The organism is Mucilaginibacter sp. SMC90 (genome assembly GCF_022811725.1).
Taxonomy (GTDB): domain Bacteria; phylum Bacteroidota; class Bacteroidia; order Sphingobacteriales; family Sphingobacteriaceae; genus Mucilaginibacter.
Genome location: NZ_CP094527.1, coordinates 5,186,458 through 5,244,128 on the forward strand (window position 1 = coordinate 5,186,458; position 57,671 = coordinate 5,244,128).

The 57,671-nt window shown below is 43.6% G+C and carries 35 protein-coding genes (1 of these 35 running past the window's edge); 16 read left to right on the top strand and 19 right to left on the bottom strand.

Annotated features, from left to right (window positions below; all coding sequences use genetic code 11):
* Positions 1 to 94 precede the first annotated feature (94 nt).
* Positions 95 to 691, top strand: a complete 597-nt coding sequence (locus MTO98_RS21755) for an FMN-dependent NADH-azoreductase (protein ID WP_243481083.1) — start codon at positions 95 to 97, stop codon at positions 689 to 691.
* A gap of 46 nt (positions 692 to 737) precedes the next feature.
* Here the strand turns inward: MTO98_RS21755 and MTO98_RS21760 are convergent, their stop codons facing one another.
* Positions 738 to 1,844: a metallophosphoesterase gene (locus MTO98_RS21760; RefSeq protein WP_243481084.1), complete on the bottom strand. Its 1,107-nt coding sequence runs from the start codon at positions 1,842 to 1,844 to the stop codon at positions 738 to 740.
* 162 nt (positions 1,845 to 2,006) lie between these two features.
* Between MTO98_RS21760 and MTO98_RS21765 the strand changes: the two genes are divergently transcribed.
* On the top strand, positions 2,007 to 2,528 hold the full coding sequence (locus MTO98_RS21765; RefSeq protein WP_243481085.1) for a protease: 522 nt from the start codon (positions 2,007 to 2,009) through the stop codon (positions 2,526 to 2,528).
* A gap of 657 nt (positions 2,529 to 3,185) precedes the next feature.
* Here MTO98_RS21765 and MTO98_RS21770 read toward each other — a convergent pair.
* The 7 genes from MTO98_RS21770 to MTO98_RS21800 form a co-directional block, all read right to left on the bottom strand.
* Complete coding sequence (locus MTO98_RS21770) at positions 3,186 to 4,121, bottom strand: sugar phosphate isomerase/epimerase (RefSeq protein WP_243481086.1); 936 nt, start codon at positions 4,119 to 4,121, stop codon at positions 3,186 to 3,188.
* A 3-nt stretch (positions 4,122 to 4,124) separates the two neighbouring features.
* Positions 4,125 to 4,982 (bottom strand): sugar phosphate isomerase/epimerase, encoded by an 858-nt coding sequence (locus MTO98_RS21775; protein WP_243481087.1) that lies wholly within the window; start codon positions 4,980 to 4,982, stop codon positions 4,125 to 4,127.
* Between the two features lie 87 nt (positions 4,983 to 5,069).
* On the bottom strand, positions 5,070 to 8,510 hold the full coding sequence (locus MTO98_RS21780) for a ThuA domain-containing protein (protein WP_243481088.1): 3,441 nt from the start codon (positions 8,508 to 8,510) through the stop codon (positions 5,070 to 5,072).
* A gap of 421 nt (positions 8,511 to 8,931) precedes the next feature.
* A complete protein-coding gene (locus MTO98_RS21785) occupies positions 8,932 to 9,276 on the bottom strand; it encodes a hypothetical protein (RefSeq protein ID WP_243481089.1) in 345 nt (114 codons plus the stop codon).
* A 31-nt stretch (positions 9,277 to 9,307) separates the two neighbouring features.
* Positions 9,308 to 11,269 carry an OmpA family protein gene (locus tag MTO98_RS21790; protein ID WP_243481090.1) on the bottom strand — a complete coding sequence of 654 codons (1,962 nt, stop codon included), beginning with the start codon at positions 11,267 to 11,269 and terminating at the stop codon, positions 9,308 to 9,310.
* Between the two features lie 10 nt (positions 11,270 to 11,279).
* The gene (locus MTO98_RS21795; protein WP_243481091.1) at positions 11,280 to 12,275 is read right to left on the bottom strand and encodes a PorP/SprF family type IX secretion system membrane protein; all 996 of its coding nucleotides are present in this window, start codon (positions 12,273 to 12,275) and stop codon (positions 11,280 to 11,282) included.
* On the bottom strand, positions 12,272 to 25,198 hold the full coding sequence (locus MTO98_RS21800) for a gliding motility-associated C-terminal domain-containing protein (protein ID WP_243481092.1): 12,927 nt from the start codon (positions 25,196 to 25,198) through the stop codon (positions 12,272 to 12,274). The genes MTO98_RS21795 and MTO98_RS21800 overlap by 4 nt, the downstream gene beginning before the upstream one ends.
* Positions 25,199 to 25,621: 423 nt before the next feature.
* On the opposite strand from MTO98_RS21800, the gene MTO98_RS21805 reads away from it, so the two are divergent.
* On the top strand, positions 25,622 to 28,213 hold the full coding sequence (locus MTO98_RS21805; RefSeq protein ID WP_243481093.1) for an NACHT domain-containing protein: 2,592 nt from the start codon (positions 25,622 to 25,624) through the stop codon (positions 28,211 to 28,213).
* On the opposite strand, the gene MTO98_RS21810 is transcribed toward MTO98_RS21805, so the two are convergent.
* Entirely contained in the window at positions 28,210 to 29,085 is an 876-nt protein-coding gene (locus tag MTO98_RS21810) for an AraC family transcriptional regulator (protein WP_243481094.1), read from the bottom strand. The two genes, MTO98_RS21805 and MTO98_RS21810, sit on opposite strands and share 4 nt — an antisense overlap.
* Before the next feature lie 218 nt (positions 29,086 to 29,303).
* Here MTO98_RS21810 and MTO98_RS21815 point away from each other — a divergent pair, with 218 nt between their 5' ends.
* The 6 genes from MTO98_RS21815 to MTO98_RS21840 all read left to right on the top strand — a co-directional run bounded on the left by MTO98_RS21815 (position 29,304) and on the right by MTO98_RS21840 (position 39,551).
* On the top strand, positions 29,304 to 30,533 hold the full coding sequence (locus MTO98_RS21815) for an enolase C-terminal domain-like protein (protein ID WP_243481095.1): 1,230 nt from the start codon (positions 29,304 to 29,306) through the stop codon (positions 30,531 to 30,533).
* Between the two features lie 9 nt (positions 30,534 to 30,542).
* Positions 30,543 to 31,307 (top strand): SDR family NAD(P)-dependent oxidoreductase, encoded by a 765-nt coding sequence (locus MTO98_RS21820; RefSeq protein ID WP_243481096.1) that lies wholly within the window; start codon positions 30,543 to 30,545, stop codon positions 31,305 to 31,307.
* Between the two features lie 11 nt (positions 31,308 to 31,318).
* Positions 31,319 to 32,617 (top strand): L-fucose:H+ symporter permease, encoded by a 1,299-nt coding sequence (gene fucP / locus MTO98_RS21825; protein ID WP_243481097.1) that lies wholly within the window; start codon positions 31,319 to 31,321, stop codon positions 32,615 to 32,617.
* A gap of 290 nt (positions 32,618 to 32,907) precedes the next feature.
* A complete protein-coding gene (locus MTO98_RS21830) occupies positions 32,908 to 34,896 on the top strand; it encodes an SGNH/GDSL hydrolase family protein (RefSeq protein ID WP_243481098.1) in 1,989 nt (662 codons plus the stop codon).
* Between the two features lie 88 nt (positions 34,897 to 34,984).
* Positions 34,985 to 37,324, top strand: a complete 2,340-nt coding sequence (locus MTO98_RS21835) for a glycoside hydrolase N-terminal domain-containing protein (RefSeq protein WP_243481099.1) — start codon at positions 34,985 to 34,987, stop codon at positions 37,322 to 37,324.
* Between the two features lie 151 nt (positions 37,325 to 37,475).
* Positions 37,476 to 39,551: an alpha-galactosidase gene (locus tag MTO98_RS21840; protein ID WP_243481100.1), complete on the top strand. Its 2,076-nt coding sequence runs from the start codon at positions 37,476 to 37,478 to the stop codon at positions 39,549 to 39,551.
* 76 nt (positions 39,552 to 39,627) lie between these two features.
* Here the strand turns inward: MTO98_RS21840 and MTO98_RS21845 are convergent, their stop codons facing one another.
* The 6 genes from MTO98_RS21845 to MTO98_RS21870 all read right to left on the bottom strand — a co-directional run bounded on the left by MTO98_RS21845 (position 39,628) and on the right by MTO98_RS21870 (position 45,929).
* Complete coding sequence (locus MTO98_RS21845; RefSeq protein WP_243481101.1) at positions 39,628 to 39,804, bottom strand: hypothetical protein; 177 nt, start codon at positions 39,802 to 39,804, stop codon at positions 39,628 to 39,630.
* 314 nt (positions 39,805 to 40,118) lie between these two features.
* On the bottom strand, positions 40,119 to 40,985 hold the full coding sequence (locus MTO98_RS21850; RefSeq protein WP_243481102.1) for a helix-turn-helix transcriptional regulator: 867 nt from the start codon (positions 40,983 to 40,985) through the stop codon (positions 40,119 to 40,121).
* A 12-nt stretch (positions 40,986 to 40,997) separates the two neighbouring features.
* Complete coding sequence (locus tag MTO98_RS21855) at positions 40,998 to 41,363, bottom strand: VOC family protein (protein ID WP_243481103.1); 366 nt, start codon at positions 41,361 to 41,363, stop codon at positions 40,998 to 41,000.
* Positions 41,364 to 41,747: 384 nt separating this feature from the next.
* On the bottom strand, positions 41,748 to 42,374 hold the full coding sequence (locus tag MTO98_RS21860; RefSeq protein ID WP_243481104.1) for a response regulator: 627 nt from the start codon (positions 42,372 to 42,374) through the stop codon (positions 41,748 to 41,750).
* Positions 42,375 to 42,376: 2 nt separating this feature from the next.
* The gene (locus MTO98_RS21865) at positions 42,377 to 45,286 is read right to left on the bottom strand and encodes a two-component regulator propeller domain-containing protein (protein ID WP_243481105.1); all 2,910 of its coding nucleotides are present in this window, start codon (positions 45,284 to 45,286) and stop codon (positions 42,377 to 42,379) included.
* Between the two features lie 175 nt (positions 45,287 to 45,461).
* Entirely contained in the window at positions 45,462 to 45,929 is a 468-nt protein-coding gene (locus MTO98_RS21870) for a hypothetical protein (protein ID WP_243481106.1), read from the bottom strand.
* A gap of 287 nt (positions 45,930 to 46,216) precedes the next feature.
* Here MTO98_RS21870 and MTO98_RS21875 point away from each other — a divergent pair, with 287 nt between their 5' ends.
* The 3 genes from MTO98_RS21875 to MTO98_RS21885 all read left to right on the top strand — a co-directional run bounded on the left by MTO98_RS21875 (position 46,217) and on the right by MTO98_RS21885 (position 50,192).
* Entirely contained in the window at positions 46,217 to 48,034 is a 1,818-nt protein-coding gene (locus tag MTO98_RS21875) for an ATP-binding protein (RefSeq protein ID WP_243481107.1), read from the top strand.
* A 297-nt stretch (positions 48,035 to 48,331) separates the two neighbouring features.
* On the top strand, positions 48,332 to 48,874 hold the full coding sequence (locus tag MTO98_RS21880; protein ID WP_243481108.1) for a hypothetical protein: 543 nt from the start codon (positions 48,332 to 48,334) through the stop codon (positions 48,872 to 48,874).
* A gap of 133 nt (positions 48,875 to 49,007) precedes the next feature.
* Positions 49,008 to 50,192, top strand: coding sequence for a GAF domain-containing sensor histidine kinase (locus MTO98_RS21885; protein WP_243481109.1), 1,185 nt, complete (start codon positions 49,008 to 49,010; stop codon positions 50,190 to 50,192).
* Here the strand turns inward: MTO98_RS21885 and MTO98_RS21890 are convergent.
* Positions 50,177 to 50,569: a VOC family protein gene (locus MTO98_RS21890; protein WP_243481110.1), complete on the bottom strand. Its 393-nt coding sequence runs from the start codon at positions 50,567 to 50,569 to the stop codon at positions 50,177 to 50,179. The genes MTO98_RS21885 and MTO98_RS21890 overlap by 16 nt on opposite strands.
* Positions 50,570 to 50,696: 127 nt before the next feature.
* On the opposite strand from MTO98_RS21890, the gene MTO98_RS21895 reads away from it, so the two are divergent.
* Together MTO98_RS21895 and MTO98_RS21900 are read left to right on the top strand one after the other, a co-directional pair.
* Positions 50,697 to 50,870 carry a hypothetical protein gene (locus MTO98_RS21895; RefSeq protein WP_243481111.1) on the top strand — a complete coding sequence of 58 codons (174 nt, stop codon included), beginning with the start codon at positions 50,697 to 50,699 and terminating at the stop codon, positions 50,868 to 50,870.
* Positions 50,871 to 50,963: 93 nt separating this feature from the next.
* The gene (locus MTO98_RS21900) at positions 50,964 to 52,637 is read left to right on the top strand and encodes a patatin-like phospholipase family protein (protein WP_243481112.1); all 1,674 of its coding nucleotides are present in this window, start codon (positions 50,964 to 50,966) and stop codon (positions 52,635 to 52,637) included.
* A 57-nt stretch (positions 52,638 to 52,694) separates the two neighbouring features.
* Here the strand turns inward: MTO98_RS21900 and fabF are convergent, their stop codons facing one another.
* Both fabF and MTO98_RS21910 read right to left on the bottom strand, forming a co-directional pair.
* The gene (gene fabF, locus MTO98_RS21905) at positions 52,695 to 53,939 is read right to left on the bottom strand and encodes a beta-ketoacyl-ACP synthase II (protein ID WP_243481113.1); all 1,245 of its coding nucleotides are present in this window, start codon (positions 53,937 to 53,939) and stop codon (positions 52,695 to 52,697) included.
* 165 nt (positions 53,940 to 54,104) lie between these two features.
* Complete coding sequence (locus tag MTO98_RS21910) at positions 54,105 to 54,947, bottom strand: oxaloacetate decarboxylase (RefSeq protein ID WP_243481114.1); 843 nt, start codon at positions 54,945 to 54,947, stop codon at positions 54,105 to 54,107.
* A 143-nt stretch (positions 54,948 to 55,090) separates the two neighbouring features.
* On the opposite strand from MTO98_RS21910, the gene MTO98_RS21915 reads away from it, so the two are divergent.
* Positions 55,091 to 55,717, top strand: a complete 627-nt coding sequence (locus MTO98_RS21915) for a CatA-like O-acetyltransferase (RefSeq protein WP_243481115.1) — start codon at positions 55,091 to 55,093, stop codon at positions 55,715 to 55,717.
* On the opposite strand, the gene MTO98_RS21920 is transcribed toward MTO98_RS21915, so the two are convergent.
* Positions 55,714 to 57,009 carry a DUF885 domain-containing protein gene (locus tag MTO98_RS21920; protein WP_243481116.1) on the bottom strand — a complete coding sequence of 432 codons (1,296 nt, stop codon included), beginning with the start codon at positions 57,007 to 57,009 and terminating at the stop codon, positions 55,714 to 55,716. The genes MTO98_RS21915 and MTO98_RS21920 overlap by 4 nt on opposite strands.
* Before the next feature lie 151 nt (positions 57,010 to 57,160).
* Here MTO98_RS21920 and MTO98_RS21925 point away from each other — a divergent pair, with 151 nt between their 5' ends.
* Positions 57,161 to 57,671, top strand: partial view of a hypothetical protein gene (locus tag MTO98_RS21925; protein ID WP_243481117.1) — the 5' portion only. It continues 419 nt past the right edge of the window; the window shows 511 of its 930 coding nt (coding positions 1–511); the start codon lies at positions 57,161 to 57,163; the stop codon falls past the right edge of the window.

Sequence of the window (57,671 nt, forward strand, 5' to 3'; positions counted from 1 at the left end):
ATACTACTATCCTAAAGGATACCGGTATCCTTTAGGATAGTAGTATCTTTTTGATAGTTAGGTGCGATAGCTTTGCATTACAAAATATAGAGCAATGAAAATATTACATCTAATCAGCAGCCCGCAGGGCGAAGCATCATTCAGCGTAAAATTAGGCAATGCCATTGTTAATGAATTACAATCGGCACACCCGGATAATACTTTAACCACCCACGATCTAACAGCTACTCCGTTCCCGCATTTGGAAGAAGCGCATCTTACCTCTTTTTACACTCCCGAAGAAAAGAGGACACCGGAGCTTGTTGAAGCTGTTAAACACTCGGACCAGGCTATTGCCGAATTGATGGGCGCTGATGCCATAGTTATAGATACGCCAATGTATAACTTTAGCATCCCATCAACTTTAAAAACATGGATAGATCATATTGCCCGTGCAGGCAAAACTTTCAGCTACGGCGAAAAAGGCCCGGAAGGCTTGGTAAAAAACAAAAAAGTATATCTGGCCATTTCTTCGGGAGGCGTTTACTCTGAAGGTTTTATGAAAGCCTATGACTTTACTGAGCCTTATTTAAGGACAGTTTTAGGTTTCATGGGTATGACAGATATCAAAACCTTCAGGGTTGAAGGTGTTAAAATGCCCGGATTACAGGAAACAGCTTTAGATAAAGCGATACAGGCTATCGAACTTTAACAAAACAAGCAAGGGAGGTTTAACCTCCCTTTCTTGTTTTTTTAACTTAAATCTTTACAGTAAAGGTATCTGTTAATACCGATACATCTTTATCTGCTGTGGTATAATACTCACCGGTAAGGATAAGCCCTTTGTTATTTCGCTCAATAGCGATCTTCAAGAAGCCATGTTTGGTATCGCAGCTATTTTCAAGGCTCACACCGTCAAACCGCGGCTCTTCCGCCGTAAAGCCTTCATTATCCATTAAAGCAACAGGATGCAATTCATCAAAGCCTCCTGTGCCTGCAACTATATAAGGCATTACAGTTAAATCATCATATTGCTTACTGAAACGCTGATAATTATGTACGTGACCGCTAAAAACAATATCGGGCCTGATACCGATTTCATCAAAAACCCCTTCCAGGAAATCGATCATCGGCAAACTGGCCCCATGATTAATATCTGCCGAATATGGCGCGTGATGCATGCAAAGAATAATAGCTTTATCAGGACGTTGCACATCTGCAGATCTTAGTTCTTCCATAAACCAATCGCGCTGCTCCCGGGTGACAACACCATATTTGGGAACGTTGGTGTGCAAGCCAATAATTGTAGCAAGTGGCGTATCCATTGTCCAGTAAATATTGGGCTGCGGCATGCTTTTGCGGTCTATTTTACGGCTCAGCATTACAGGGCGCGAAACGGTATCACAAAATACGGTTGTAAACGCATCAAGGCTTTGATATGGCATCGCAGCTGCAGGGTTTACATCACTATCATGGTTTCCTGCTATTGCGAAGATTGGTCCGGGGTACAGACTGTAGGGTTCAAAAAACTGATCATAATAGTTTTGGGCCTCACCATAGCTGTAAACAACATCACCTAAGTGGTACAAAAACTTAGGCTTATCGGCACCCGAAAAAGTTTTGTATTGTGCGGCCATCAAACCTGCTATTCGCTTTTGCGACCCGGGGTTACGGATACTGCCGGTATCCCCCACCATATGGAAAACCATTTTATCATCGGTAATATCCGGCACCACATCATGTACCGATAAATGATAGGGATATGTACCTGATGGTTCGGGCAGCGGCTGAAATTTATAGCTATCATCCGGCTGATGTTTCTTGATAACCGGCGTGGTGTGTTTTAATGAAGAAATTAAAGCCATCTGCTCCATATACCGGCAAAATTACGCAAACTAATATTAAGACAGGGTTAAATTGGCACATGACTACCGTAAAACGGCTTTAAATCAGGTCATTAACTTTAAAAACAAAGTTTAATAACCTGATGACAAGTTGATAGCAAATGAAGTGCTTAAATTTGCCGCATGAAAAACTACAAAATAATCTTATCTGCAACTTTGCTAACCTTATCGGCCTGCAGCGTTAACAAAGTAAAAAACAACACTACCGCTTCTGATTCTGCTAAAAATCAAACCTCTGCCCCTGCCACAAGTGAAAGCCTGTTTGCTAAAATGCAAATCAAGCCCGCCATTACGGTCGGAGATTCAGTTATACTGAAATTTACAGTTTATAACGACGCCGACACTGCCCGTCAGTTTTGCAAATGGCATACCCCGTTTGAGCCCCTTATGAGCAAATACCTTGACGTTAAAGATGCAAGCGGCCAGGAAATGCAATACAAAGGCGCTATGGCCAAAAGAATTATGCCGCCACCTGCCAGCAGCTATATCAAGGTTAACCCTAAAGATAGCTTATCGACTACTGTTGACTTGTTGAAGGCTTACGATATTACCAAGCCATCAAAATATACGATCATTTACGTGGGCCAAAATATGAGTGGCCTAACTGTGAAGGATAGTGTTGAGTTTGTTTACGGGGGAAAGTAAAAGAGGTACCCATTTTGGGTACTCGTTGGCTCAAACCTATTATAGATAACTCACCCTCTTTAATTTGAAAAAAGAATAAAGACGATTTTTAAATTCCCCTCTTGAGAGTTATCGCCCATAAAAAGACAATAGAGGAGTTTAAGGCGTGGGGGCTGAGCGATTCCCTCCCTTGGGAGCAGGGCTGTTGCATTCTAATATATAGTCGCAAGTTCAAGCGTCTTTCGCTTGAATTATTGCTCAGGTAAGCGTCCACGCTTACCTTTTTGATGTTGTTACGCGAGCGTGGACGCTCAAAAAAAGCCAACACTCGAGCGTGGACGCTCGACCGTGCGATTTTTAAAGCACATTGAATTAGAATGCAACAGCCCTGCCCTTGGGAGGGTGTAGGGAGAGGTTTCAGCGAGATGCCTTGTCGTCACAAAGGCGTATAAACCCCTCCCTGCCAGCGCGCAATCCTAACGCACCCCTCCCAAGGGAGGGAATTGTCAATTCATGGGCTTTTACTCTCTTGAGAGTGGGCGCGGCGGAAAAGAGGGATAGCAAGGGGTGTGTTTCTGCATCTGCAGTAGGCTATTAAAGCAGCCCCCCCTCCGCCCCTCTTGAGAGTGGCGGAGGGGAATCGCACAATCCTGCATTTTTTTTATCCTGCTTTACTATTTAAGCGGTCACCGCCTTCATTTTTGCCAATGCAGTTTTGGCTACCGTCAAAGCATCCTGCGCATAATAACTTTTATTAAAAACCTCGAACGAGATCACCAACGGACGTTCGGGGTTTTTAACTATTTGCAGGATCTGCTTTAGTGGTGCAATACCGTCGCCACAGTATATCCTGTCGGGTTCTGAAATTTGCTCCGGACTGATACCCGCCGGATAATCATTCACATGAAAAATATCCAGCGTATGATGGCCGACGCAGTTTAAACTTTCTACACTCGACTGGCCTTTAAAAACATGAAATACATCCAACAAAATACGGGCATTAGCGTTACCGCATTGTGTAGCCACGTAAAGCACCTGGCTTATATGCTTTAAGTTTTGTGAGCCTCCCCACATTTCCAATTGAGGCATAACACCCGTTTGTTCGCCCATTTTCAGGATAGAGAGGTAGCGTTCGGTGATAACATCCAGATCAAGCACCGGCCCCTTGGTCATACCTGCCGGAGGGGCGGCAATACGATGACAGCCTATCTTAGCCAGCATTTCCATTTCCTGCTGCAATTGTTCCAAACCCTTTTTACGGGCTGTTTCATCATCAACCAGCCAGGGGGCAAAACCAATAGCATCTTCAATTTTAAGCCCTAGCCCGTCAATGATCTTTTTAGCTTCCATCAATGAGCCGCCGCCTTGCAGATAAGTTTGCAGCGTATCTATCCATATTTCAACAGAAGTAAAACCAGCTTTGGCGGCTACTTCAAGTTCCTTAACAAAACCAAGGTTGTGCCCGCGGATGGTACTCATATTTAATGAGTAAACAAAGCCATTGTTTATTTTGGGTGCTATAGTAACTGCAGCTGAGCCTGTTTCACTCAACACAGCTGCACCTGCCGTTAAACCTATTGCTTTTAACACTTGTCTGCGGTTTAAATTGCTCATATATTATTCTTTTAAACCTTTCAGATAAGCAATGGTAACCGGCAATTGTTCGATGTATGACGAGCTTTCATCTTCAATAAAATAATGTTTGATCCCGGCTTTTTTTGCAGCTTTCAAAACTTCAGGGATATTGATTTGGCCGGTTCCCAAAGCAACGTCATTTTTGGTATCGGTACCACCTGTCAGATCATTAGCTACCCCTTTGCGTATATCTTTCAGGTGCATCAGCTTCATACGCGTTGGATATTTATTAATAAGGGCTGCTGGGTCCTGCCCGCCGTGGAACGACCATAGGATATCTATCTCAAACGAAACATATTTCGGGTTGGTGTTTTGAGCGATATAATCAAACAGGGTACCGTCATTATAAGGGCCAAATTCATAACCGTGATTGTGGTAGCAAAAAGTTAAACCGGCTTCGCTCAAAATTTTGCCCACACGGTTAAAATCGGTAACAGCTTTTTTAGCGTCATCCAAAGTAAACTCTTTACCATGAGGGATCCAGGCAACCATCACATATTTAGCGCCCAATATTTTTGCCTGCTTGATCACACTGCCGGGATCATTCACAATGGCATCATAACCTGCCCCGGTTGATGGGATAGAGACACCACGGTCGTCACACATTTTCCTGAACTCTTCGGGCGGCATTCCTTTGGGGCCCTCGCCTTCTATTTCGGTAATGCCTAATGATTTTATGGTATCCAATACCGATGCTGTGGCTTTAGGCATACTACTGCGAAACGTATAAGCCTGTACACCAATAGGGCCGGCAAAAAGCGGCTTGTCTTGTGCTGATACTTTGTTTTGTCCCAAAGCCATAGCGGCTAACAGGGTTATAAGAGTGATTGATTTTTTCATGGTTAAAATTAAATGGCTTATTCTTATAAAATGTTTATAAAAAGCCGTCACTGCAAGGTGCGAAGCAATGACGCTACATAAATAAAGCTACTCAACAAATTGAATATCCTTCAGGTTTAAAATACCATCACTCGGTTTAGAATGTTTTATGGCGAAGAAATATACATCATGCTTTCCGCTTATGGGCTTATTTAATTGCCCGGTAACTTCACCTGTTTTATCCCATGAGCCTGTTGTTTGATACCCTACTGAGCTGATCACCGGCCCGGCCTGCGAATCGATCCTTACCTCAATCTCGCCATCATAATCTTTCGAAGCATATTTATAAGCAAACTTGCTGATATTGGTAAGGTCTATATTCCTGAACAGTACAAATGATTTATGATTACCTGCCGAAAGATCGTTTTTAAAACGGTTAAAACCTTTCAACTCATCGGCATATACAGCCTTAACAGCAGCATTCCGCAAAACCACCATATCTGTAGCCTTCAGCGGGCCAACAACTTTACCACCCTTATCAGTATAAGATGCCAGCAATGTATATTCGCCCCGCGGTTCGGCATCATTAAATTTCAAGTTGAGTGTACCGGTTAAAGGCAGCGGCAATACAGGGCTCTTTTTATCGGTAAGCGAAAAAATGTATTTCACAATTTCCCTGGTATCAGCACTTGAGAGTTGCGGGTGTGCGCTCATTACATGCTCTGTACCCCAGCTACCTGCGCCTCCTGCAATTATTTTTTTAGACAACTGATCGATAGCGCCTTTTTGTGTTTTATATCGCCTGGCAATAGCCATAAAGCTTGGCCCTACCGCGGTTTTATTAATAGTATGGCACGATTTACAGTCACTACCAGCTATCAAACCTTTACCCGGATAACTTACTTCTGTAGTAGATAAAGCAGTCAGGTTTTGCGTTGTGCTATTGGCCGACGGTTGTGGATTATATAAGTAAAATAGCTTCACCTTTTTAGGGTCGATCTTACCATCTTCCTTATCGCTAACTACCACATGATAACGGAATGGTTTACCTTTCCAGATGAATGATTTATTATCGGCGCTGGCTATAGTAACTTCCGGTTTGGTATTCCCAACTCTTACAATTACCGTATCACGACCGGATAAGCCGCCTTTATCAGTAACTTTTAAAATGGTTTTATAAACACCGGGCTTAGTAAACGTATAATTTGCCGTAGGTGTGGCGGCACCAACGGTTTTGCCATCAAACAACCATTGGTAGGTGATCTTATCATCGTCATCCAGATCTTTACTATTTTGGCTGCTAAAGCTCACTTTAAGCGGGGCCTGACCTGCTATTTCCTTCTTAGCCGGAAACTCCTTCACTTCAGATGTCAGGAACTTCATCCTGTTGAACTTGTTGAAAGCTGCTGTATCCGAAATACTTGCTTTAGCAACAGGTGCGCGGTTACCTGTATTGTATTCAATTTTCACCAGACGGGCATCTTCATTTTGTGCACCATAAACCGAACCATATTCAAGCATATATAAAGCACCATCCGGACCAAACTGCATATCAATTGGTCTCCTGAAATCACCGTTGGCAGGCATAAAGGCCTCGTTGCGCAAATAATTCTCGTTCCGATCAAACCGCAGATCAATTACCCAGTTGCGCATCCAGTCGGCAACAAACAACGCGCCGTCATAATATTCAGGAAACTTATTAGGATTTTTGATATTCTTATCAAACTCATAAAAATCGCCGCCAATGGCACAACGCCCGCCCATTCCCAATTCAGGAAACTCATCCGAAGCGGCATAAGGATACCAGATCATGGCCGGGGTGGCTGGCGGTAACACATTTAAGCCGGTGTTATTGGGCGAATTATTTACCGGAGCCTTAGGATCAAAGTTTGGCCCCGGTTTAGCGTTCACAAAATCCCAATGCGAGTAAGCAAAATTATTGCCAACAAAATATGGCCAGCCAAAGTTACCAGCTTTACGAGCCTGGTTAAACTCATCATACCCACGCGGACCACGAGGTGAGTCATTACCTGCATCCGGCCCGATCTCGCCCCAATATAAAACGGATGTTTTAGGATTTACAGCGATACGGTAAGGGTTACGGCAACCCATTACATAAATTTCGGGTTTGGTTTTGGCTGTGCCTTTCGGAAACAGGTTTCCTTCAGGGATAGTATAGGTACCATCCGCTTCGGGATGGATCCGTAAGATCTTACCCTTAAAATCATTTGTATTCCCGGCGCTGCGTTGTGCATCAAGACTGTAATGCTCCGTGCCCGGCCGTTCATCCAGCGGTGCATAACCGTCGGAGGGAAACGGGCTTGAGCTGTCGCCGGTTGACAGGTACAGGTTTTTATCCTTATCCCAGGCCAGCGAACCACCGTGATGTGCACCGCTGACTTTTTGCACGGGAACTTTAAGCAGGATCTTTTCTGATTTCAGGTCAAGTACATCTGCCGGGCTCAATTTGAAGCGGGATAACTGGAAATTAAGCGGCTCAATGGTTTGCCCGGCCGGCATATAATAAATGTAAACAAACTGGTTCCTTTCAAATTCAGGATCGAGCGTGAGGCCGATTACTCCCGTACCACCTTCATAAGTGATCGGAAACTTATGGATCACTTTAAACTTGTTGGTTTTGGTGTTGTATACAGAAAAGTTTCCCATCAGCTGAGTAAAAAACACCCGGCCATCTTTGGCAGCGGCCAGTTCCATTGGCGAGGCAATATTGCTCACCAAAACAGTTTTGATAAACCGGGTTTGATCTGGCGCTACCTTTGAGTATGATTTGTTATAATCAAGCGGCTTGCCATTGCCCATAGCGTATTTTATACCGCCAAGCAATTGCCCTAAAAACAAAGGATCGCTGTAGCTCTCGTCGGTATGGCCGCAGCCTGTATAAAAAGCCCGGCCGCCATCAAACTCGTGGTACCAGGTTATAGGGTGATTTGCTCCATTGGTACCACCATCATAAGTATTTTCATCAAGGCTTGCCAGCACATGGATACCGTTATAAATAGATTTGTAGTTATACCATTCGTCGGTACGTTCCCACCTTGTTGGCAGGTTAGCTGTAGCCGGCTGACTTTTATCTGTTACATCGATGGTAGCTTTACGGATATTGGAATTATTGGGGTGGCTTGAAAAATAGGCTCCAACCAATTTGCCGTACCATGGCCAGTCGTACTCGGTATCGGCAGCAGAGTGAACACCCATAAAACCTCCACCAGCTTGTATATAGCGCTCAAAAGCAGCCTGTTCAACCGCATTAAGCACATTACCTGTGGTGCAGTTAAATACTACTGCCTGGTATTTCTTAAGGTTATCGTCATTAAAATTAGCCGAATTGGTGGTAGTATCCACATCGAAACCATTTTCATTACCTAATTTTTGAATGGCCGCTATTCCGAAGGGGATGCAGGAGTGGTGCCAGCCCAAGGTTTTTGAAAATACAAGCACACGAGGCTTATCAAACGGTTTTTTAAAGGAATAAAGCAGGAAGGTTAATCCTGTCAAAAAAACGTAGGTGAGTTTTGTTTTTAATGACATGTTTGAGATTATTATTGGTTTACGTTTAATGAACAGCCATAAAAGCAGCATTACTAAGCCCTGCTAAAAGGATTTACGTACAAAGCAAAAAATACAAATGCAGTATCGCTAAAAAAGCTGTTCAAATAATTGGCTTACACAATAATAACTATTTAAACCACTCACAGTGTATTAATTACACTTTTATTTTAAGCAGCAATGAATTTGTAATTGAATTGTTACGGGTGGGAAATTTAATTGTAGAGACGCATAATTGCGTCTCCCGCTTGTAAAACGACTCTGTATAGTTCAGAGACGCAATTATCCGTCTCTACATTAAAAAATAATCAAAAAACAACGAACCCCACAGACATCCATCCGCGGGGCTCGTACTAACCATTACAACCCAGGGCACATCAACCTAAAACATGCCCCATTATCTTCAAATACCTGGTGCTACATCTTCATAATACTCGGGTATTATCGCTTTCTGGATCAGGGTACCCTTGTGCTTTTCGAGTAATTTTTTCCACCAGAACTGGTATTTACGCGGGTACACAACCCTATCTTTATAATCGCGTTTACACAAGCCCTCGTACGAAAGTATTTTATTCATAACCTGGCGCGAATGGTCAACCACCATGTGCGATTTGGGCGTATAGCCCATAAGCCTGTTGATCTCGCGATTGGCCTTGCCAAGCAGTATCAGCTCAAAAATGTGAATGTGAAAGGTTGAAAAGCCTTTTGTTCTTAAAAACGGTCGGTGAAATGTTGCTGATTCTTTCATAAGAAAATCCCTTAGGTTAATAAATCCATGATTACTCTGTTTTTACTACTGTAAATTCTGTGCGTCGGTTAAGTTGCCTTCCGGCAGGATTGTCCTTGCCATTAGGTAATGAATTTGGTGCAACAGGCATGCTTTTTCCATACCCTTTTGCGTAAATGCGCTCACTGGTTATTCCCTGGCTTATTATATAATCCACACATGATTGCGCCCTGGCCTGCGACAGCTTGATGTTGTATTTTACGCTGCCTATCGAATCTGTATGTGCCCCAAGCCTTACAATTATCTTAGGGTTATCCTTCATAATGGTAACCAGGCTATTAAGTACCGTTTTAGATTCGGGCCTTAATGTCGCCTTATTGAAATCATACAAAATATTATTGATCACTATAGGTTTATCCTTTTCAAAGGCTTGCAAACAGATCTCGGCGTTGTAAAGCGTATCATTACTCATTTGCCCGCTTACAGGAATTGGCAGCACTTTAGTGAAGTAGCCTGTTTTTTCGAGCTTTAAATTGTACGGCCGCTTTGAGGTTACTGCGAAAGCATATTTGGCGTCGGCCCCGGTGGTTAACTCTTTCAGGGTTTTCTTTGTAAGCGAATCAATAAAACTAACCTTAACACCGGCTAATGGCTTATGAGTTTCACAGTCGGTAACTATGCCTGCCAAAACAAAGCTTTTGTTATGCACCTCAAACAGGTTTAAACAGCAGTCCGACTCCCTGTCCGAGCTGATATACCATTTGTTAGCATCTTTATTATCGGGAACAAAATAAAGGTCATCTTTTGCCGAGTTCATAGGGTACCCCATGTTTACCGGAGCAACCCAATTACCAACATCACCTTTACTTTCAAAAAAATCAAAACCTCCTAAGCCGATAAATCCTTTTGAACTGTATATCAACCTCTTTTCACCGGCATTATAATATGGGGCCTGCTCATCACGATCTGTATTAATGCTGCTGCCCAGGTTCACGGCGTTTGTAGCCTCGCCGTCATCACCAAGGTCACTCACCCAAATATCATCTCCGCCAAAACCGCCGGGTTTGTTTGATACAAAAAACATTCGCTTTCCGTCGGCAGTGATAAACGGCTGTATCGAGTTGTAGCCGTCAGCATTAACGTTATTACCCAGCTTATGCAATGGCAACCAGGTGCTATCCTGCTTTTGGGCAAAATAAATACTATGGTAAACTTTGCTGCCTTCTTTATACCAACGGGTAAGGTACATTCGTTTACCATTCGGTGTTAATGAAGGCGTTCCGTATTCAGTTTCCTTTTTGGCATCGTTATCTTTTAAGGTAACAACCTGTGGTTTTAACCCATTGGCGGCATTGGCTGTGTAAATACGGTTGATATGCTTTTTATCATCCTTTGCAAAGCGCGACGAGGTGAACATAAAGTTGTCGCCCACTTGCAGCAACGCATAGTCCGAGCCATCTGAATTCCAGTCACCTTTTAGTTTTACGGCTTCAAGCAGCTGCGGATATTTGTATTGTTCTTTAGCGAAATTACAGTTGGCTATTTCCTTATTAGCTATGGCCTTGTACTCGTCGGCTTTGTCATAACCCGCATTAAACTGCTGCAACTCGGTAATGGCATCATCAAAGCGCTGGATGGCGCGGAGACACACCCCGTGCCAAAGCCTTGCCAGCGGATAGGTTGCCGCATCGGGGGCATCAACAGTCTTTTTATACCAGCCTTCGGCCTCAATATAATTTTCATATAGCCTGTATGATTCGGCCAGCCTGTAGCTTACATACGTGGCATCAGATGGCTTATCCTTTTTAGGTGCCTTGTTCATGGTTTGAAACGGCACCTCTTTATTTTGCAGCAGGTTCATACCTTCTGCAACCTTACGGTAATAAAAGGCAGCTTCGTAATAGTCCTTATCCCCAAATGCCCTATCGCCCAGGTTACGAAAATCCTTACCGTACTGGCCAAAACATGTTAAGGTTATGGCCGATAAGAAAATAGTTATAATTATAGCTCTCATAGTTAAGCAATTAAAGCCTTGGGCAAACAGGTTCAGGTTCTTGCACGCGTTTGCGGAATATATAGCTCAGGGATAGTTCAAAACCGCCATTGCCACCTGTAGCGCGGTTTAAGGATGATGTGTTTACATCATAACTTGCACCTATGATCAGGCTCTTTACATGGTAACCAACATCGGCCACCGCGGCATCTTTAAAGCGGTACAGAATACCTAAGATGAGCCCGTTATCGTTTTGAAATTTAAACTCAGAGTAAGCACCTACACCTTTGATATCAGCATATTGCTGTTTGATATAAACGGCGTTAGGAGTCAGGTCGAAAAAATCAGATGCTTTGATCTTTAAACCGCCGTGAACGGTATACCTGATCGGTATTTTCCCGCCTGATGTTGCCGAAAAGGCATCTTTAGGTCGGGACAAGTGGCCTACGCTAACACCTCCAAAAGCATTTACATCTTTAAAAGGGTCGCCATCATAATAAAAGATCCCTGCGTTGGCATCAAATACAGTGCTATTGGTGGTATTAAAATTTTCAAAGCTTGGCATGTTTGGATCAAAACCGCCTATGGGGCTATATTGACTACCAAACTGCAGTTTGTTCATATCAAAACTACGATTGATGATACCGGCCTGTACACCAAAGCTTAAACGCTGGTTACCATCGGCCGAGATAGAAATAGCGTATCCCAAAGCGCCATAGGCACTCAGATAATTGAAAGTGTGCCCCCCCGACGACTGGTCAAGGATATTGACACCCAGGCTCATCTTATCTGTTGTACGCATATCAGCTGATATGGCAGCTGTTTGATAGGCATTATTGATGGTTGCCCACTGGCTTTTAAAGTTAGCGTTCACACGCGAATCGCCGTTGATAACTCCGGCTAATGCAGGGTTGAGCCATAACGGATAAGCGTAGTACTGTGAAAAATGCGGGTCAACCTGGGCTGATAACCGTCCTGCTACCACAATAAGAAGCAGCAGGGTAACAATTGTGATTTTATTTCTCATCGTAGTAGATTGATAGTTCCTTTTCTTTTGATCACTTCTCCGTCGTTTAGCGTAGCCTCAACGTAGTACACATATACACCTACTGGCTGCGCCTTGCCTTTATAAGTTCCATCCCATCCGGCCGACTGATTGGTAGATTTGAAAATCAATCCACCCCACTGATCGTATATGGACATATTCATGCCTTTGATCACGGTGCCAAATACCAGGAACGTATCGTTATTGCCATCGCCATTAGGGCTAAAGGCGTTAGGGATAAATATGCTGTTACCAAGCGGATTGGTTGTTGTACCTGTTACCGCTGCCGAGTTATCGCTCAATTCACAACCGGATGCTCCCAGTGCCCTCACTACAATGGTGGCGCTTTGCAGCGGCTGCAGGTTATCAACCTTAAAGGTTAGCGCTGTACCAACACTGCTGAAAGTTGAGCCATTATTCATGCTGATCTCGTATCCGGTTGCTCCGGCTACGGCCTGCCAGCCAAAGGTTATACTTACTGCAGTAGTTTCGGTAACGTTAACTGATGGTGCCGCAAGTTTCTGCAATACCTGTACAGTTACCGCGGTACGTGTGCCCGAGTTACAACCTCCGCTGTTTGATGCTTCGGCATAGTAGGTTGTAGTTTGATTTAGTGCAGGAGTTGTGAAACTATCGCCGGTAGCCAATGCTGTTCCGCCGGTTGCATTATCGTACCACTTAATGGTGACATTTGCAGTACTGTTTACAGTAAGCGTAGCTGTGCTGCCCGGACAAATCCCGGCGTTTGGCCCGTTTACCGTAGGTGCAGTCGGAGCGCCAAGTATGGTTACCGTTGCAGATGCCCTGGCAGGTGAGCTACAGCCAGTACCATTAACCGCTTCCACATAATAAGTAGTACTTGCAGTTAACAAAGGTGTGGTAAAGTTTGTACCTGTATTAACCGGGGTACCACCTGTAGCTGCTGTATACCAGTTATAGCTAAAGCCTTGTTGTGGGTTTGAGATACTTATCAATACCTGCGATCCGCCACAAGCCGTTTGAGCGTTGTTAACCAGCAGTGGTGTTGACGGCGGTGCCGAAATAGTAACCTGAACACTTGCTGCTGATGAGCTTGCGCATGATCCGTTGCTGGCATCAACATAGAAGGTTGTATTTGCCTGGATAGGATCGGTGGTATAAGTCGGTCCGGTAAATAGCAGGTTGGTACGTGATGCATTACTATACCATTTGTAAATGATATTGGCCTGCGGCGATTGTACCGACAAAGTAGCTGTACTTCCGCTGCACACAGGCACATTGGCTAATGCAGGCACCGGCGTATTTGGCTGCGGAACAATAATCACATTCACAGCCAGTCTTGCCGAAGCATTACAGCTTTGGCTATTTGAAGCCTGTACATAATAGGTAGTATTTGCAGTTAATACAGGCGTTGTAAACGCTGTGCCTGTGTACAGCGAGCTGCCGCCGGTTGCTGCGCTATACCAATTGTATGTAGTAGCTGCATCGGGATTACTGATATGGATTGTGGCTGCATTGTTTTGACATACAGACAGATCTGCCGCTACTACCTGTGGTGCCGGAGTGGTGGTAGTGCTTATGGTTACCTGCACTGCGGTACGTGTGGTTGAAGCACAACTGCCGTTGCTTACCGCTTCAACATAGTAAGTTGTAGCTGCAGTAAGCGGTGGCGTAGTGTAAGTTGCGCCGGTGAATACAGGTGAACCACCGGTTGCAGCTGTATACCAGTCAAAGCTTACGTTAGGTGTTGTACTGGTTGCAGTAAGTGCTATAGTACTACCTGAACATACGGTGGTATTTCCACCACCCTGTGCGGTTACCGTAGGCGCGGTTGGTATTTGATTTACATTAATACTTACAGAAGTACGACCTGTTGATGTACAACCGGTGCTGTTCACCGCCTCGGCGTAGTAAGTTACATTACCTGCCAGTGCCGGTGTATTGAAGCTTGTACCGGTAAACAATGGTGTGCCTCCGGTAGCTGCACTATACCAGTTATAGGTAAAGCCTGCCTGTGGATTTGAAATATTAAGTGTTACAATACTGTTAACACAAGTTTGTACCGTGCTGCCATTGGTAATTACCGGTGCTGACGGCGCAGCCTGGATGCTTACCTGTGCTATTGTAAGGTTAGCGCTTTGGCAGCCAGATGCATTTACAGCTGCAACATAATAAGTTGCATTAGCGGTAATTGGCCCGGTTACGTAAGTTGTGCCCTCAAACAATTTTGTAGTTTGAGATGCTGTACTGAACCACTGATAAGTAATACCCGCTACAGGCGACTGAATCTTCAATGTAGCAGGTGAGCCTAAACAAACTTGCGTGTTATTGCTTGCCAATATTGGATCGGCAGGCAATGGGTTAACAGTTACTTTTACCTGGGTACGGGCAGATGCATTACAATTACCTGCCTGAGCTGCCTCTACATAATAAGTAGCATCGGCAGTTAAAACAGGTGTATTAAACTGCGTACCTGTGTACAACAAGGTTCCCCCGGTTGCAGCAGTGTACCAGCGGTAAACCACTCCTGTTACAGGGTTAGCGATACTCAGGCTGGTTGATTCGCCTTCGCACACGTTAAGGCCACCTGCACTTGCCTGTATAACCGGAGCGGTTGGTATGGGCTGCACGGTAATATCGGCACGGGCGCGGGTTGGACTTGTACATCCCGAACTGTTTGACGATTCAACAAAGTATGATACATCGGCAGTTAGATTGTTTATAGTAAATATCGGCCCGGTAAATACGGGAGCGCCGCCTGTTGCTGCTGTGTACCATTTGTAGGTTAAGCCGTTAACCGGGTTATTGACGCTCAATGTAGCACTGCCGCCGCTGCATACATTAGTGGTAGCTGCGCTTAATACAGGAGCAGTAAGCGTATTGGTTACAGTTACATCAACCGCTGTACGCGCGCCATTATTTGAACAGCTTGTGGTAGCATTGGTAGCCTGCACATAGTAAGTTACATCCTGGGTTATGGCTGCAGTAGGATAAGTATTACCGGTATGCAATACAGTACCGCCGGTTGCGCTTGCAAACCACTCATAATTAACACCTGCAACCGGGTTAAGCACGGCTAAAGTAGCGGTACTGCCCGGACAAACCTGTACGCTGGCTGATTGCACGCCCGGTGCTGCCGGACGAGGGTTTACGGTAATGGTAGCTTTTGTACGCAACGGGCTTACACAGCTGCCGTTAGTGATCTCGGCATAATAGCTAACCGTAGCAATTGGTGTTGCCTGGTAATTTGCACCGGTGAATACTAAAGTACCGCCAGTTGGTGCATCATACCAGTTCACAGTAGCACCTGCTGCATTGGTTACAGATAAGGTAACTGCATCACCCGAGCAAACTGATACTGCGTTTTGTGCAAGTATTGGATTTACCGGGGCCGGTGTTACGTTTGCCGTAGCTGCAACCCTGTTAGGATTAGGACAATTGTTTGAGGTGCGGCTACTTTCTACATAAAAATTAGTAGTGGCATTTAATGCAGCTGTAGTATAATTAATGCCTGTGTGCAGCAAGGTGCCTCCCACCGCTGCCGAGTACCATTTGTAAGTAACACCTGCAACCGGGTTAGCTACCGTAAATGTTGCTGTACCGCCTGCACATATATTGTCTGTTTTTGCAGTAAGCTGAGGTATTGGAACCTGTTTGGTTGCGTAGTAAATATTTAATGAATTAAATAGCGATAAAGTTGTGGTTAACCTAACTTCTATCGCGTTATAAGCAGCCCTCGGCACAAATTTCACTAAAGCTGTTTGGCTGCCTGTAAGTATGGTTATTTTGATCAGCGTGCTGCTTAAGGCAACCCTGTCATTGTTATCGGTATTGCCATTGAATGAACCTATTTGCAGCTGGCCTAATAAACCAACTGATGTAAGGTTAACCGGTACTTTTATTTTCACGGTTACGGTATCGCCGGCAAGGCCTGCATCGCCAAAAATCAGTTTCTGGCCTACATAACCTACAGCACCAACACCAAGCGTAAGCTGGCTGAAGTTAACTGTATCAATATCTACTGCGTTATCAGGATTTGTAACACCGCATAGCAAGCAAGCTACACCACTGGTAGTATTGGTTTGGGTGGATGCAAAGTCGCACGAAGTAGAGAATACCGGGTTAACAATTACAGTTACAGGTGTACGGGTTGTGCTGATACAGCCTGTTGCGTTTGATACCGCCTCAACATAATATGTTGTATTGGTAGTTAAAGCCGGTGTAGTAAAGTTTGCCCCTGTATGAACCGGGGTACCACCGTTAGCAGTGCTATACCAGTTAAAGGTAACATTAGCAGTTGTTGAACTGGCCGATAACTGAGCTGTTTGTCCGGATGTGATCTGTCCGCCAACCGGAACTACGGTGATAGTTGGAGCAACTGGGGTTGGGTTAACAATAACATCGGCTTTGGCGCGGTTTGCACTTGTACAGGTACCGGTAGCTGCCTCAACGTAGTATGATGTGTTAGCAGTCAAAGCCGGGGTAACATATTGCGCGCCTGTATGTACCGGAGTACCTCCCGTTGCTGTAGTATACCAGTTAAAGGTAACACCAGGTTGTGTTGACGAAGCAGTTAAAGTAACTGTAGAACCAGAGCATGTTTGCGTACTTGCCTGTGAAACTGTAGGAGTAACAGGAGTTGCGGTTACATTGGCTGTTACTTTTGTACGGCTGCTGCTGCTGCACTGGCCTCCATTTGCAGCTTCAACATAATAAGATGTAGTAGCAGTTAAAGCCGGAGTAGTAAAGCTGTTGCCTGTAATTATTGAAGTACCACCTGTAGCCGAAGCATACCAGGTATAAGTAACGCCATTAACCGGGGTTACAGCGAAGGCGGCAGGCTGACCCGCGCAAACTGTTGTATTTGGTACGGCCACAACCGGAGCAGCCGGTGGCGCAGTAACATTTACTTGTACTGGCGTACGAACAGCCTGCGAACAACCATCGGCAGTGCGGCTGGCTTCAGCATAATAGGTTGTTGATGTGGTTAATGCCGGGGTAGTAAATGTAGCACCGGTAAACACTGGTGAACCACCGGTGGCAGATGTATACCACCTCACAGTTACGTTTGCAGGAGCAGTGGCCGTTAGCGTAGCCTGTGTGCCAGAGCATGCGGTAACCGGAGATGCGGCAATAACAGGAGCCGGAACTGATTGAGATGCATCATATACATTGAGGGCGCTAAATACCCCGGCAAGCGCTGCGTTTAGTCTGATCTCTACCCTATCGAACGTATGGGCTGCTTTAAATGCGACCCTGAAACGATTGGTACCGCTTAGTAACTGAATGTTGATCAGCGAACCATTTACGCTGAAGTAGTCGTTATTAAAGGCTGCACCGTTGTAGGTACCTATTTGAATTTGAGACAATACGCTGACACTGGCAAGTGTTCCCGGAACGCCTAATTCAACTATTACGCTATCGCCTGCAATACCTGTATTGGCAAAACGCAGGGTTTGGCTGGCGTATGAATTGACTAATCCAATCGGAACATTTAACTGGGCAAAGGTATTACGGTCTGCGTCAACAGATCCGCCGGCATTCAGCACACCGCATCCCACGCACAGTAACCCACTTGTGGTATTGGTTTGGTCGATAGCGGCGTCGCAAGGTACAGGGTTTGAGCCCTGCTGATTTACGGTAACTATACCGGTTGCCCTGGTTGCCGATTTTACACCGGTTGCCGGAATAGATGATTCTGCATAATAAATGGTATTGGCAAACTGCGGCGGCGTGGTATATGTAGCACCAGTAAAGATGCTTGTACCTCCTGTTGGAGTGGTAAACCAGTTAAATACCGCTCCCGGCGTAGTTGATGAAGCAGTGAACGAGGTGGTTTGTCCCTGACTAACGGTGGTAGTAGGCGGTGTCACGTTTACATCAGGTATCACAACAGGTTGCACACTAATAATTACCGGAGTACGCGTAGCCGATACGCAATTACCCAGCGCTGTGCCTGCGTAGTAGGTTTTAGTAGCTGTTAAAACCGGGGTAACGTAAGGATTACCTGTAAATACAAGGTTGCCACCAGTTGGCGCATCAAACCATTGTATAGTTGCACCATTACTGGCGGTAGCATTTAAAGTAGCTGTTTGCCCGGCAGTGATAGTTACATTTTGAGCGGTTACTGTTGGTGCCGGCGGAGCATCGTCAACAATAACATTTACCGGGAACCTTACGGTCGATGCGCATGAACCACGGCTGTATTCTACATAATAAGTGGTATTGGCATTTAAGGCCGGTGTTGTATATGATGCGCCTGTATGTACAACTGTACCACCTACCGGTGCATTGTACCAGGTAAATGTTCCGTTGGCAGGAGATGTAATATTGATCACCGCGCTGCTGCCTTTACAAATTTCTGGTGCAGTTGGGTTAAATATTGGTTTAGGGAATTGTTGCGCTGCGTAGTAGATATTTAAAGGTGTAAGCAGGCTTGCAACTCCTGAATTTATTTTTACGGTAATGCGGTCGTAAGCTCCGGTTGCCGGAATATAAACCGCGTATTTATTCGAGCTGCCTGCAAGCAGGTACACTTTAATTAAAGCATTGTTAAGTGCAACGGTTGAGGTTGGAGTGGCACCGTTAGCCAGCGTTACCTGGATATTACCCAAAACAGCCGCGCTCAACAAGCCATTAGGGTTTTGCAATACCAGTTTAATGGTATCGCCTGCAAAACCCGGCTGTTGAAAACGAAGCTCCTGTTGGGCATATCCACCTAACAAACCGGCTAAAACGTTGACGGTTGATGCCGTTGTTGTATCGGCATCGGTTGCAAGCAATTCATTGGTTACACCGCAACCAAGGCAAATACCGTTAACAGTAATAGTTTCCTGGTTAGCAAATGTACAAGGTGCGTTAGTGTTAATGGTTACATTAATAGTGATTGCTGTGCGGCTGGCGGATGTACAGCCAGTGCTGTTAACAGCACTTACATAATATGTAGTATTACTGTATAACAAAGGCGTTTCAAAAGTTGTACCCGTAAATACCGGGGTTGCAGCGTTAGCAGATGTATACCAGTTATAAGTAACGCCGGTTTGTGTATTGGTAACCCCAATAGTTGTTTTTTGCCCTGCCGCTACCGATGTGTTATTGGCCGATAAAGTTGGATTAGCAGGAAGCGGAACAACGGTAACATCGGCCTGGGTGCGTTGGGCACTTGTACAGCCGCCTGCATTTACTGTTTCTACATAATAGCTTGTGTTATTGTGTAAAGCTGCGGTTGTGTAGGTTGGGCCGGTAAATACAGGTGTACCACCTGTTGCAGTTGTATACCAGTTATACGTATTTCCCGCAGCGGGGGTAGTTACTGCTAATGTTGCAACACTACCATCGCAAATACTTACGCTTGTTGCATTAAGGGCAGGTGCTGTTGGTGGCGGAGCCAAAGTTGCCGTAACCTGGGTACGGGTGGTGCTGATACAGCTCGTGCCCGACACTGCTTCAACAAAATAATTGGTGGTAGCATTGATAGCAGCAGTTGTAAAGCTGTTACCTGTGTGTACAAGGGTGCCGCCCGTTGCTGCCGAATACCAGTTATAAGTTACCCCATTAACAGAAGTCACATTAAATGTTGCTGTTTGGCCTGTACAAACAGTTACGTTTGGTGCAGCTACAACAGGTGCTGTTGGGATGGGAACCACATTGATAGTAACAGGAGTACGAACTGCCTGGGTGCAACCATCAGCGGTACGGCTTGCTTCAGCATAATAAGTTGTTGTAGCGCTGAGGGCCGGTGTAGTGTAGTTAGCCCCCGTGCCGACAGCCGTGCCGCCGGTAGCCGAAGTATACCATTTTACAGTCACGTTAGCCGGGACAGTAGCACTAATTGCAACCGGCGCGCCTGAACAGGTTGTTACCGGCGAAACCGCAATAACCGGGGCTGCCACCGATTGAGAAGCATCGTAAATATTCAAGCTGCTGAATACGCCAGCCAAAGCAGCGTTCAGCCTAACCTCTACCCTATCGAAATTGTGAGTTGCTTTAAACGCCACCCTGAAACGACTGGTGCCGCTCAATAACTGGATATTGATCAGTGATCCGTTTACATTTACATAGTCGTTATTAAAAGTAGTGCCGTTGTATGTACCTATCTGAATTTGTGAAAGTACACTTACACTGGCTAAAGTTCCGGGAACGCCCAATTCAACAACAACGCTGTCGCCGGCAAGACCAGGATTAGTAAACCTTAGTGTCTGACTTGCATAAGCGTTCAGTAATCCAACCGGAACTGATAATTGCGAGAATGTATTCCTGTCTGCATCAACCGAACCTGTTGCGTTGAGTACACCGCAGCCCACACAAAGTAAACCGCTTGTGGTGTTAGTTTGGTCGATAGCGGCATCGCAAGGTACAGGGTTTGAAGCCTGTTGATTGATAGTTACCGCGCCTGGCGCTCTTGTAGTTGATTTTACACCTGTAGCAGTTACTGTAGCTTCGGCATAATAAGTAGTGTTAGCAAATTGCGGCGGCGTAGTATAAGTAGCACCTGTAAAGATGCTTGTACCGCCGGTTGGCGTAGTAAACCAGTTAAAGGTTACACCTGGTGTAGTTGACGAAGCAATGAACGAAGTTGTTTGTCCTGCGTTCAGCGCAACTGTTGGTGGTGTTACCGATACAGTAGGTATAACTATAGGCTGTACGGTAATATTAACCGGCGTACGGGTAGCCGATACGCAACTGCCCAGAGCGGTACCTGCATAATAAGTTTTATTGGCGGTTAGTACAGGAGTCACAAACGGATTGCCTGTATGTACCAGGTTACCGCCGGTTGCTGCATCATACCATTGTATGGTAGCGCCATTACTGGCTGTGGCATTCAAAGTAGCTGTTTGTCCGCTGGTGATCGTTACATTTTGGGCGGTAACGGTTGGCGCGGCCGGAACATCATCAACCAAAATGGTAACCGGGAACCTTACAGTACCTGCGCAAGTGCCGCGGGTGTATTCAATATAATAAGTGGTATTGGCATTTAATGCAGGCGTTGTATATGATGCACCGGTATGTACCGAAGTGCCGCCTGTTGGCGTAGTATACCAGGTAAATGTTCCGTTGGCAGGCGATGTGATATTGACTACCGCACTGCTGCCCTTACAAATTTCAGGAGCGGTTGGGTTAAATACCGGTTTCGGGAATTGTTGTGAAGCATAGTAGATATTGAGCGGGGTCAACAAACTGGCAACACCCGAATTGATGCTTATCGTGATCCTGTCATAAGCACCGGTTGCCGGGATATAAACCGCGTATTTATTTGAGCTGCCCGCAAGCAGAAATACTTTTATCAGCGCGTTATTAAGCTGGTAGCTTGCTGTTGTAGTGGTACCATTGGCAAGTGTTACACCAATATTACCCAAAACAGCTGCTCCTAATAAGCCATTGGGGTTTTGTAGTACCAGTTTAATGGTGTCACCTGCAAAACCCGCTTGTTGAAAGCGCAATTCCTGCTTAACGTTTCCGCCTAATAACCCGGCTAATACATTGATGGTTGAGGCAGTAGTAGTATCAGCATCTGTAGCCAACGCCGGATTAGTGACGGTACAACCTAAACAAAGGCCGTTTACAGTCATCGTTTGCTGGTTGGCAAAAGTACAAGGCGCGTTGGTGTTGATAGTTACGGTAATAGTAACAGCTGTACGGTTTGCTGATGCGCAACCGGTACCATTTACGGCACTTACATAATAAGTTGTGTTATTATATAACAGAGGTGTTTGAAATGTTGTACCTGTAAATACCGGTGTACCTGCATTTGCAGATGTATACCAGTTATAAGTTATACCAGCCTGCGGACTTGTTACGCTGATGCTTGTTTTTTGCCCTGCAGCAATTGAAGCATTTGCTGCAGATACCGTTGGATCGGCAGGAAGCGGTGTAACTGTAACTGTTGCCTGTGTACGTGTAGCGCTGTTGCAGCCCCCTGCATTTACAGCTTCAACATAATAAGTTGCGTTAGCTGTTAAGGCTGATGTAGTGTAGGCAGCTCCCGTAAATACAGGAGTGCCTCCGGTTGCAGCAGCATACCAGTTATAAGTAGTACCTGCCACGGCGCCGCTTACCGATAATGTAGCCACGTTACCACTACAAATGGTAACATTAGCAGCGGTAAGTGTTGGTGCAACGGGTGGTGGGGTTATATTAGCAGTTACCTTGGTACGGGCTGCACTGGCACAGCTTCCACCTGCAACTACTGCTTCTGCATAGTAGCTTGTTGCGGCGGTTAAAGCCGGTGAAGTAAAGCTATCGCCGGTGTGCAGTAATGTACCGCCGGTAGCGGCGCTATACCAGTTTATGGTAACGCCGGCTACACTGGTGGCGGTAAACGTAGCGGTTTGCCCTGAACAAACGCTAACAGTATTGTTGGCTATAACCGGAGCAGCCGGCACAGCGTTTACAGTAACGGTTACTTTGGTTCGGTCCGACTCGTCGGTGCATCCGCTGCGCATGGCGGCAACGTAATAGGTTGCCGAAGCTGTTAAAACAGGTGTTGTAAAGGCAGCCCCTGTAAATACCGGAGATCCGCCTGTTGCTTGTGTATACCAATGAAACACAGTATTAGGTACGGCGGTAGCTGTAAAAGTAGCTGTAGTACCGGTACAGATCTGCGCATCGTTTGATGCTACATTATTTATTTTAATTACCGGCTTGGCAATCAACCGCTGTATCTCATATAAATCCAGGGTGGATAATACATTGGCGACGCCGCCTAATCTTAACTGAACCCGGTCAAATACTTTACCAGGTACAAAAGTGATCACCACCTTTCGCCTGTTGTTGGTTAAATCGAGCAACCGAAGTTGCAGTAATGATGAACTTAAAAAGGTTTGATCATTATTGTCTGTATTACCGTAAAAGGTATTCACCGATGAGCCGGTGAGCAGGCCTACCTGAAGCAAGGCCTCAGGTACCGAAAGTGTTAACCTTACCGAGTCGCCAACTATTGATGGATTGGAGAATATAACTGTTTGCTGTGCGTAGGCTCCTAATAGGCCTACACCTGCATTTAAAGTAGATGCAGTGTTCAGATTTCCGTCGATAGCGTTTTGCGGATTTACAACCCCGCCCACATTAAGTCCTAAATTCAGCAAACCCGAAGATATACCGTGCAATTCATCTATAGCAGTATTACAGGTAGCCGGGCCTGCCGTGGTCACAAACCCTTCATATAAATATAAAGTGCCGAGTGCCCCTACCAAACCACCGTTAAGTGTAACCCTGATCTTATCGTATGCGCCGGTTGGAGCAAAACTTAACTCAACCTGGTTATTGTTACTCAATAAAGATATGAGCGTAGCTGCCGAAACCGGGCTCCCAACCGGTGTGGTACCATTATAAGCTTGTAACGAAACCCCACCTAAAGCGGTAAGGCTTAAAAGATTATCGCCTGTGCCCAATTTTACGGATACCGGTGTACCCGCAGCTTTTTGCCCTCCCGGAAACGAAAGGTCCTGATAACTTTGCGCGGCAAGGCCTACAGCTACGTTTAAGGTAGAGTAAGTTTGCAAATTACCGTCAACAGCATTACCCGGATTGGTCACCGTACAGCCAAGGCACAATAACCCGCCCGCTCCCGGTTGCTGCGCGTTAGCGTAGGTACGCACTCCCGACGGGTTTACCGGTGGAGTAGTTGTTGTTGAGCCTACAGTGAGCGCAATTTTTGTTCTTTCCGATTCATCGGTACAACCTGTACGCGAAGCCGATACATAATAATTGGCAGATGCTGTAAGTGCAGGTGTTGTGTAACTTGGCCCGGTAGCCACCGCCGATCCGCCGGTTGCCTGGGTGTACCAATGAAATGTGGTATTAGCAACAGCATTTGCAGTAAGCGTAGCCGTTGAACCTGAATTGATCTGGGCAGTTACGCCCAGCGCATTATTAATTTTTGCAACAGGCCTTGGTATCAACCTAACAGCCTCGTAAAGATCAAGCGTTGATAATACATTCGCTACACCGCCAAGGGTAAGCTGCACACGGTCAAAAACATTTGCTGGCGAAAAAGTTATGGTAACCTTTCGCCTGTTGCTGGTCAGATCAAGTAACCGCAAGTTTAGAAGCGACGCGTTTATGGCTGTTTGATCATTGTTGTAAGTATTACCAAGATAAGTTGCTACAGAAATGTTCGACAGCAGCCCTACATCTATTAACGACTGCGGAATTGACAAGGTCATTCTTACCGAATCACCTATTACCGAAGGGCTGCCATATATAATAGTTTGCTGTGCATAAGCACCAAGTAAACCCACACCTGCATTTAAAGTAGATGCAGTGTTAAGGTTACCATCAATAGCATTCTGCGGATTTGCTACGCCGCCCACATTAATACCAAGCCCAAGCAAGCCCGACGATATACCGTGTAATTCATCAATTGCTGTACTACAAATACCAGCCCCGGTACCGGTAGTAAAAGCATCATATAAATAAGTGTTCGCCAAAACGCCGGCTAAGCCTCCGTTAACGGTTACCCTTATCCTGTCATAAGCCTGGGCCGGAGTTATGCTTACTTCAACCTGGTTGTTATTGCTTAAAGCCGTTAATAATGTTGCAACTGCTACCGGCGTACCAACAGCAGTATTGCCGTTGTATGCCTGTAAAAAAACACCTCCAAGTGCTGTAAGGCTCAATAATTTATCACCTGAACCTAATTTAACAGTTACAGGCGTGCCCGATGATTTCGGGCTCTGAAATATTAATTCCTGGTAGGTTTGTGCGGCAACGCCAACAGTTACATTTATAGAGGAAAATGTTTGGATATTGCCATCTGCCGCATTTGCGGCGTTTAATACGGTGCAGTTTACACAGGCAACACCCGTTGCGCCGTGTTGCTCGGCATTGGCATATGTCCGTTGTGCATACGCATATTTAATATTAAACAATGCCAATAAAATAAATAACGCTAAAGAAGCGTTCTTGATAAAGGCGAGGTTTTTCATAGGCATAGATATTTGAAATCAACTTCGTAAAGCTAAATCAAGCCTATGCAATACAAAAAAGGCTTTTCATTCATTAAAAACCATTCCGGCCATATTATTCAGTATTCGTACCGGTCTGTTCATTCTGTTTTGTATATTCATTTCCTGTTCATTTTATTCATTAACGAAATACAACCTAAAGGAATATCATTTCCGATAAAATATAAATCCTTTTCCGATTAACGTACGTATTATTGACGTAAACTAAATATGTAAAAATATTTGTTTAGCCATGTATTAACAATGTCCCGTTACCCCAGGGAATTACTTGAGCCTTTTACATTTTTAATTAAGTTTTCAATTGTTATTTGCTGATACGACTATTGCTATTTTGTTTGACTGACTTATATAGTTAATAATATTTCACTTTTTAAACCTTTACCAATGCATCTATTTTCGACTTATCATTTTGATCTTTTAAAGAAAGAACTAACCGAAAAAGCGGGCATGGCTTATATTACCCCTGCCGATTGTAAGGCCTTGTCGTTAATGCTATTCAACAAAACTCAAAAAAGCATAAGTGAAACCACATTAAAGCGGATATTTGGTTTTGCGTTTAGCAAGTTTACCCCATCGCTGTTCACCATGAATGCGTTAGCCGAGTTTTGCGGCTATACAGGCTGGGATGGATTTTGCCAAAGCCGGCAAAAAACGATTGTCAAGAAGGAGAATCATGTATATAAGCCAGGAAGGATAACCGCCAAAGCAGACCGGATCACTAATTTCACCCTGCAAACCCAAATGAATCATTCTGGTATACCATTTCAATATACCATTCCGCGAAATTTCATTAACGAACAATTGTCCATATTTATGCAGCAGCCTTATACTGCTACTGTATTTACCGCTCCGGCTGGTTATGGCAAAACAATTGGACTGTGCCATTGGGTGAAAGATTTGATAAAAGCCAACACACAAAAAGATGAGAAGGACCTGATATTGTTCTTTAACGGTAATACCCTCAACTCATCACTTCAAAACATCCATCTTAACCACTGGCTAACAGGGCTTATCGGGCTTTCGCCGGATGAAGATCTGGAAGGACTGGCTGACATCGTTGAAGACTTTAACGGCCGTTTCATTTTGGTTATTGATGGTTTCGATGAATTTCATTTCAAGAACAATACTTTTGAAACTGTATTTAATCAATTGGCCGATATCATAGCTATGTATCACAAATATCCATGGTTTAAAGTGATATTGGCCATGCGTTCATCAACCTGGAGCAATTTCAGGGAAGACATTATAGCCAAACCCGATGTATGGTTTACGGGCTTCATGATGGATAGCAGCCAAAAACTTAATGTACCGTTATTCACCTCCGAACAAATCAAAAAACTTTGTGATAATATAAACCCCAATATTGCCCATGATATAACTTTACCTATTATTGACAAGCTAAGCCATCCTCTTTACTTTCAGTATTATTATCAGCGTTACAGCGATAATTTTAGCTTAAATCATTTTACCGATCTTACCAACTATGACCTTGTAAGCTCAAATTATTATCACAGTGTTTATAAAGGGCATTACGCCATTGAAAAATTACTGCTCATCACTGGCATCATTAATCAGATGGATACCGATAACAAGGTATATGAGGTTGGCAAAATAAAGGTTTACGAGCTGATCAAAAAGTATGGCTCTGCTTACCAGGAAATGATTAACGCCGGCATACTTGAAGAGTTAAACCTTTCGCGCGAAAACAGGCTAAATTTTATTGTTAAAATGGCCGACGAAGCTACGCTCGAGTATTCACTGGCAATGATACTCATGTATAATAACAATTATATATTTGATGATAACCTTATAAACCTAACCGACATTGTATTTAGCCGCGATAAAAAACTGCCTATTATAAAGTGGTTTATTTATAATGCTATTCACAAGGACTACAAATTCGACATCAAGGCGCTCCTCAACGTACAGCTGCTGCCAAATGAAAAATCAGAGATCATAAGCTTCATTGGCGAGTTACTTAAAATACAACATGTAAGTGCACGCATGACTGAGCGCATGGAGGATTTGTTTAAACAGATATGCAGCGAAGATTTCTTTAATTATTTTATCAGTCTTGAGTTTGTTGATATTGGCTATGAAGAGGTACTGGAAACATTTTTACATTTCCGTTTATCAAACCAGCAACAAATATTGATAAAAACCTGCCTTGCTGTTATTGCAGTGATGCAGCTTGATTTAACAAAGATCGAAAAACATCTTACTGATTTAAAACAATACAACTTAAAGAGCTTGCAAAATTTACCAATCAGCCCGGTAAACTGCATTGAAACTATACTGTTTTATCTTAAATACGGCATCGTTAAAAAAGAGTCGCTCACCGAAATCACTAAGTTTTATTTTAATCCCGTTGAAAACACAGGTGTATCAAAAGGCTTTACTGAAGTAGTTTACCTGTTGGCCTTGTACACATCAACCATTTGCCAAAAGCACAACAAAACTGCCAAATTCATTAACGGGCTAAATAAGGTATACCAGGGATGCTCCATGGGCTATGCGTTTATATTAAAAATCATTATGGCCGAGTCTTATATGGCATCGGGCTATGAAGATAAAGCCAGAGCTATTTTTAATGAGATAAATGCAACCTACAGCGAACAGAACAGCGGCTTTACCACCTTTATGAAAGTACTTTATGAAGGATTAAAAATAAAGCTTACGCTACCGGTAAGCAATCATCTTGCGGTTGTAAATAACATTAAAAGCCACATCAAATTATGCGACGATTCAAAACAGATCATAGTTAAAGTTAATACGCTTGGTTTTCTGCTTAGCAATTACGCCATATTGAAAGAAAACGTGTATGTGTTCAATGACCTGTATTTTGAATTTATAAAGAGTATCCGTAATAATGGTTGCCGTACCGAGCATTTCATTAACGATGAAATAAAATGGGCAGAGGCCGTACCGGTAAATTCAGTAGCCAGGGTTCAGGGGTTTAATATAAACCGGAATTAGGATAAAATCTGGTTCCGGTATTGACGAGGGCTCACTTTTTTTATCACTTTAAAAAAGCGGTTAAAGTTTGATACATTATTAAAACCGCACTCATAGGCTATATCTGTAATACTGGTTTCTTTATTACCCAGTAATTTACAGGCATAGCCTATTCTTGTTTCATTTACAAACTGGGTAAAAGATTTTTGGGTACGGGCCTTAAAAAACCTGCAAAATGCAAAGGTGTTCATATTAGCTACATCGGCAATTGTATTCAGTGAAATATCTTCCCTGAAATTATCAAAGATGTATTTAAACACCTGATCCATACGCTTGCTGTCATGATATTGATAATAGTTGATGTAATTAATGCTGGCCAACAGGTTATATTCGGTATCCGAACTCATGATATTAAGGATCTCGAGCAGGGTGATGATCCTTTGCAACCCCTCCCGCTCTAATATCTGGTACATCAAATTTATCACCATATCCCGGCTTGTCCCTTTTAACTCCACTCCTCTTTGGGCCTTATTCAGAAATGCCTCTACTTTACGCACGTTACCAAATGCAGAGAGGTGCATAAGTAATTTTGCCGGGTTGAAATGAATAGATAATGAATGTGCATAAGGTTCAGGATCATCCTCATTTGCCTGTTCTTGCGTATTATGCCAAACATGCGGAATATTTGAACCAAGAAAAATGAGCTCTCCGCTTTCAAAATAATCAACAAGATCGCCGATGATCCTTTTGCCCGAGCTTTTTATGATATGAACAAGCTGGCATTCTTCATGAAAATGAAACTCATTTGAAAAAAATGGAAGCTTTACTTCTCTGGCAACAAATAGATCTTCTGACAGTACCCCGTCAGATAGCACGGCTAAAATTGGTTTCATTTTAACAAGATATGAACAGAAAAGTTAAATATAGGCAAATATACTATCGAAAGTTGCCAATTAAAATGAAAGCAAAAAACCAAACGACACTAATTTTACAACATCATATCTTATCCAAAAAGATATCATAAACCGATTTACAAACACAGGAAACAGATTTTAAAGCGGCTATTTCAATTGAAAAAGCCCGAAACTATTTGCAAAACATTTTTACTTACATGTACATTAATAAAATTGAAGTTACCGACAGGCGTTTTAATTTAGGTAATGGTGCCGGATCTGATGCCGTAAATGACTCTACCCAATATGCTTACGCCATTTGCGAACTGCATACCGGCAGCAGTTTAAAAGGTATTGGCCTTGCCTTTACTCTTGGTGCAGGTAATGACCTGGTATGCAAAGCCATACAATACTTATCCGAAACGCTCAAAGGCCGTGAAATTGAAGAGCTAATGGCCGATTTCGGTTCGGTTTACCGTTCAATACTCGACTCGCCTACTTACCGCTGGCTGGGGCCGCATAAGGGTGTAATGCAGCTGGCGCTGGCAGCCATAGTAAATGCCTGCTTTGATCTTTGGGCCAAAAGCCGCCAGGTACCGCTCTGGAAGCTTTTGCTTGATCTGAGCCCGGAACAACTGGTAGCCACGCTTGACCTGAATTACCTTGAAGAGGTATTGACTATTGAAGAAGCCGAAAACATCTTAAAGAATAATTTCAATAGCCGTGCACTGCGCAGCAGTGTTTTACAAACCGGTTATAAGGCATATGATACATCGGTAGGCTGGTTTAACTATTCGGATGAAAAGATCAAAGAGAATGTGGCACGCGCCATTGACCGTGGATTTACTGCCATGAAGTTAAAGGTTGGTTCAAATGATCCTCAGCGTGATATTCGCAGGGCAAAACTGGTACGCGCAGAGGCCGGCAACCAAACTACTATTATGCTTGATGCCAACCAAAAATGGAACCTGCCGCAGGCTATTTCTATTTGTAAAGAGTTAAGCAGTATAAACCCTTACTGGATAGAGGAACCTACGCATCCTGATGATGTATTGGCCCATCAAACGCTGGCTAAAGAAATTGCACCACTCCAAATTGCAGCAGGCGAACATATCCCAAATAAAATCATTTTTAAAAACTTTTTACAGGCCGGAGCCATGGATTTTTGCCAGGTTGATTGTGTACGTGTTGGCGGTGTATCTGAGTTTTTGACGATAAGCCTGCTGGCAAAAAAATTCAACATTCCGGTAGTGCCCCATGTAGGCGATATGGGACAGATCCACCAACACCTGGTACTGTTTAATCATGTGGCTATTGATCATGAAAATTTATTTTTGGAACATATACCTCATTTGGCCAAATATTTTAAACACCCTGCCAATATTAATGGAGGCTATTACGCAGTACCAGCCGAAGCAGGCAACAGCAGCGACCTTGTAACCAGCTAAAATCAAAAAATGAACCAGCTATCAAACAAAGTAATATTTATTACCGGAGGCGCATCAGGCATTGGTTTGGCTTGTGCCGAGGCATATATCCGTGAAGGGGCAACCGTTTTTATAATGGATGTGAATGAACGGGCCCTTTATAAAACACTTGATAATTTTGGCGGCCTGCATGAAGGTATTCCCGGCGACGTATCTAAGGCTGCCGATGTAAAAGCTGCTTTTGATGCGATAAAAAAACATTATAACAGGCTCGATGCCATTCATAACAATGCAGCTATTGCCCACCCCTCTAAACCTGTTGATGAAACTGAAGAAGACGAGTGGGATGCCCTGATGAGCGTCAACCTCAAAAGCCTTTTCTGGACCACCAAATATGGCATCGATTTACTTAAAGCGTCAAAAGGCTGCATTTTAAATACCAGCAGTATGGCAGGCGATATCGGGCAAAGCCTCCATGCCGCCTATACCGCAACAAAGGGGGGTATTAACGCCCTTACCAAATCAATGGCGCTTGATTATGCACAGTACGGTATCAGGGTAAATGCTATTTCGCCCGCTGGCGTTTGGACGCCATTACTTAAACAATGGGCAACCGAACAGCCTGATCCCGGATCGGTAGAAAAATACCTGAATGAGATACATGTATTAGGCTACTGCCCCGAAGGTGATGTAGTTGCTGATGCCGCAGTTTTCCTCCTATCTGATGCTGCACGGTTTGTAACCGGCTGTATCATGCCGGTAAGCGGCGGGGCCGAACTGGGATACAGACGATAAAAATATTAACCATGAACAAAACCAATGGCACCGCATCAAAATACCTGGCTCCGCTGCTGATAGTGATGAGCCTGATGTTTTTCTGGAACCTGAGCCGCAATATTAATGATGTGCTCATCCCTCACCTGAAAAGGGCCTGTCAACTTACCGATCTGCAATCGTCGCTGATCCAGTCGGCATTTTTTGGTGCTTATTTTCTGATGGCCTTACCTGCCGGTCGCTTCATCGAAAAAATGGGATACAAAGCAGGGATGCTCACAGGGCTTATCCTGGCAGCTGTTGGTGCCACAATATTTTATCCGGCTGCTGCAACCAGGTTTTATCCTGTATTTCTGCTGGCTTTGTTCACCATGGCATCAGGCTTTGCCATATTGGAGGTTACCGCTACCCCATACATCTCAAAACTTGGCGATCCTGATCACGCATCGAGCCGGTTAAGCCTGGCATCCGCAGTTGGTTCAATGGGCGCTACTGTGGGGCCGTTCATTGGCTCTAAATTTTTACTCCACGAAAAAGATATTCCGGCAAAACTTATCCAATCGTTTAACCCGGAACAATTAAAAGCATTTTTAAGCGGTGAGGCTCATTTGGTTATTGCACCTTATTTAACATTGGCGGTGCTATTTATGGCCCTTTGCGTATTGCTTTACTTCTTAAAGTTACCGGTCATCCATGAAGGTAACAGCCGTCAAAAACTATCGGGAGTATTTAAGTTCAGGCATACAATGTTGGGCGTACTGGCTGTTTTCGCCTATTTAGGTGCCGAAGTTGGAGTGGTAAGTTTCATTATCCGTTACACAAAATCATTAAATATTACGGGCATTACCGAACAAAAATCAGCTCTATTTATTACGCTGTATATGGCCTTGGTTTTAGCCGGACGTTTGTTTGGAGCATTTTTACTTAAGCAGGTTAAACCCAATAAGGCGCTTACCTGCTGCAGCATCGGTGCTTTTACGCTAATATTGGTAGCCGTGCTCACAAGTGGCTACGTATCTATAATTTCATTATCAATGGCGGGGCTCTTTACCTCGGTAATGTATCCCATCATTTTTACCCTCAGTATCAAAAACACAGGCAACTATACCAAGGTAGCTTCATCGCTCCTTATTATGGGGGTTGTGGGCGGCGCTATAGTTCCGCCGATAATGGGTTTAATATCAGACCATTCAGGCATCCGGATGGCATTCATTGCGCCATTAGTTTGTTATCTATATGTTTTATATTATGGATTGAAGGGTTACGTAGTAAAGAATAAAGCAGATTTGGACGAACCTGAAAAGCCTCTGTTGACCGTAATTGGCCACTAACTATCATTAGTAAATCCCTCCCTTTTCCAAGACTATTTTGTTGTAAAAATCACACTTATTACAACTTTTTTGTTTCAAAAACCCGTTTCAGATGTAAAATCAAAAAACAATTGTCAAAATACTATCGAAACAGATCAATTTTAATGCACTTTATTGCTAATGGCATTTATATTTTTATGCTGATTATAAACACAAGCTACTAAAGGTTTTTACAAACATTTTTAATCAAAAATAACAATCTTCAAAAAACGACTAAGTTTTTGAAGTAGGGTTATTATAACCAAAGCTGAATGATTAAACCATTTTTAATTGCGCTATTATTTGGGTTCACGGCCGGTATTGCCTCAGCACAAAGCCATGAAAATGGCAGTGCAGGCAATGCCCCGGCCATATATGCTATTAAAAATTCGCCTAACGATACATGGAAGGGGTTTGAACGTGTTAATATCACTATAGGCCCGCATAAAGCCTATTACGTAAACCCTAACAAGCCGCTTGAAGGCAACCCGTGGGTATGGCGGGCCTCCTTTCCTGACTGGCATACAGATATTGATAGTATCCTGTTAGCTAAAGGCTTTCATATAGCTTTTGTAAATGTTGATGACCAATATGGCAGCCCGTACGCATTACAAGTATGGGATGCTTTTTACCAATATCTAACCGTCAAGCAAGCTTTTGCTTTAAAAGTTGCACTTGAGGGTGTTAGCCGCGGCGGTTTATATGTATATGGCTGGGCCAAACGCAACCCTGATAAAGTTAGCAGCATTTATAACGAGGCTCCCGTTTGTAATATTAAAAGCTGGCCGGGAGGCAAGTTAAGCGCAGCTGGTGATACAACCCTTTGGAAACAGCTGCAGCAGGTATATCATATCTCTGAGCAACAGGCGCTCAATTACAAAGATAACCCAATTGATAACCTGGACGGCCTGGCTGCTTTTAAGGTGCCTATTATGCATATTATAGGCATAGATGATAAGATAGTGCCTAATGCCGAAAACACCAGCATCCTTGCGCAACGCTACACTGCTTTAGGCGGACCAATAATGATATATCCGGTAACTGCCGGTCCGCAGCAGCTTAACGGCCACCATTTTCCTGTTGAGCACCCTGAACAATGGGCAGATATGATCATGAAGTATAGTTACCCGGTGAAGAAAACACTTCCCTATGCAGATTATTTTATCGCCCGTAATGGTCTGTACAATAGCGATAACGTGTTTAATTCAGGAGGGAATGCTACCGTAGCTTTTTTAGGCGGATCAATTACCTATAACCCTGGCTGGCGCGAAAAAATAAGCCGCTATCTTACCGAACGTTTTCCCTCCACTAAATTCCATTTTATACAGGCCGGGATTCCGTCGTTGGGCAGTGTGCCGCATGCTTTCCGCCTGCAGCGCGATGTGCTTGATTCTGGTAAAGTTGACCTGATGTTTGTTGAGGCGGCAGTAAATGATAATGTGAACGGCCTGGATAGCCTTACCGAAGTACGCGCTTTGGAGGGCATTGTAAGGCATGCAAAAAAAGCCAACCCCATGATGGATATCGTCATGATGTCGTTCGTTGATCCGGATAAGATACGGGATTACAACAATGGCATAACCCCTGTACAAATAAAAAACCACGAACTAATTGCACAGCATTATGGTTTACCATCTGTAAACCTGGCCAAAGAAGTTACCGATAAGCTAAATAACCACGAGTTTTCATGGCAATACGATTTCAAGGATCTTCACCCTGCCATTTATGGGCAGGAGCTTTACTTTGCCACAATAAAAAGTTTACTCAACGCATGCTTTGATAAACAGCCGGGGGCTTTACCAAAGGCCTATTCGTTACCGAAACCCTTAAACGAGCTTAACCTGGGTAATGGCCGTTATTACGGCATCCAAAATGCAAAAAACCTGAATGGCTGGGCTATTAACCCCGACTGGGCACCAAATAATAATCTGAGCACCCGCGAGGGCTTTGTGCATAAACCCATGCTTATAGCTACCAAACCGGGCTCATCGTTAACATTGCCATTTACCGGTACAGCTATAGGAATGGCTATAGCATCGGGACCGGATGCCGGCATCATCAGCTACTGTATAGATGGCGAAACCGAAAAAAAGATGGACCTGTATACCGAGTTTAGCTCCTGGATCTATCTCCCCTGGTATGTAACCTTCAGTACCAGTCTTAAAAAAGGCCAGCACACGCTCAATCTTAAAATTGACGCCGATAAGAATAAAAACAGCAAAGGGAATACGTGCCAGGTAATTTATTTTTTAACCAATTGATTTTTAAAAACCGGCCCAAAACGCCATTTAAATACCTGTAACTACCTCAGGTAAATAAACTTAAACAGAAAACCTAATTAACATAAACATGCCAAAAAGAACGCCCCTGCTAATAACTGTAATGATTACAGGTATTACAACGTTTACTCAAGCACAAACAAAACAACTAAAGCTTTGGTACAAGCAGCCGGCCCAACGCTGGGAAGAAACCGTTGCGCTCGGTAATGGTCGTTTAGGAATGATGCCCGATGGAGGTATCACTAATGAAAAAGTGGTATTGAATGATATCACCATGTGGTCGGGATCATCGCAGGATGCCAATAATTATGAAGCTTATAAAAAACTGCCCGAAATACGGAGCTTGCTTGCAGCAGGTAAAAATGTGGAAGCGCAAGCCATAATTGATAAATCATTTGTGTGTACGGGCAAAGGGTCGGGTGGTGTGCCTTTTGGCTGCTTCCAGATGCTTGGCGACTTAAACTTAAGCTATCAATATAAAGGTATTGAGGATAAGGATGTAAAATATGAAAACTATGAACGCGAGCTTTCATTAAATAATGCCCTTGCTAAAACCACCTACCAGGTAAATGGCGTTACCTACAAGCGCGAATACTTTACCAGTTTTGGTAATGATGTAGATATAATAAAATTAAGCGCAGACAAGCCGGGAATGCTTAACTTGAGCATCAATATCAGTCGCCCGGAGCGAGGCGTTACAAGTACCGAAGGTAATGAACTTGATCTTACCGGTCAGCTGGATAATGGTACCGATGGCAAAGGTGTGGCTTACAAAGCGAGAGTAAAGGCAAAACTAACCGGCGGCTCGTTAAGTACCACCCCCACTTCGCTGGTTATTAAGGACGCAACCGAAGTAATCATTTACGTATCGGCAGGTACAGATTTTAAGAATCCCCAGTACCTCGCCAAAATGGATAACGCGCTTAAGGCGACTATGAAAAAGCCTTATGCTGTAGAAAAACAGCAGCACATCGTCAACTTCCAAAAGCTTTTCAACCGCGTAAAAATGGATCTTGGCACTTCGGAGGCTGAAAAACTTACGACAGATCAAAGGCTCATCGCTTTCCGTAACAACCCGGATGCAGACAAAAGTTTGCCTGTTTTATTCTACCAGTTTGGCCGATACCTAAGCATTTGCAGCACCCGCGTTGGTTTACTGCCGCCAAACCTGCAAGGTTTGTGGGCCAATGAGGTACATACGCCATGGAATGGTGATTATCACCTGGATATCAACATTGAAATGAACCAGTGGCCTGTTGAGGTCTCTAACCTTTCAGAATTGAACCTGCCGCTTGCCGACCTGGTAAAAGGTATGGTTCCGCATGGTGAAAAAACCGCTAAAGCCTATTACAATGCCGATGGCTGGGTAGCACACGTAATTACTAATCCATGGGGCTTTACTGAGCCTGGCGAAAGCGCATCATGGGGTATCTGTAAAGTTGGATCGGGCTGGCTTTGTGATAACCTTTGGCAGCACTATGATTTTACAGGCGATAAAAACTATCTTAAACAAATTTACCCGATACTGAAAGGCGCAGCCCAATTTTACAACAGCATGCTTATCAGCGATGCCAAAACGGGTTGGCTGGTCACCTCACCTTCATCATCACCCGAAAACAGTTTTTATTTGCCCGATGGCACCCACGCCAGCATTTGTGTAGGCCCAACTATTGATAACCAGATCATCCGCCAGCTATTTAACAACGTGATCACCGCCAGCAAAGTGCTTGGTACTGACCAGTCGTTCAGCAAAACACTGGCAGCTAAAGTGAAAAAACTACCGCCTCCGGGCGTTATCGCTAAAGACGGCCGCATCCAGGAATGGATGGAAGATTATAAAGAAACCGAACCACAGCACCGTCACGTATCACACCTGTACGGCTTATTCCCGGCATCTGAAATTACCCCCGAGGCTACTCCCGCCCTTGCCGAAGCTGCCAGGAAAACTTTAGAAGTACGTGGCGACGACGGCCCAAGCTGGTCAATAGCTTACAAAATACTGTGGTGGGCGCGCCTGCATGATGGCAACCGCACTTACAAACTGTTTAAAGAGCTGATGAAGCCAACCATCAAAACAGATATTAATTACGGCGCAGGCGGCGGCGTATACCCTAACCTGTTATCGGCAGGGCCGCCGTTTCAAATTGATGGCAACTTTGGTGCAACAGCAGGTATTGCCGAAATGCTGATCCAAAGCCATGCGGGTTTTATCGACCTAATACCTTCTATTCCCGACGCATGGAAAGCGCAGGGCGAGGTTAAAGGCCTCAAAGCCCGTGGTAATTTCACTGTTGACATGAAATGGAAAGATGGTAAAATAACCGACTATAAAATAACCTCACCTACGCCACACATGGTTAAAGTAAAGGTTAACGGCCAAATCAAAAACATCATGGCAACTAAAGCCTAAGCAACCAATAAGGCATCCTTTTAAGGGTGCCTTATTTATAATGAACCTTTTTTAATAACTCCACATTTTGTAAATAATGCGTTATGATTTGCAGACAATTTTTGCGCATTATAAATAAAATGTACCTTAGACATTTAATAACCTAAAATTCATGCAAAAATTTTCTACTTGGTTAATAATGGCTTTGCAGCTGGCTGGCTTCCTTTGCGTTTACAGTTCGTCAACAACCTCAGCATCAGCCAAAACCATTACTACTCAACAATTTCAGCAGGGCGATATATCGTTTTCATATGGCACTGCGGGCACCGTCCGTTACAATCAAAAAAAAGGCACTTTTTCTGTTATTGAAAACGGCAAAACAGTACTTAACAACTGCTACAGCAAAGCTGTCATCGGCGGCAAATTCATCACCTCAACTGCGTACAAAAACATCACCTACACTAAAACCCCGATAACTGATGGTTTTGGCAAAGGTGTAAAACATATATTTACCTTAACCGGCGATAACCTGCCGGGCATGGTTCAGGTGTTTTACACCTATCCATTACACAAAGGTTACTTTTTTGTTGAGTTGTATATTGAGGGTAAAAATCTTAAAACAAATTATATGGAACCCATTGCCGGTAATATGGCAACAATAGCCGGCGATACCCGTTCGCTGTTTGTTCCTTTTGATAATGATACCTTCATCAGCTATGATTCAAAATCATTTAAGGCACCGTTTACCAATACCAGTGCCGAGGTAGGTACCGTTTTTGATAACAATAGCCGCAATGGTGTAGTGCTTGGATCTGTTGAGCATGAAACCTGGAAAACAGGTGTACGTACCAGTGCTAAAAAAGATAGTGCCAGCACCTTTGAAGTATGGGGCGGATACACCGATGAAGCTGTAAACCGCGACAAAATAGCGCATGGCTACATGAGTGGTAGTACCATTAAATCGCCCAAAGTATTTGTTGGCTGGTTTTCAGATTGGCGCACCGGTATGGAAGAATTTGGTAAAGCCAACCGCACTGCCGAGCCGCCCTACATATTCAACTGGACAAAGCCTACCCCTATCGGCTGGAACAGCTGGGGTGTTATGCAGGAAAAGCTGAATTACGACAAAGCCATTAAAGTAGCCAACTTTTTTGCAGATAGCATTCCGGCGTTTCGCAACGGTAATACCGCATTTATTGATCTTGATTCATTTTGGGATAACATGATCAGCGGCGGCTGGGAAGGTGATTTTGGCAAGCTGAAATCATTTGCAGACTATTGTAAATCAAAAGGCTTACAGCCCGGAGTGTACTGGGCCCCATTTACCGACTGGGGATGGAAAGGCGGCCCCGACCGTAAAGTTTTAGGCAGCAATTATACCTATGGCGAAACGTGGACAAAAGTTGGCGACGGCTATCATGATATTGACGGTGCCCGGGCAACCGACCCTACGCACCCAGGTACGTTGCAACATATTGATTATGTAATTGGCAAATTAAAAGCCTGCGGTTTCAAAATGATCAAGATCGATTTTCTGGGACATGCGGCCGCTGAATCAAGCCATTTTTACGATCCCACGGTCACTACCGGTATGCAGGCCTATAAAAAAGGAATGGAACATCTGATTGATCAATTGGGCAATCAGATGCTGGTTTATGCAGCAATTTCTCCAAGCCTGGCAACCGGCCGGTACGCTCATATGAGGCGTATAGCATGCGATGCTTTTAAAACTATAAAAGACACCCGCTACACCCTCAACAGCGTAAATTATGGCTGGTGGCAAACTTACTTGTATAATTATGTTGATGCAGACCACGTGGTGCTTTCAACCGAAAGTGAAGGAGCTAACCGGGAACGGATGCTCTCGGCTGTTATTACAGGAACATTTATAACCGGCGATGACTTCTCTACCCACGGCCAATGGTCAGACAGGGCCAAAGCCATGTACCAAAATCCCGAGATTTTAAAGGTTATTCAACATGGCAAAGCTTTCAGGCCGGTTGAAGGCAATACCGAAACAGGAACAACAGAGCAGTTTGCGCTTAAAATAGATAATAACTTTTACCTGGCCCTATTTAATTATAGTGATACAGATAAAACTTACACTATCGACACTAAAAGGATTGGCCTGGGAACAGGCAAAACAACAAATGCCAGATTGCTATTGCAGGGCACTGATTTAACCACAAACAGCGTTGTCATAAAAGCGGGTGATGCAGAATTGCTTAAATTTGATTTAAGCAAATAAACGCTGCAAAGGCGCCGGCAAAAGATTCCCCTTAAAACGCCGGACGCCTTTTGAGGGGATGAACCCTGTATCGTTTTTAACCGTTTAATTTAACCGATTTTGCCCGTTTACATGTAAGCGGGCATTTTGATTTTTTAGTATTCATGCAGCATTTATTTTTATTATGCTTTATGCCTGCCAAGTTGTTTTTCTCTATCTGGAGTGTAGTAAAAAACAGTCCGCCGGTAACGGCCAGTAAGGTAAAAAATTTCATAGTAGTAGGTTTAACTTAAAAGACGATGTTTTTGGTGTAATGTTACAACAGGGATACAAATGTTGATTTTCGCATATTTCCGAGCACTGATCAATCTCATTTACATCCAGTTACTGTAGTAACCTTCCATTACGGGGAGTTGCCTTTACCATAAAAAGCAAAAAGTCAGTAACCTCGCGTTACTGACTTTTTCATTAACTATTAACTGACCAAATATCCTTAACAAAAAAACTATCTGGTACTACAAACATAACGTGTTAAAAGCGGGCCACATGTGTGAAAAGCACCATCTTAACACAAAAAGAAAACTCTTATCATGCTGATTGCCTGTACTTTAAAGGAGTTATCTTATAATGTGTACGGAACAACCTGATGAAGGAACTTGGGCATTCAAAACCTACCATGCCAACTACTTCATTTACAGGATACCGGGTATCTTTAAGCAGCATCAACGAACGTTTTAAACGCAGTTGGATCAAAAACTGATGCGGTGTTAAACCGAATGCCTGCTTAAAAGTGCGCAGCAAATGGTTAACCGAAAGGCAAGCGTGTTCGGCCAGGTCCTCCAGGCTAATATTCTGATTATAATTACTATACAGAAACTCTTTAGCAAGGTTAAGCCGGCGCAGGATCTCAACCCTTGTACCCTGGTTTAAAAAATCAAGCTTTTCGGCTTTTTTACAGATCTCATCATTGTAAATATGAAAGTAGTTGATGAGTGTGTGGTGCAGGTATTCGTTAATCAGCATTTCATCCTGCATGCCATTATCCAGGTGCTGTTTCAGGTGAAATACATTGTATTTAATGTCACCGGCAAATGGATATATCGTTTCATTAAATTCGGGTTGCGTACTACCATTACCATAGCCTTTACTTAATAAGCTATCGTCATCAAATGTCCAGCATTCTTTAAAATCCTGCAAAAACTGCTGATCAAAATTGATAGCGAACGATTGTACCTGCTGGTCCAGATCGGTATCGGTAGAATATTGAGTACCCCTGTTCAGGATCAGGAATGAATCGGGGTATATGGATAAATGCCTGCGGCCAATATCATAACGTTCATTACCGCTTAAAACAAAGCGAAGGCTTAAATCTGAAGTATACTGCGGCCCCTGCCTCTGACCGCCTGTGCGGCTTACAATCTTGTTATTGTTGCGTAATACTTTTGAATAGTCCATTGTGATATGATTTTATTGTTCGTTATAATTTCTTTCTTCCAGTAACATAAATTTGTTCCCCGCCGGGTCTAAAAATTCGGCTGCCAGTCCGGCTGGCAGATAAGCCGGCGATTTGCAAAAAAATACGCCTGCCGTACGGAGCACATGGTAATCGTTTAAACAATCGGTAGTGTTAATGATAATATTACTTTTATCACTGTTGCTGTCGTTATTAGTTACAAGCAACGCCACATTTAATTTATCCGACCGGATCACCGTGCTTTCCCTACCCTCGTAAAATGTCATTGTACCTGCTACTTTAAAGCCTAATTTTTGAGTGTAAAAATCAATTTGTCCCTCAAAGTCGGCCGTATATACGGGTATATATTTCAATTTCATTTTGCAGTAGCTATTAACAGAAACCAGATTTAATAATGGAAACCAACCTGTCGGCCGAAACAGCATACAGGATAATTTTTTGAAGCGGGTTTACAGTAGCCGGTCAGTTAAAACTACTTAACATACCAAAGGTACTTTACCGGCAGGGGGATAGTATCCCCCTATTTGGGGGATTTATGAATTAGTGGAATTTTGTGAAGGAATTGGATTGATCATCAGATTTGTTGGTACAACACCAACAACGGCAGAATTGCTGTAAAACAATGTCATTGAGGCGCGAAGCAATCGCACGGAAGCAAAGCTGCTCTGTATAGCGTGCAATTGCCACGCTACGCTCACAATGATTTTTTTTTGAGATACGCGATAATGGCAAGGCCTCGTTAACTATATCAGCTTATTTTGCCTTGCCAGTTTAATGGCATCAGCACGGGAATTTACATCAAGCTTGAGATAGATGTTTTTAATGTGACTGCGAACGGTTTCCAGGTCGATGAATAGTTCATTGGCTATCTGGCCACGGCTTTTGCCCTCACCTATCAGCTCCAGTATCTGGGTTTCACGCTTAGACAAAGGCGATTCCTGGTTTTTTTGAAACGAACGGATCACCAAGCGGGCAATATTTATGCTCATTGGCCCGCCCCCCTCGCGCACCTCTTTTATCGATTCGATGATCTTTGTTGATGGAGTATTTTTTGTCAGATATCCTGAAGCACCGTTAGCCAGTGCATTAAAGATCTGTTTTTCTGACTCGTAAACCGTTAGGATCAGAATATAGCAATTGGGCAGCAGCTTTTTTAATTTGGGGATCGCATCAATTCCGTTAACACCCGGCAATTCAATATCCAGCAATATTACATCGGGTTTATCGGTAGCAATCTTCTTTGCGGCTTCATCATATGAGCAGTAAGTACTGATCACTTCATAGCCCTCGGTAGCGCCAATTAAAAAAGCATAACCATCACGCAGGGTTTCATCATCCTCAATAATACTTACTTTAATGTTACGCGCCATGCTTAATTGTTTAACTGGTTTTTACTAAATTTCAATGTTACTGATGTGCCTTTGCCAATTTCTGAGTTAATAAGCAGTGCTGCGTTAATCCGTTTTGCGCGGGCATTAATGTTATTAATCCCTCTTCCGCGATGGGCCATGCTGCTATCAAAACCATTGCCATCGTCGGTAACCCGGAGCGCAATAGCGTTTTTATCAGTTTGGTCGAGCTCAAAAGTTACCAGAGAAGCGTCGGCATGTTTAAGGATATTATTCAATAACTCCTTAAATATCATGGTGATATTGCGGCTGTACTCCATAGGCAATTTTATCAACTGGATGTCTTCATCCACCACAGCAAATTCAAAATCAACAGGCACATCATGAAAAACCTCTATCCCTATCTCTCGCACATGATTAAGGGTTTCATAAAGGTTATCACTTTTAGGATCAAGCGCCCACAGGATATCCTTTGTACCGTTGTATAATGATGCTGCGTTTTGCTTGATCTGATCAACAATTCCACGCTGATCTGCCTGCTCTTTATCAATTTTGGCATTCAGTATCTCTGATAAGACGGTGATGCGGGTCAATTTGTTACCCAGATCATCATGAAAATCTTCGGCCGTTTGCTGGCGGATCTTTAGCTTCTCTTCCCGCTTCATCGCCTCAATAGCTTTGTCCCTTTTTATTTTACGCTGATGCACTAAACTTTGCACTCCGAAACCAAGCAGCACCAACAGTACTATAGCCAGTAGCCTGAAGCTAAAAGTTTGATAAAAAGGCGGTATGATCACAAAGCTAAAACTGGCCATCTGCGTTGACACCTGCCCATCCGGACTTATGGCTTTAACTTTAAAAGTATATTTACCCGGAGGCAGCGAAGGGTAATTAACCACATTATTACGCATGGGCGAGCTAAAAGCACTATCAAGCCCAACAAGTTTATACTGGTATGTTACCGCATCGGGGTTCTTGAGGTAAACCCCCAGGAAAGATATCGACAAATGATTTTGGTTATGATTAAGTTCGGCCCAGTCATTAAGGTCAATCGATGAACGTTTTGCCCCATCTTCCCTCATGAGCTGCACCGATTTGATAAACACATGCGGAGGAGGCGAAGGAACCATCTTGGTCATGGTATTATATACCATAACTGCCTTTGTGGTGCTTATCCAAACCTCATGACCGCGATGCATAATGGCATTTTGATTAGCCTCCACTATAGGTTCTTTAGAGCCTATGTTGTCAATTACCCAAAAAGTTTTCTTTGCGGGATCATACTGCATCCGGTTGATTCCGCGGCCGGTGCCCATCCAAAGCCTGCCACGCTCATCAGCAGCAAGGCTATAAATACTATTAGCCTTAAGGCCATCACCAACGTTGTAAATATTAACCGCCCCGGTGGTCATATCCCATGTATATAACCCGCTATCGTCGGTTCCGGCCAGCAACAGGTCGCGATAACGTATCATGCTGTAAACTGCGGTGGCGGGGAATGACTTAAGTTTAAAGCCCGGAACTATCTTTTTATTCACAGCCAGCATCACACCGCTTTGTGTCCCTATCAAAACAGAGTCGCCCCCCAGGCCAAGCATTGAAGCCGAATATGAAGGAACTCCTTCTAACTGCTTCAATTCGCCGTTCTGATAGTAAAAACAGCCCATGGATGTCGCAAGCCAGATAGTACCGCTATCGTCGGCAGTAATAAAATTATAAGCAAAAGATGAACTGTTTTTTACCTGCCTGAAACCATTTTTATTGTACTGCCACAATCCCGTTTGGCCGGTACCTATCCAAACAGTGCCGTTTTTATCGGTATACAAACACTGCACACCTTTTAAATTCGGCGAGCCGGATGGTACGGGTACTTCACTGGCCTTTTTTCCGTCAAACCGCAAAAGACCGGCCCCGTCAATTCCCATTAAAACATTTTTGTTCCAATCCTCCGTTACCGACATTACAATTTTTGATTCGGGGATGCCCTGTGTGCGGTCGAAAATAGTGTACCTGTCGCCTTCGCAGCGATAAAGGCCATTACCGAGGCTGCCCAGCCACAGGTTTTTATCGGCATCAAAATAAATCTCGGGAATTGAGTTATCAGTAAGTCCGTTAGCTGAATTATAATGGATTATTGCATTATCGTCCATAATACAATAGGCACCGTTATCAGTACCCAGCCAAATATTAGCGTCAGCATCCTGTTCAATACATAACAGCTGGCCTTTTATTTTATCGGTAACATTTTTTATATCAAACAGTTTAACCGCGCCATCCCTGGCACATAGCAAGTTTGAGCGGGTTAAAAGGTAAGTTTTGCTTTTATCAAAACGATCAAAAAATATCCGCTTAATAATTTGCTCCTCGTATTGGGGGCCTATATCAATTACATGCTCCCATTGCTGACCTTTTAAGCGGTAAATTCCTTTTTTGTAAACAGCAGCATACAGCGTGCCTGCACTGTTTACCGCCAAACTTGTAATATAAATATCAGGATCATCATTAACAGGCACATGCTGCATTTTATCATTTTTAATCCTGAACAATGCCCCTGCTGATGTGACCCAGATAGTGCCCTCGCCATCCTGGATGATGTTACCTACAAAATAACGCTTCATCGGTATATCTGGTTTATACCGGATAATTTTGCCGTTATAAAGCCTTGCAAGCCCGTTCATTGTACCAAACCAGGTACAGCCGCCTTTATCAGCAAAAACGGTAGCAACGTAATTATCAGGTAAACCCGTTAAGCGAGTATAAGAGGTAAAATCCTTTCCGTCAAAGCGGCAGGCCCCGCCAAAAGTCCCTATCCACAGCCTATGATCGGTATCCATAGACAGTTTATTTATCTGCGACTGGATAAGCCCGTCCTCAATATCGTAGTGCGCAAAAATATATTTCTGTGCGTAGGCCCGGCCTGTAAACAATACCATACACACCAGGAAACACAAAAGCAAAAAAACGGGGAATCGGGATAGCTTATTCAATTAAAAACGTAATTTAAATTACCTGTATGGGGGTACAATTAAAAAGTTAAATTAAAGCTAATTAAAATAAAAAAAATCACCCCAATAGGGTGATTAATTATTATCAGTTAAGGAAGTAAAATTAGTTTTTGGCTACTACTGAATTATTGTTGGTTACGGGCGTTTTTATGTCATCAAACATTTTGCATACCTGGGTAATTTTCCAATCCTGTTTGTCATTTTTTTCGATGATCAGATAATCATGCTGTGCGCAGTTTTCATAATTAAAATCAACCCTGGCAATTACCATCGCATCGCTTTGGGCAAGTACCTCATAGCTTGAAGCGCAATTTTGCTGTGTACCGGCATCCATTTTCATCATGCTTACCAGATCATCTTTTTCCTGCACAAGCACCTTTTCGCCGCGGGGGATCTTCTGTACAGAATTATCGCTCATTATTGATTTTAATTTTTTAAAGTTGGAGGTCATGTGGCTTTCAATAAAATCCCGGATTACGGTAGTATATCCTGTTTCAGTGCCTGGCCGACCGTACATGGTGCTGGCAGATAATAACCCTACTATGCATGCCAATAAAAATTTGCTTTTCATTTGTGATATTTTTTTGATCAAATGTGGGCAGGCTTTGATCAAAAAAATATGCCTATCACACCACAAGGTTAGCCCATGGCATCTAAAACAGCAAGCAGGTGTTTTTCGCCTACTAAAGCTATTTTTCGCACATTTTTGACAGGTGTAATCAATTGGGGAAATCAACGCAGATTAATTTCTTTAATTGTCAATAAACAATATCAAAACCCGCCATAGATATTTAAATCTGTACGAAAATATTTTTATTTTTGAGAGCATCGTTTACCCCAATTAACCCCCACTGCAACTTGGAACCTACTGAAAACCTTTTCCGAAGTATTGTTGAGGCATCGCCTTTTCCGGTGTACATGTGTATGGGCCGGGAAAAGTTGATTGCCATAGCCAACGGTGCTGCTTTAAAAGCCTGGGGAAAAGACAAATCAGTGATTGGAAAGCCATTTGATGAAGCGCTGCCCGACCTTAACGGTCAGCCTTTCAGCAGTCAGATCAGCGAGGTATACCATACCGGCGAAACTTACTATGGCAATAACGAACCTGCCGAATTTATAATTGACGGCAAACGGCAAATCAATTATTACAAATTTACCTACCAGGCTGTACGCAATTCGCGCGGTAAAATAGTTGGCGTTATTTGTTTTTCAACCGATGTTACCGAAATAGAGCACGCCCGCCAGGCTATGGAAGAGAGCAGGCACACCTTGTATAACATGGTTAAGCAGGCACCGGTAGGTATATGTATCATTAACAGCGATAACCTGACCATAGAAGTAGTTAACGATTCCTATCTTGAGCTTGTTGGCCGTAAACGCTCAGAGATGGAAAACCGCGGCATTTGGGATGCCATACCAGAAACAGCCGATTTGTATGCGCCCGTAATGGATAATGTTATTGAAACAGGGCAGCCCATTACCGCCAAAGAACATAAACTGCTTCTTGTACGCAATGGTATCCCGGAAATGGTATTTATTGATTTTGTTTATGAACCCATAAAGGGCTTTAACGGCGAAATCACTGCTATTATGGTAATTGCCATTGACGTAACTGAAAAGTTTTTTGCCCGCCGCAAAATTGAGGAAGCCGAAGAACGGGCACGACTGGCGGTTGAAGCTGCTGAAATAGGCACCTTTGATCTTGATCTGATTACCGATGAGATACTTACATCTGAAAGATTTAACATCATTTTTGGTGTTGGCCGTGATGCGCCCCGCGATTTATTTATAAAAGCACTGCACCCCGACGATGTGGAATTGCGCACTAATGCCCACAAAACCGCGCTCACTACCGGAAAGCTTTTTTATGAAGCACGGATTATATGGCCAAACGGCTCACAACGCTGGATCAGGGCACAGGGCAAGGTGTATTACGGCTCAGTAAACAAACCACTGCGGATATTGGGCACCTTACTTGATATTACCGAATTTAAACACCTGCAACAGCAAAAAGACGATTTTATAAGTGTGGCCAGCCATGAGCTTAAAACGCCGATGACATCGATCAAAGCATCGATGCAGTTACTTGACAGATTGATCAAGGTTGATCCTTCATCTGATAAAATCCCACAGTTTATTAACCGCGGTAACAACAGCCTTAACAAAATGCAGCAACTGGTAGATAGCCTGCTCAATGTATCGAAAATAACCGCCGGACAACTTTCTCTTCATAAAACCCGCTTCCCGGTGGCCCAGATGATCAATGAATGCTGTGATCATGTGAGGCTTGCAGGTACGCATGAACTGGAACTTACGGGCGATACCGGGCTTGAGTTATTTGCCGACAGGCAACGTATTGACCAGGTGGTTGTAAACTTTGTAAATAACGCGGTTAAATATGCACCTGATAGTAACCGGATAGTAATCCACATTGCCAAACAAAACGATATGGCCAAAATATCCGTTCAGGATTTTGGCAAAGGTATTCCGGAAGAAAAAATCCCGCATTTATTTGAGCGTTACTACCGGGTTGATACCTCGGGCATTCAATACTCGGGGCTGGGGCTGGGTCTATACATTAGTGCCGAAATTATTGAACGGCATGGCGGCGAAATGGGTGTTGAAAGCGAAGTTGGCAAGGGCAGCACCTTTTGGTTTACAATACCGTTAAATTGAATTTTAAAATCAATTGAAAAAATAAAATCCATACTTATTGTTTTATTGTTTTGCCTGCTTACCATTTTAACACAAATTGGCGGGCTCATTTATCTTATTTCAATTAGCTTTCACAAACCAATCAACAAAACGGTAAGCAATAAGTACTACCGGCAACTTACAAAGCTTGCAGTTTTTATCATTCTTTATTGCGTTGCAACTTTTTTAATCGTGCCGCCTCTTGCCCGGTTATGGGGCAGGGAGCCTCTCCCATTATCCGAAACTGATCACTTGCGACCATTAAACAGGCTAACCTGCTTGTTTAACCGTAATTATGTTTGCCCCCGGCTTAAGCAGGCCACGCTGGTGGTAGCCTCTGAAATGAACAAAAAATATCCGGGCAGTATTTTAAATTATCTTGACGCAAGCTTTCCGTTTATTAACAGTTTTCCGCTTATGCCGCACCTGAGCCACAATGATGGCAAGAAACTGGATCTTGCATTTTTCTATATTGATAACAAAACAGGATTGGAGAGTAATAAAACCCCTTCGCCAATAGGTTACGGAATTAGTGAAGGGCCACGAGCAGGAGAAGTTAATACAACCCAGGCCTGCCTGGTAAAAGGGTACTGGCAATATAGTTTTTTGACCAAAATAGTTCCCCAGGGCAATAAAGTCAATTTCACATTCGACAGTTTACGAACAAAAACCCTCGTAAATCTATTTGCAGCACAAAACGCTATCAATAAAATATTTATTGAGCCTCATTTAAAAATACGGTTAGGTATTACTACAGCAAAGCTTAGGTTTCATGGTTGCGGGGCAGTAAGGCATGATGACCATATTCATGTACAGTTATAAAGTCAGCTTCCGCTTAATTAAAAAACAATAATTTAACCTGAACAGTTAAATTATTCTTAATTAAACAAATACACATCATATTGTGTTAGCAATATCGTACTTTTAAACACAATCCCCTTTTTAATACCCCGAAATGTCAGGCAAATTAGCACCAAATCTTCAGGCCGATCTTGATGCAATAAATCAGATCCCGGTAATAAGTTCAATATTAGAAGTTATTTGCCGTACCACCGGTATGGGATTTGCCGCCGTAGCCCGGGTTACCGAAAAAAAATGGATAGCCTGCGCTGTTCTTGATAACATCCAGTTTGGGCTGGTACCCGGCGGCGAATTAAAATTAGAAACAACCATTTGCCATGAAATCAGGCAAACCCAGGAAGCTGTAATTATCGACCATGTTGAAATGGATGATCGCTTTCGTACGCATCATACGCCATTAATGTATGGGTTTCAAAGCTATATTTCCATGCCTATCATTCGTAAGGATGGTACTTTTTTTGGTACACTTTGCGCCATTGACCCCAACCCGGCCAAGCTTAATACTCCCGAGGTAGTAAATATGTTTAAGTTATATGCCGATCTGATCTCGTTTCATTTACAGGCAATTGAACAAATTGCTTTAACCGAAGAAAAACTGTTGGAAGAACGCCAGATTGCAGTGCTTCGGGAACAGTTCATAGCCATTTTGGGGCATGACCTTCGCAACCCCGTTACAGCGGTATCAAACGTTGGGCAATTAATGATGAGGATGCCACTTGATGACCGGCTTAAACGCCTGGCAAGCATTCTCCAGGACTCATCTATGCGCATGAAAAGCCTGATAGAGAACCTGCTTGATTTTGCACGCGGCAGGCTTGGCGATGGTGTTACGCTTGCCTTAAGCCATACCTTGAGCCTTGAAAAAACCCTTAACCATGTAATATCCGAACTACGCCTCGCATTACCCGAGCGGGAAATCATCACTGAGTTTAACATCAACGGAACAGTGTTTTGCGATGGTACAAGGGTGGCACAGCTCTTTTCCAACCTGCTTTCAAATGCGCTTGTTCATGGCAGCAAAGACACACCTGTCAGGGTATCTGCATGCAATGCAGATGGTAAGTTTACACTTTCAGTAGCCAACGCCGGCGAACAGATCCCGGCTGCTGCCATGGAAAGGCTGTTCCATCCGTTTTCGCGCGGTGAAGTTAAGCAGGGGCAGCAAGGCCTTGGGCTTGGTTTATACATCGCATCAGAAATAGCAAAGGCTCACGGTGGTACAATCGGCGTGGTGTCAACGCCCGATGAAACGCGTTTCACATTTCAATTAGCTGTATAAGGGTTATAACAAATCTCCCAGCAATTACCTTCAAAATCAGCAATAAACGCGGCGTAACCTCCCCAAAAAGTATTGGCCGGATGCTTTATGATTTGTACTCCATTTTGTTCTAATCGGCTTATTTTGTCATCAACCTCTGCTTTTGTAGCAAGATTTATCGTCAGATAAAAACTTTTACTCCGGGCATTATTGCTTATATTTGTGTAATCAGTAAAAAGCAATTCATCGCACAGGGAGAGCACCAAATTATCAAGCTTTAACATTACTACTTTTTCATTTTCGGCAAGAATTTGCCATCCGAATTTTTCGGTATAAAATCCCTTAATAGCATCAAGATCTTTAACAGCAAGAGTAATGGCGGTTATATGGGCTTGCATAATGTAATTGGGTTAATTGCGTTTTTTGTAGCTATTTAAACTCCAGATCGGCAGGTTTTATTTCACATTAAAATTTAATCGCCAGTTAATACAGGGTGGTTAAATTTAAACAACCAAATATATAAACATGCAGATCGATTATTTTATAGCAGGCATTGTTATAACCCTGTTAACCGTATTGATGATATGGATCGTAAAAACCGACCGTAAAGACGAAAGAGTTTTCGAGCAAAAGATCATTGGCCAGGAACTTAAACCCCGGGAACACTCTAAACCACAAAAAGCCGGCAAAACAATATGATCAGGTAAAACCCGCTATCAACTCACGTATTTTTACGTACGGCCTAACAGCATCCTTTTTTTAAATTTCACCACCCAACCTAACATCTTTCTCATGGCAGCAGATAAAACTTCAGATCAGCAAGTATTTTATGTAGGACTTTGTATGGCCGGCGCCGTATCTGCCGGGGCATACACAGCAGGCGTTATTGATTACCTGTTACAGGCATTAACCGAATGGGACAAGCGCCGTAATGAACCCGGCGTTCCGCAACACAAGGTACAGATCCCGGTAATGGGCGGAGCCTCTGCAGGCGGCATGACCAGCATTATGGCGGCTTCCTCACTTAATAACCCCATAACCCATATCGACAAACCATCGGCGGATATTTTGGCCGAACATCCTGAAAACAAACTTTATCACTCATGGGTGGACCTCGTACAGTCTGATATGTTTTCTAAGATGCTTGACACGTCTGACATTAAAACTTCGGGCGTGATATCGGCCCTAAATTCCGATTTCATCAATGATGTTGCTAAACGTGTGGTCGCTGCCGATCCTAACCAATGGCAGCCCACGCCGGCGTATATCAAACCCGGTTTAAAGATCTTTACTACGCTTACCAACCTGCAGGGCTATGCTTATAATGTTCCATTCAATTCATCATCGCCTCAGCCTACCAAGTATAATATGCGGATCCATAATGATTACGCATGTTTTCAGCTTACCGAGAGTGCAATAGATGGGCATAACGACGGCTGGATGCCATTAGATCTGAAAAACAAGGTTAACACTGACATAGCCGCCGATGCTGCTATGGCCACGGGCGCATTCCCGGTTGGATTGCAATCAAGGATAGTTAAACGTGATGCCAGCTATGTTAACAATAATCCCTGGCTAAGCAATTATTTTGTTAACAGTCCTATTGAGGCGGGCGGATATCAAACCCTGAATGTTGATGGTGGTATGATCAACAATGAGCCTTTTGATAAGGTACGCAGTGTTCTGGATGACCTGACCGGTCAGCCGGATGTTGATTACAACAACTATAACAAATTTGTTTCAACTGTGCTGATGATTGAGCCATTCCCTACCCAGGCACCTACACCCATTTCACAATCAAGGGCAGTATCAAATGTGGTAGGCTTAACGCTGTCATCCATGCTGTCGCAAATGCGCTCAAAGGCGGTTAACATTAAAGAAGCCATGGATTCGGATTGTGCAGGCCAATACCTGATCACGCCGTCCCGCCGGGTGGATACACCTGATGGTAAATCAACCGATCTGACAGGTGAACAAGCCATTGCCTGCGGCGCGCTGAGCGGGTTTAGCGGTTTCCTTAATAAAGAGTTCAGGGTGCACGATTTTTTCCTGGGCCGCCATAATTGCAAGATCTTTTTACGCGATTACTTTACCGTACCTGCCAAAGCACTTACAACAAACCCGATTTTTGCAGATGGCTACGCCAATGCCGATAAAGCCAAATTTAAATCAACTCAAAACGATAGCTACCAGATCATCCCGGTATTTGAAGAAGATATCAAATTCCCGGATATTAAATTTAGCTCGGGGAACAACTGGCCTACTATTAAAGAACAGGATATAGACCGGTTTAGTGATGGCCTGAAAAATCGGATCCAAACCATCATGCTCAATGTAGCAGACCTGGGATGGCTTACCAAAAGCTTACTGTGGATAGGTGCAAAGGTTATCCTGAATAGAATGGTAACCAATAAAATTATGGTAGTGATAAAAGGCGAACTTAAAACATGGAAGCTGTTGCCTTAGGCTGATGCAGAATCAAGACTTACGAAGTTTCAGAAACTTCGTAAGTCTTCCATTTCTTTATATAGCCTTAAATACTACAATGCCATTATGCCCACCGAAGCCGAAAGTATTGCTCATAGCTACTTTTACTTTGTGGTCGATAGCATCCTTCAATACAAATTTCAAAGTATCGGGAATAGCGGGGTCCAGCGTTGTGGTATTGATGGTTGGCGGGATCACCTGATTTTCTATCGATTTAATAGCCGCAATAGCCTCGATAGCGCCAGCCGCACCAAGCAGGTGACCAGTCATGGATTTGGTTGAACCTATAATGGTATTAATCTCTTTATTTTTGCTAACTGCCAATAGCGCATTGATCTCCGAAATGTCTCCAACCGGGGTTGAGGTAGCATGCATATTCAGATAATCAACATCTTCAATGCTTAATCCCGATTCGGCAAGCGCTTGTTGCATGGCACGGGCTGCGCCCAGGCCTTCGGGGTGGGTTGCTGTCATATGATAGGCATCAGCCGTCATAGATGCTCCGGTTACTTCAGCGTAAATATGTGCGCCACGGCTAACCGCGTGTTCATAATCTTCTAATATCAAAGCACCGGCACCTTCGCCCATAACAAAGCCATCACGGTCAATATCAAATGGCCTTGAAGCATGCTGTGGATCACCGTTACGGGCCGACATAGCCTTCATTGAACTGAAACCACCGATAGAAGCCGGCGTAACAGGTGCTTCTGAACCACCTGTTACTATGATTTTAGCCTTACCTAAACGGATATAGTTAAAAGCATCCATAATAGCTGTATTGGATGTGGCACAGGCAGATACGGTAGTATAATTGATCCCCATAAATCCATTGCGGATAGAGATCATACCTGACGCCATATTAGAAATGAACTTAGGCACAAAAAACGGACTAAACCTTGGCTGTCCGTTGCCTCTTGCGTATTCAGTTACCTGCTCTTCAAAGGTCTCCATACCTCCTTGCCCGCTACCCCAAATTACGCCGATATCAAACGGGTCCATTTTACTCAATTCAAATCCCGAATCTTTAATAGCTTCATCGGCTGCTACAAGCGCGTATTGGGTAAAGGTGTCGGTACGCTTTAATTCGGCTTTATCCAGATGATCTGTGATATTGAAATCTTTCAGCTCGCATGCAAATTGCGTACGGAACAAGGATGCATCAAAACGGGTAATGGTTGCGGCACCGCTTTTACCGGCAACAAGGTTTTGCCAATAAGTTTTTACATTGTTTCCAAGCGGTGTCAAAGCACCCAGACCTGTTATAACTACTCTGTTTAACATGATGGTTTTATTAAAATCGGCGCAAAGATATAAATATATACCAATTGGTATTTTGAGAAACCAAAGTGAATTGGTTTTACACGCTGAAAATTACCGGGTTATGGCATAACCAAAAATCAAAACGGTTCAAAAACCAGCACAATGATAGCAGCAAATGAGATTGAATTATTTTCCAAAAATTTTATTTAATTCCAAATAAGGCACTGCATCATTCACAAAATTATAACTGCCCTTACTTAATTCAATTGCGGCCCGCTGAAAAGCACCTAAAGCAGCCCTTGCCAGCGCCGATCCAAGACTTACACGTTTTACGCCCAGATCTTCAAGTTCATTAAAACTGATATCAAAACCTGCAGCACCAAGCACAATATTTACAGGTTTTGGCGCAACAGCTTTTACCACTTCGCTTATTTGTTCCCTTGTTTTAAGTCCGGGCGCAAAAAGCACATCGGCACCAGCGTCGGCATAAGCAACAAGCCTTTTGACGGTATCCTGCAGATCAATTTTCCCGTGGATCATGTTTTCGGCCCTGGCCGTTAGCGTAAAATGAAAAGGCAGGCTGCGCGCTGCTTCAACAGCCGCTTTTACCCGTGCTACCGACAGGTCGAAGTCATAAATAGGATCTTTATCATTCCCTGTAGCATCCTCTATCGAACCACCAACCAGGCCTACTCCTGCTGCTGCTAATATAGTTTCGGCACATGCTTGAGGGGTATCGCCAAAGCCATTTTCCAGATCGGCAGCTACCGGTAAATGTGTAGCGTTGATAATGGCGAGTGCATTATCAAGTGTTTCCTCCCGACTGATCATCGCATGCCCGTCCGGCCGGCCAAGCACGTAGGCCAATCCCGCGCTTGTGGTAGTAAAAGCTTCAAAACCTAATCCCGTTAAAATTTTAGCCGAACCGGCATCCCAGGGATTAGGAATAATGAACAAACCGTCGCGTTCATGCAAAGCTTTAAAAATTTCAGCTTTTTGATATTGGATGTTATTTATTGCAGATGACATTTTCAGGCCTATTAGTGTGTTTCGAAATTAAGCTAAATATAGTCTGTAGTAGTAAGTCTTAAGTCAAAAGCTTGTTTTTTGACTTAAGACTTACTACTTCTAACTTACAACTTAATATCCCTAATATTGCATCAGTAAAAGTCATGAAACAAAAAGTAGATATAGAAAACTGGATCAGGAAAGAGCATTACAACTTTTTTAAACAGTTTGAAGAGCCCTATTATGGCGTAAATGTAAACATTGATGTAACCGCAGCTTACAAGTTTGTTAAGGATAACGGGGTCTCATTTTTTCTTTACACCATGTTCCAATCGTTGGCCGCTTCGCAGATTATTGAGCCATTCAAATACCGCATGGAAGGCGACGATGTTTTTATTTATGACAGGATAGATGGCGGCTCAACTGTTCCGCGGGCCAATGGTACCTTTGGTTTTGGCGAATACCAATTTTATCCTTTGTTTGAGGATTTTAACCGGGAAGCCACCAAAGAAATAGAGCGAGTGCAAAGCAACAATCTATTGGAACGCTCAACAGTAAATAATATCATCCGTTTTTCTTCACTACCGTGGATCAATTTCACATCGCTGTCGCACGCGCGCATGTTTTCATTTGTGGATAGCTGCCCCAAGATCTCGTTCGGTAAAATGACCGAACATCATGGCAAGCGCACCATGCCATTATCCATCCATGTAAACCATGCTTTGGTTGATGGTATCCACGTAGGCCAGTATATTGATTGTTACCAGGAATTGTTGAACAAAGGAGCTTAACCTTTTTTAAACACATTTTCCTTTACCATAAATAAAGGCAGCGAACCGTGATCAAGCACGCGTGAGTGGAAATCCCTGACATTAAACTTAGCGCCTTCTTTTTGCTGTAGCTCTTGCTTCCAGTGAAGTATTTGCAGTGCGCCATATTTATAGGTGACTACCTGCGCAGGCCAGCGCCGGATGCGGGCTATCTCGCGCATAGCGATATCATCCTGTCCGCGAATATTCTTTTTCCAGAAGGCCAGTGCTTGTTCATCCGTCCAGCCATAATAATTCAAGGCTACATCCAACGGCACCCGCACCGAGCGCACTATATCCCACTCCCATTTGCCCAGCTCATCATAAGGCGTTTTGTATACACCAAGTTGTTTGCCCAATTCTTCGGTATAAGCTCCCCAGCCTTCGGCAAAGCCCATGTAATAAAAAAGCTGCTGCACCGCCGATGTTTTGGTTTGAGCTTCGGTACTGGTTTGGTAATGGTGACCGGGAACACCCTCGTGAATAAAAAGCCAATCAACCTGCCGCTTATTATAGGGCTTATCAAATAGGTTATAGTAAAACATGTTACTATCATAGTAACCGGGCGTTTGAGCAAGCTGCCTGCTTTCGCCCTTTACAATTTTTAGCGGGGCTATATTAGTATTGTTAAACAGCTTTGGCAGGTTAGCATAAATGATTGCTTTGGTATTTTCGAACGATTGCTGCACCACTTTTGGATCGCTTATAAAAAAAGAAGAATCATTGAGGTGTTTATAAAAATCATCCTCACTTAGGCCTGTTTGCAGACGGATAGCTTCGATATGCTTGTGAACACGACTAACTTCTGTCAAACCAAACTGGTAGATGTCGTCGGGTGTGGCATTGGCGCTTGTCCACCGCTTTAACAGGTAAGCATACCAGGCTTTGCCGTTAGGGATATTGATGATACCGCTTGCTGGGATAGAAGCGGGCTTGTTTTTTAACCAATCCTGCTCAAGTGCTATTCGTTCAAGGTTGAGGCCAGTTTCATAGCTGATCAGCTGATAATCTACTTTTTCTGATCCCGTAAGTTGATCTGCCTTAAAAGCCGATAAACCCGCCTTTATTTTTGTAAAAAAGTCTAATTGTTTTCGAACATCGGCGGCGTCACCGATGTGTTCTAACCCGCTTACATAGCTTAGCTCCAGTTGCGGCAAGTGCAATTCATTATACCCGGCTACAAAATCTTTGCAAAATGCATCAAACGTTTCCTGCTTTTTAGCCGGAGATACAGACAAGATAAGCGCGCTGATTGCTACAATAAAAACCTTCATAAATGGGATCTGGTTAACAAACATAAATAATAAACTGTATTTTACTTAAGCCAATCCCAATATCCCCCTGTTGGGGTGACAAGCCTGTAATGCATAGGGTATAAATTTGATAATCATGGTGTATCGCAAATTAATCCTGCCTTTTATTTTTATGCTGATAGCTGATAGCGGCTTCGCTCAGTTAAGCTATCCCGATTCATCCATGCCAACGGATACACCACGCTTATTTGCCCAGGGGCTCCTTACCGACGGCCTGAGCAACCGCGACTTTACCATATCCCCACAAGGTGATGAGATCTTTTTTACCTTACAACAGCCCCATTTTGTAACCAGTACCATTTTACATATCCAAAAGAAAAACGGCAAATGGGGCCGGCCCGAAGTTGCAGCCTTCTCCGGCCGTTACCGCGACCTGGAAGCAAGTTTTTCGCCGGATGGACAAATGATCTATTTTTCATCCGACAGGCCGCTGAACGATACTATCGCCAAAAAAGACTTTGATATATGGCGGGTTAAACGAAACAAGAATGGCAATTGGGACAAACCCGAAAACCTTGGCTCGGAAGTTAACTCTCCCAAAAGCGAATATTACCCGAGTGTGACTAAAAGCGGCAACCTGTATTTTACGGTAGAAGCCGGTTACGGTAAAGGCAGTGAGGATA

Coding starts and splice junctions, on each gene's coding strand:
- MTO98_RS21755 (WP_243481083.1), top strand. CDS start 95: ATGAAAATATTACATCTAATCAGCAGCCCGCAGGGCGAAGCATCATTC.
- MTO98_RS21760 (WP_243481084.1), bottom strand. CDS start 1,844: ATGGCTTTAATTTCTTCATTAAAACACACCACGCCGGTTATCAAGAAA.
- MTO98_RS21765 (WP_243481085.1), top strand. CDS start 2,007: ATGAAAAACTACAAAATAATCTTATCTGCAACTTTGCTAACCTTATCG.
- MTO98_RS21770 (WP_243481086.1), bottom strand. CDS start 4,121: ATGAGCAATTTAAACCGCAGACAAGTGTTAAAAGCAATAGGTTTAACG.
- MTO98_RS21775 (WP_243481087.1), bottom strand. CDS start 4,982: ATGAAAAAATCAATCACTCTTATAACCCTGTTAGCCGCTATGGCTTTG.
- MTO98_RS21780 (WP_243481088.1), bottom strand. CDS start 8,510: ATGTCATTAAAAACAAAACTCACCTACGTTTTTTTGACAGGATTAACC.
- MTO98_RS21785 (WP_243481089.1), bottom strand. CDS start 9,276: ATGAAAGAATCAGCAACATTTCACCGACCGTTTTTAAGAACAAAAGGC.
- MTO98_RS21790 (WP_243481090.1), bottom strand. CDS start 11,269: ATGAGAGCTATAATTATAACTATTTTCTTATCGGCCATAACCTTAACA.
- MTO98_RS21795 (WP_243481091.1), bottom strand. CDS start 12,275: ATGAGAAATAAAATCACAATTGTTACCCTGCTGCTTCTTATTGTGGTA.
- MTO98_RS21800 (WP_243481092.1), bottom strand. CDS start 25,198: ATGAAAAACCTCGCCTTTATCAAGAACGCTTCTTTAGCGTTATTTATT.
- MTO98_RS21805 (WP_243481093.1), top strand. CDS start 25,622: ATGCATCTATTTTCGACTTATCATTTTGATCTTTTAAAGAAAGAACTA.
- MTO98_RS21810 (WP_243481094.1), bottom strand. CDS start 29,085: ATGAAACCAATTTTAGCCGTGCTATCTGACGGGGTACTGTCAGAAGAT.
- MTO98_RS21815 (WP_243481095.1), top strand. CDS start 29,304: ATGTACATTAATAAAATTGAAGTTACCGACAGGCGTTTTAATTTAGGT.
- MTO98_RS21820 (WP_243481096.1), top strand. CDS start 30,543: ATGAACCAGCTATCAAACAAAGTAATATTTATTACCGGAGGCGCATCA.
- fucP (WP_243481097.1), top strand. CDS start 31,319: ATGAACAAAACCAATGGCACCGCATCAAAATACCTGGCTCCGCTGCTG.
- MTO98_RS21830 (WP_243481098.1), top strand. CDS start 32,908: ATGATTAAACCATTTTTAATTGCGCTATTATTTGGGTTCACGGCCGGT.
- MTO98_RS21835 (WP_243481099.1), top strand. CDS start 34,985: ATGCCAAAAAGAACGCCCCTGCTAATAACTGTAATGATTACAGGTATT.
- MTO98_RS21840 (WP_243481100.1), top strand. CDS start 37,476: ATGCAAAAATTTTCTACTTGGTTAATAATGGCTTTGCAGCTGGCTGGC.
- MTO98_RS21845 (WP_243481101.1), bottom strand. CDS start 39,804: ATGAAATTTTTTACCTTACTGGCCGTTACCGGCGGACTGTTTTTTACT.
- MTO98_RS21850 (WP_243481102.1), bottom strand. CDS start 40,985: ATGGACTATTCAAAAGTATTACGCAACAATAACAAGATTGTAAGCCGC.
- MTO98_RS21855 (WP_243481103.1), bottom strand. CDS start 41,363: ATGAAATTGAAATATATACCCGTATATACGGCCGACTTTGAGGGACAA.
- MTO98_RS21860 (WP_243481104.1), bottom strand. CDS start 42,374: ATGGCGCGTAACATTAAAGTAAGTATTATTGAGGATGATGAAACCCTG.
- MTO98_RS21865 (WP_243481105.1), bottom strand. CDS start 45,286: ATGGTATTGTTTACAGGCCGGGCCTACGCACAGAAATATATTTTTGCG.
- MTO98_RS21870 (WP_243481106.1), bottom strand. CDS start 45,929: ATGAAAAGCAAATTTTTATTGGCATGCATAGTAGGGTTATTATCTGCC.
- MTO98_RS21885 (WP_243481109.1), top strand. CDS start 49,008: ATGTCAGGCAAATTAGCACCAAATCTTCAGGCCGATCTTGATGCAATA.
- MTO98_RS21890 (WP_243481110.1), bottom strand. CDS start 50,569: ATGCAAGCCCATATAACCGCCATTACTCTTGCTGTTAAAGATCTTGAT.
- MTO98_RS21895 (WP_243481111.1), top strand. CDS start 50,697: ATGCAGATCGATTATTTTATAGCAGGCATTGTTATAACCCTGTTAACC.
- MTO98_RS21900 (WP_243481112.1), top strand. CDS start 50,964: ATGGCAGCAGATAAAACTTCAGATCAGCAAGTATTTTATGTAGGACTT.
- fabF (WP_243481113.1), bottom strand. CDS start 53,939: ATGTTAAACAGAGTAGTTATAACAGGTCTGGGTGCTTTGACACCGCTT.
- MTO98_RS21910 (WP_243481114.1), bottom strand. CDS start 54,947: ATGTCATCTGCAATAAATAACATCCAATATCAAAAAGCTGAAATTTTT.
- MTO98_RS21915 (WP_243481115.1), top strand. CDS start 55,091: ATGAAACAAAAAGTAGATATAGAAAACTGGATCAGGAAAGAGCATTAC.
- MTO98_RS21920 (WP_243481116.1), bottom strand. CDS start 57,009: ATGAAGGTTTTTATTGTAGCAATCAGCGCGCTTATCTTGTCTGTATCT.